Source organism: Paraglaciecola arctica BSs20135 (assembly GCF_000314995.1).
GTDB classification, from domain to species: Bacteria; Pseudomonadota; Gammaproteobacteria; order Enterobacterales; family Alteromonadaceae; genus Paraglaciecola; species Paraglaciecola arctica.
This window is the reverse complement of sequence record NZ_BAEO01000029.1, coordinates 57,672-115,342: the sequence shown is the minus strand read 5'-3', so window position 1 is coordinate 115,342 and position 57,671 is coordinate 57,672. Positions and strand designations below refer to the sequence as shown.

Here is a 57,671-nt window from a genome sequence, read left to right as displayed (position 1 = left end):
TCAAGTTGTGGCAAACCGAGTGTCAGTTGCATTTTTGGACCGTTTGCAAAGTGAGCCTTATTCAACATCTCCCTCTATTCCCAAAAAACAGGCGGCTATTTACGATGCCGACACCATGCAACTGATCCAAGTAGAGCAAAATTTTGAAGGGGAAGCTAACCCTGCAGTGATGACCTTAGGCATGAAAACTTGGTACTGGGAAAAAACACAATACAACAATGACACTGTCCATAAGCCAGAATCACCCAAGGTATTTAGTCTTAGATTCGAAGAAAATGGCAAACTTTTGATTAACACTGACTGTAACACTATGCAGAGCCAATATAGCGTCGCAAACAATCAAATAGAATTAACCCAAATGTTATCGACACGAATGTTTTGTAAAGATTCTCAAGAACAAGTTTTTGCTAAGATGTTAGCTAGTGTCAGCTCTTACTTTTTTACGAGTAAAGGTCGGCTGATATTAGAACTAAAATACGATAGTGGCTCGATGGTATTCTGGTAACACCTTTGCGTATTTAAAATTCTCTGGATAAAGCTCCTTGTTGGAAAGATGATTTGGATCAACATATGTAAAATTAGACTTAATACAATGGTGTTCCTGAAACAAAATTACATACAAGGTTAATCGCCAATGCAGTTAGAAAAACATACTTTAGTCAATGACTTCCCTGAACATAAACACACTATTCGCCATCTTAAAATGAACGACAATCATTTTGCCAAATTGTTTGACGAATATAATGAATTAGCGAGTGAAATACATTCTATTGAGGAAAATGGCCAGCCAGTAGCTGATGAATATTTGGAGTCACTAAAGGTGCGTCGGGTCCATCTGAAAGATGAGTTGTTTAACTTGGTAATCAAAACAGAAGACGCACTTTAATCTGGTTTTTTTTTAGGTATTTATTTAGACTTTATTGCATCGCAATTCACACGGATGAAAAAAGGGGATCTATGTAACCTGAGCACAGGTTACATAAATAATGTCAAAATATAACCTGTCTGCTGCTACTATTTTGCTGCCGCAAAGGTTAAGCGAAAAGCATTGTCGAGATCGGCAATAAGGTCGTCTGGGTGTTCCAAGCCGATTGATAGTCGGATAAGTCCGTCAGTTACCCCGAATTTATCACGTAATTCTGCAGATACACCAGAGTGGGTTGTGCTAGCTGGGTGGCAAACCAAGCTTTCACTGCCCCCCAAGCTAACGGCAGATTTAAAAATAGACAGATTATTGATCAGGCGAAAGGCGTCTGATTTTGAGATGTCCAGAACAAAAGAGAAGGTTGAGCTAGGCCCCGAACATTGACGTTTATAGACAGCTTGATAAACAGTGTTTTTGATGAAATCAGGATGCAGGATTTTTGCATTAATGTAAGCATTATCTGCGATCCATTGCGCCACTTTATGACCACTGTCGGCGGCACGTTGCATACGGATACTTAAGGTTTCTAGTGAACGGGATATCATCCAGCTTGTATGCGGGTCAAGGTTGAGGCCAAGAGTGCCGCGTGTGGCACGAACAGCGCGCAGCATATCAAGGCTGCCACAAACCGCACCAGCAACAAGATCACTGTGACCACCAACATATTTAGTCAGAGAATACATCGCCATATCTATGCCCTGAGGCACAACTTGTTGGAATATTGGGCCCATGAGTGTGTTGTCGCAGACACTGATTGGGCGATGACCTGTTTCTGTTTTGATGGTGTCTAACACGCGGTTTAACGCTTCGAAATCGACCAGAGAGTTTGTCGGATTAGCTGGTGATTCATTGAATACCATAGCGACTCGGCCTTTTTTGCCGGCATTACGCAGCGAAGTAAGCATGTCGTCTTCATCCAAACCATCATGAAATTCTCCGGTTTCGATATTGAATTGAGGCAGAAATTTGCGGATCAGAGTTTCGGTGCCGCCATATAGAGGTGCGCTTTGCACTATCACATCACCAGGGCGTAAGTATGCGAGTAATATAGCGCTGATTGCGCCCATGCCGCTGGAGCAGACTACGGAGCATTCTGAGCCTTCAAACAATGACAGACGGTCTTCGACGATTTCTACGTTAGGATGATTGAAGCGACTGTAGATCAAGCCGCCTAGGCTACCTTGAGGTGCAGGCTTACGACCAGCCATGATGTGGAAGGACTCTTCACCTTCTTCCGGCGTTTGGTAGGCGAATGTGGAAGTTAAGAAAACAGGTGGTTTAACGGAGCCTTCCGATAATTGTGGATTATAACCGTAGGACATCATCATTGTTTCAGGTTTGAGTCGGTGATTACCTATTTTGCTTTTTTTGTAGTTTCCGTCGTTTGTCATTGTCTGTTTTTCTCTTTGTAGATTTAGTTATATGAGTGGAATTCCATCGGATCAATATCATAGCAAACACACTAAGCTAGCTTTAGGCCAAACCTATGTAATTTTCGATAAAGGGTACGAGTACTCACATTTAGAAGAGATGCGAGTTCATCTGGTGTTCCCGTAAATTCGTTGCATAGCTTGGTTAGATATGTGCGTTCAACTTCATCCAGAGAATGTATTTTTTCATCAGCTGAGTTACTAGTGTCAGTTAATTGCCTGACGACATCAGGTAAATCATTGGCGTGGATAATGTCCTCGTTCGCCAACAAAACCGATTGTTCTATGATGCTTATTAGCTCTCTAATGTTACCTGGAAATGCATAGCCACATAATTTATCTAGGGCATTTTCAGAAAACTTTTTATTTTGATGTTCAGAGTGTTTTAAAAAGTGGCGCACCAGTTCAGGGATATCTTTAGCACGCTCTTTTAGTGAGGGTAACATGATCGGAAATCCTGCAATTCGATAATATAAGTCTTGTCTGAACTCGCCTTTTTCGACTAAATCCAATAAGTTTTTGTGGGTGGCGCAAACTAGACGAAAATCAGAACGTTTTTGTTTTAGTCCGCCAACAGCTCTAAAGCTTTGAGTCTCGAGTAATCGTAATAGTTTTACCTGCATGTTCAGTGGCACATCGCCAATCTCATCAAAAAAAACAGTGCCACTGTTTGCTACTTCGATTAACCCTTTTTTACTGTTAATGGCCCCCGTAAAAGCGCCTTTTTCATAACCAAAGAGTTCACTTTCAAATAAACTTTCGCTTAATCCTGTGCATTCAATGACCACAAAGGGCTTTTCGTTACGTGGGCTAGCATCATGGATTGCTTGGGCTACTAACTCTTTGCCGGATCCTGTTTCCCCTTGCAATAAAACGGCAATTTTAGATTGTGCTGCTCGGTTAATTTTATTGAGCATTGACTTAAATGCTGAAGAACTGCCGATCATTTTGCCTTTTTCAGATTCCGAAGAGGCATAGTTGATTTTGTCGAGTATTTCCAGAAAGCCTAGAGTGTTTCCATCTTCATCAATAATAGGTTTCATTAAAATGTCGCAATAAGATTTACCTTCTCCAGTGGCATGAACATGTACCACACTGACGGCTCGCTTTGACGATATACATTGTTGAAGTGGACAATCTTCACCATATTTATCACATGGCTTTGGATTTTTATGTGAGATTTCGTGACATTTACTTTTACCCACTACCACTTTTGATTTGTAGGTTTCTTTATAAGCTTGGTTGACGGCTTGGATGACATAATCAGGAGTGATGAATATGGCTGGTTTGTCGATGGCGTTGATCATCGATTGTATAACAGTGATATTTAAGCTTGGCTCTTTAATTGTCATAATTGTCATAATTGACACTCATTACTCCATTGTTTGTCAAAAATGTCATGAAACCTTGCGTTTTTCAAACATTTTACGGAAAAAAAGTCCCAAGACCCATCACAAGTGCCATTTGGCGGTATCTTAGTTTGTGGCATGCTTCTTGTTAACACTTACTTAACATTGTTTGTATTTTCATGTTTGAACCAGTCATCAACGGCCTTTGGTCAGTTGGTTTTGTGTTGTTAACTAGGAGGTCAAAATGGCTAAAATAGTCGTGTTAGGTGCAGGAACCGGTGGTATGCCAGCTGCATATGAAATTAAAGAATCTTTGGGTGCAAATCATCAAGTATTGATGGTGAACGAGAGAGCTAGTTTCCGTTTTGTTCCATCTAATCCTTGGGTCGCTGTAGGTTGGCGTGATCCAGACGCGGTTACTATGCCAATTGAAAAATATCTTAGTAAGAAGGACATCAGTTTTAAATGTGCCAGAGTCGATAAAATTGACCCTGAACAAAACACACTTATAACAAGTGATAATGAGAAAATTGATTATGACTATCTTGTTATTGCAACCGGCCCCAAACTTGCCTTTAGCAATGTGAAAGGGACTGGGCCAGAGGGATTTACTCAGTCCATATGTACTCTTGACCACGCTAAAGAATGTAATACAGATTTTGAAGAGCTAATAAAAAATCCGGGTCCTGTAGTGGTAGGTGCATTACAAGGTGCCAGCTGTTTTGGCCCAGCTTATGAGTATGCTTTTATTTTAGATAAAGCCCTACGGGACGCAAAAATTCGTCACAAAGTGCCTATTCATTATATTACCAGTGAACCTTACATCGGACATCTAGGCTTGGCAGGCGTCGGTGACTCAAAGTCAATGCTTGAATCAGAGCTTAGGCAAAGAGACATCAAATGGATCTGTAATGCCAATGTAGATGAAGTCAGAGACGGCAGTATGACAGTGTCTGAATTAAACCGTAAGGGTGAGACAGAATTCACTCACGAATTGCCCTTTAAACATTCGATGTTTATTCCACCTTTTAGCGGGGTGGATGCAGTGGCAAATGTTGATGGATTATGTAATGCAAAAGGCTTTGTGATCACTGATGAATACCAACGCTCACCTAAATTTCCTAATATATTTTCTGGTGGCGTCTGTGTTGCTATCCCACCCGTTGAGGTGACACCTGTTCCTACAGGTACTCCGAAGACGGGCTATATGATTGAAACTATGATGACAGCAATAGCCCATAACCTAAAATCTATTATTATCGATAAGCAAGAGCCCAGCGCCAAAGGCACGTGGCACGCTATCTGCCTAGCTGACATGGGTGATACAGGCGCAGCATTTGTCGCCATGCCACAGATTGGACCGCGCAATGTGGCTTGGTTCAAAAAAGGTAAGTGGGTGCATTTTGCTAAAATCGCCTTTGAAAAATACTTTATGCGTAAAATGCGAACCGGTACAAGTGAGCCTGTATATGAAAAATATGTGTTGAAAGCCTTAGGCATAGAGCGTTTAGAAAATAAAAAGGATTGAGCAATGAATATCAGTAGGTGGAGAATTTGGGGCTTAAGCTTGTTGTCTGTGCAGATGTTTTATGCAGCGGTGATGGCTAAAGAAGTGAATGATACCAAGCAATTGGATCAGGTTCGGTTAGAGTTTGAAGTTGCTGCGCAGCAAAAAATCCAGAGTTTTGCTAGTGAATTAAAACGTAATCTATCTAAGGCAATACAAGCGGGTGGTTTTGAAGAAGGGGTTGTTGCTTGCAAAGATATAGCCCCTTCGGTTGCGGCTAAAAGTCCTACATCAGGGTGGAAGGTAGGGCGTACTAGTCTAAAAACTCGGAATAAAAAAAACATCCCCGATACATGGGAAAGATCGATTTTAAACGGGTTTGAATCACAATATTCCACTGGTTCAGATATAAAATCACTTATAGGTTTTGCTGAGCATATAGAGCAACAAACTATCACTTTACGTTATATGAAAGCCATTCCTGTCGATGGATTATGTTTAAGTTGTCATGGAGAAAATGTATCTGCTGAGGTTAAAAAAATATTGGATGAACAATATCCTAATGATGATGCCATAGGTTACAAAATAGGTGACCTCAGAGGTGCGTTTACGCTTAGTCAGACCATCGTTTTACCGGTCTCTGCAGATGATTAGCTGTTAATAAACAAAAATTAATCCATAGTTATGTGTCAAATTTGGCGGTGCTTTGCCAAATTTGACACATGACTAGACTTAAAACCTATAAAGCTGATTTACGTCAAAAGACTCCTCCAATAATAAAGATATCTTGTGCAAGAAGTGACATGGATCCTAGCTTATTGCATTACTTGAGTTAGATATATAGGCATATGTTCTATCGGATCTCAGTTAAAAGCCCTATTTTTTAATATCATGGCGTGAAACATGCAGTGCTGCATTTAATTATGCATTACAAGATGCCTGAGTGGAGATTTTATTAAATTAATCTCCTTTTATATCAGTCAAAACAGAACTAATTAGGAGTTGTTATGGAACTTGATCCGCTCATGCTGTCGCGAATACAGTTTGCGTTTGTTGTGTGTTTTCACGCTATATTTCCGGTATTTACTATCGGACTTGCCAGTACCATTGCTGGTTTTGAAACCCTAGCATACAAGACTGGGGATCCCGTTTGGCATAGATTGTCGAAGTTTTGGATCCAAGTATTTGCTGTAGTATTTGGTATCGGAGTTGTTTCTGGCATTGTTATGTCATTTCAGTTCGGAACCAACTGGAGCAATTTTTCCTATGCTACAGCGAACTTCCTCGGACCTGTTCTTAGCTACGAAGTAATTACTGCATTTTTTCTTGAGGCCTCATTTTTAGGCGTATTACTATTTGGTAGAGATAAAGTCCCTCAGGGTGTACACCTTTTTGCTGCCATCATGGTGGCATCAGGTACCTTTATTTCGTCATTCTGGATATTAGCTGCCAATTCGTTAATGCAAACACCTGACGGACTGGAGCTTATCAATGGTATGTATCATGTAAAGTCATGGACAGACTCCATATTTAACCCTTCATTTGGTTACCGTTTTATGCATATGGTGGTGGCTTCGTTCTTAACTGCAGCATTGGTTGTTGCCGGTGTCAGTGCTTGGTTTGTTCTTCAAAAAAGAGAATTTGTTGCGAATCGAAAAGCCCTTTCTGTGGCACTGTGGTTTCTATTGATATTGGCGCCCGTACAAGCCGTGATAGGTGATTTTCATGGTCTTAATACGCTTAAGTATCAGCCCACTAAAGTGGCGGCCATGGAAGGTAATTGGGAAACCTCATCTGGCGTTCCTTTATTGTTGTTTGCCATACCAGATAATGAAAATCAGACCAATCATTTTGAAGTTGGCATTCCTAAATTAGCCAGCTTTGTATTAACCCACGATTGGGATGGCGAAGTGCCTGGACTTAAAGATGTGCCGGTAGAAGAACAACCACCAGTTTTGATCGTGTTCTGGTCATTTCGTATCATGGTAGCACTTGGTCTGCTGATGATCGCTTTTGCAGTATGGGGATTGTTTTTACGCATCAAGGGACGTTACTACCAATCCACTTATTTCCTAAACGGTTTGCGATTAATGAGTTTAAGTCCCTTTATTGCGGTGTTGGCTGGTTGGGTTGTAACTGAATCTGGTCGCGCGCCATGGTTAATCTACGGGCAAATGACTCATGCGCAGGGTTTAACACCTTCACTGACTGGTGGCATGGCATTGTTTACATTAATTGGGTACATAGTGGTGTATAGCTTGGTATTTAGCGCTGGAGTCTATTATTTACTAAAAGTGTTTCGTGGAGGGGTTGAGAAAGCCAATGCGCCACACGAAATGGAAGAAGTTGAGCGCCCAATGCGTCCATTTTCTGCTGCACACGTTGCTATTGATGAGGAGATATAAGCATGGAACAACCATTTGATTTGACCGTAATTTGGGCTGGGATAATTGGTTTCGGCATAATGATGTATGTGTTGATGGACGGTTTTGATTTAGGCCAAGGCATATTGTTTCCTTTTGCGCCTAATGAAAAAGCACGTGACACTATGATGAATTCTGTTGCACCTATTTGGGATGGCAATGAAACATGGTTAGTCTTAGGTGGGGCAGGGCTGTTAGCCGCATTTCCACTAGTCTATTCGGTGTTTCTACCGGCGTTGTACATTGGGGTGTTTTTATTGTTGGCTGGGCTTATTTTCAGAGGCATAGCATTTGAATTTCGTTTTAAGGCAAAGACATCTAAGTACCTTTGGAGCTGGTCATTTTCTGTTGGTTCTATCGTGGCTGCTTTTGCTCAAGGAGCGGTGGTCGGGACTTATATTCAAGGTTTTAAGACCGAAGGTTTTGTGTATGTAGGTGGTGCTCTCGATTGGTTAACGCCCTTTACAGTTATCACCGGGTTGGGTCTAGTTGTTGGTTATGCCTTACTTGGTAGCACCTGGTTGATCATGAAAACAGAAGGCGAAGTGCAAGATTGGGCCTATAAAATTACTCCTAAACTGCTAGTGGGTTTAATGACGGTGTTTGCAATAGTGTGTGTTTATACCCCCTTTATTGATGAATACGTGAAAGCGCGTTGGTTTGATAACCTGAGTATCATCTGGGTGCTTCCCGTATTGGCATTGTATTGTGCATTTGTGGTGTTCAGTAACGTGAGAAAGCGAAAAGATGGTATGCCGTTTGTGGCGACTATGGGAATTTTCTTGTTTAGCTATTTAGGTTTATTGGTGAGCAAATGGCCTTATATCGTGCCGCCTAAATTTACTATTTGGGATGCGGCCTCAGCTTACAATTCGCAGCTGTTCTTACTGATAGGGTTTTTATTTGTTATTCCTATTATTCTGGCTTACACAAGCTGGACATATTGGGTCTTCAGAGGAAAAGTCAAAGAAGGCGGATATCACTAGGCTAATGCTGAGTCATAATAAAAAGCGGCCTGCAGAGCAAAAGTTTTTGACAGGCCGAGCATTATTAAATCATTTTGCTAGCGACAAAAAGCAGGTACTTTGGCTGTCGGTTATTGCTGGCACCTTAGCCACGTTTTTTCTCGCCATGCAATGGATTTCCTTTGCATGGATGGTTGAGGATGTGATCATCTACCAGCATTCATTCACTCATCAACCTGAATGGTTAATACTGTTTATTTGCAGTGCCATAGGGCGTGTGGTTTCGACTCGATTGCAAACCATGTTTGGGCAAAATGCCAGTATTGCTATTCGTTCAAATATTCGTAAAAAGTTGTTGTTACTTTGGCGACAACAGAGTCCGTTGTCATCTCACTTGCATTCGCCTGCTGCTGCCGCGACCCAATGGGTTGAAGATATTGAATCCATGGATGGGTATTTTTCTAAGTATTGGCCCCAGCAAATGCTAGCTTTTATTTCTCCATTAATCATATTGTGTGTAGTGGCATGGCTAAATTGGCTGTGCGCTGTACTTTTACTGATATCCGCGCCTCTTATCCCCTTGTTTATGATTTTAGTGGGGATGGGGGCAGAGCAACTTAATCAAAAATACTCCCTTATCAGGCAACGCCTAGCGGGGCATTTTTTAAATAGGGTGGCTAATCTTACAACCATAAAATTATTACATGCTGAGCAAGCGGTATTTGGTGAAGTTGAAGCGGCGAGTGATAGTTATCGAAAAATTATCACTAAAACACTTAGAGTCGCTTTTTTGTCATCTACTGTGCTCGAGTTTTTTACCAGTGTAGCCATTGCTAGCTTAGCTATATACATTGGGTTTTCGCTCTATGGTGCGATTAATTGGGGACCCGCTTCAAGTATTAGCTTGTTTAGCGGTTTGCTGATCTTGATACTGGCTCCTGAATTTTTTCAACCCTTACGTAATTTATCTCAGTATTATCACGACAAAGCTGCTGCTTTGGGAGCCGCCAATAATTTGCTTAAAGTGTTTAATGAGGAGCCTAAGCAGCAAAGCGAAGATCAAGTTTTTACAGAAACTAAAACTGATGCAAAATTAAAGCAAAGTACTGATAAACAAAACATTACCCCATTTCCTAATCAACAACCGCTGTTGAATATACATAACCTAGCGATAGGTTATAGCCCTGACTCTGTATTGGCTGATGATATCAATTTACAAGTTAAAGGCGGCCAACTTTTAGCCATAACCGGTGAGTCTGGTGCAGGAAAGAGTACCTTGCTTTATACCCTTGCAGATTACCTAAAACCATTAAAAGGTAATGTTGTTACTTTTCCGGGTAAGCAGATGCCAATTGCCTATTTACCTCAGCGTCCATGGCTAAAAAATGCCAGCGTTTTAAGCAATCTTGAAGAATTTGCCCCCAATGCGACTCAAGAGCAAATGCGAGAGACGCTAATCGAATTAGGTCTTAATGAAATTTTTGGCAAAAATCACAATGGCCTTAACACTATGATTGGTGAACATGGTCAGGGTTTTTCTGGTGGGCAATTACAGCGTTTAGCGCTGGCGCGCGTCATGCTTAATCCAACAGCTATTATTTTACTCGATGAGCCAACCGCAAAATTAGATTTAAGCAGTAAAAAATATATTTATGCAGCGCTAAAAAAGCTCAAGTCAAATGCGATCCTAGTTGTAGCGACTCATGATCTGGGCTTATTAGATATTGCTGATGTGCATTTAAATCTTAACCAAAAGGAGGGCGTTGAAGGTGCGGTATTGGTTTAATCTACTTTATAAAACACAAGGTAAACGCATTTTTAATGGGGTGTTGCTGGCTTTTATTACCGCCTTTTCTGGTGTGAGTTTGTTGATGCTTTCTGGTTGGTTTATTACTGCTACAGCCTTGGCGGGTTTATCCATCAGTGCAGGCTTGATCATTATTTTTGATATGTATATGCCTGGTTCTGGGATCCGTTTTTTTGCATTAAGCAGAACGGTGGGGCGTTATGTGGAACGGCTTTATAACCATGACACTATTCTACGATTAGTCTCGGTTTTCCGCCTACACCTTTTTAAACGATTATCTGCTCTTCCTATGCAGCAATTACGTGCCACTACCGACAGCGAGTGGTTAAGCAGGTTAACCGCAGATTTAGACGCTTTAGATAGTCTGCTATTAAGATTTACTATTCCACCTATCATCAGCATTTTGTTAATCATCAGCGCCGCTATTTTTGTGAGTTTTATTTGGCCCGAACTGGCACTTTATTTGGCTGGTTTTTTACTTTTTTGTGCTATTTCAGCGATTACACTGACAATAAAGTGCACTAAAGAATTAGGCATTAGAAGTGCTAGTTTGCTTAATGATATGCGAGCCGATGTGATTGAACATCTCAGCGGCAGATTGGAATTAAAATCCCATAAGCTATTACAACATCATGAGCGACATATTCTAAAGCGATTGGATGAACTTGATGACACTCAAGCAAGCATGTTTTCTCGTATAGCAAACATCCAACTATTACTCGACTTTCTAATGGTAGCAGGACTTTCTGTACTGACGATTGTTGTGCTGTATTCAGTGCAAATACAGGTTATTGATGGCGCTGTAGCCGTTATGTTGGTGTTAATGTTTTTAGGTCTTACAGAAGTGTTACAAAGCCTTCCAAGTCAATTTTCTGCATGGGGTAAAACCTATTTCTCCGCACAACGACTACGCCCAGAAAATGACAATGTAAGCGCTATTAAAGCGCCTAATAAATATCCTGCCAAATCATTAACCATTACTTTGAATAAACACCCGAATATAGCGATCAGCCAAGTAAAACCTTTGGAGGTTGTGCTCAATGAAAATGAATTGTTGTTAATCAGTGGTCGTTCAGGCGCTGGGAAATCGACCTTAGCCAATATTTTAACTGGCATGACAGATTGCACAGACATTAAACAAAGTATCACCTCTATTGTGGTTGACGGTAAGGCTCAATCCGTTGATTTAGGTGTGGCGAATTGGTATGCCAATATTGGATACGTAACACAAAATAACTCCGTACTAACCGGGACACTGGCTTACAACTTGTCACTTGGGCTAGGAGATATTTCTGAAGATAAACTTTGGACTGTATTACAAATGGTTGAGTTGGATGCCTGGGCGCACAAACTGAAACATGGCCTTGATACATGGTTAGGTGACACCGGAGATCAAATTTCAGGGGGGCAGGCGAGACGTGTCACCTTAGCCCGTTTGTTGTTGCGTGATCCTAAATTGCTGGTGTTGGATGAACCTTTTAATGGTATCGATGCATTAATGGCGGCGAGGATATGGCACAACATATCTAGTTGGTTAAAACAGCGTACAGTTGTTTTACTCAGTCACGAGCGGCCTGCGTATTTGCCTACTGATGTTGTTATCCAACAAGTGCGCTTGGACTAATTAGACCACATAAAAGGATCGGCTAATCATGGCAAGCTACTTGCTGATACTTGTTATTAGTCGTTATTAATTTCCCCAAAAAAATAGGCTTAGAGTTATGTCAAAAATCGATATCACCGCATTTTTTCATGATGACACCAATACCATCACCTACGTAGTGGTTGATAAGGCCACATCTTGCTGCGCCATTATTGATCCAGTATTGGATTATGACCCTGCATCGGGTCGTACTAGTACTGTTTCAGCTGACAAAATTGTCAGTCATATTGTCAAAAATGGCTATAAGGTGGAATGGATATTAGAAACTCATGCTCATGCTGATCATTTATCCTCAGCGCATTATTTAAAAGATAATTTGACTGGAGACATTGGCATTGGAGAACATATCTGTCGTGTTCAAGAAACCTTTAAAAAAATATTTAATTTAGAAACCGAGTTTAAAACCGATGGCAGTCAGTTTAGTCATCTTTTTGCGGATAAAGAGATGATTAAATTAGGTCACGTTGATATCACAGTGCTGCATACTCCAGGTCATACACCTGCCTGTGTATCTTACTTGATTGAAGATGCCGTTTTTGTAGGTGATACTTTGTTTATGCCGGATTATGGCACCGCAAGAACAGATTTTCCCCTTGGTAGTGCGAAGGTACTGTATCAGTCAATTCAACGAATACTGTCATTACCCTCTTTAACCAGAATGTTTGTTGGTCATGACTATAAGGCGCCTGATAGGGATGTTTTTGCATGGGAAACATCTGTGATTGAACAACAACGTAATAATGTGCATGTTAAAGCCGGTGTGTCAGAAGATGAGTTTGTCAAAATGCGTGATGCCCGAGATGTCACCTTGAACGTGCCTCGACTTTTATTACCCGCCATTCAGATTAATATTAGAGCTGGCGCTATGCCACCAAAAGAATCGAATGGGCATGCCTACATAAAAATACCTTTGAATACGCTGTAAGCCATTGAATATTCTTATTGTTTTAGGCGCAGTATTGATTGGGCTGAGTTTAGGTTTATTAGGCTCGGGTGGTTCCATTATTACTGTGCCGCTGCTTATATATGTAGCAGACGAACCGGCAAAACTGGCCATCGCTGAATCACTTTTTATTGTGGGCTGTATATCTGCATTTGGCAGTTTGTCTTATATAAAACGGGGTTTAGTTAGCTGGAAATTTGTTATGTTGTTTGGTGTGCCAAGTATGTTTGGTACCTATCTAGGGGCATGGACTTCACAGTATGTTTCTGGCGTATTGCAATTACTCACTTTTTCTATTGTTATGCTGATAGCCAGTCGCTCAATGTTTTCTCCGCTAACGTCAGGCAGTAATACTGCATCGCCACCTCGTAAACTATTTGTTATTAGCGCCGGAATCTTAGTTGGTGCCCTTGCTGGTTTTGTTGGTGTAGGGGGAGGGTTTTTGATTGTACCTGCCTTGTTTTTGCTAGGGAAACTAGATTTTAAACAAGCTATTGGTAGCAGTTTGATCATTATTACCATGCAATCACTTATTGGGTATCTCAAATACCAAGATGTGCTTGAACAATTTGCTTTGGTGATGAACTGGAAAACCGTTGCGGTGATAGTTTGTGCGGGTATTTTAGGCTCAATGTTGGGCGTGCGTATCGCTGATAAAATTCCGCAACAAAAAATAAGAAAATTGTTCGCATTAGTGCTGGTTATTTTAGGTATTTATATTTTGGGTACATCAATTTACGACATTTTATAAGTAGGAGTTAAGCATGAAGAAGGTATCACATAACTTTTCTATATCTGGTCCGATAGACGACGCATCTCTCGAAGCCCTTAAAACACAAGGTGTCACAAAAATTGTCAATGTGAGGCCGGATAATGAGGAGCCAGGGCAAGAAAGTGCAGAACAGATGGCTATTAAGGTGCGCGCTCATGGCATTGAATATGTGCACATACCGGTAAAAGCCAACTGTTATTCAGAACAGGATATTGCTGAGTTTTTTAAACAATTGGCTACTGGCGATGACAAAGTACATGCATTTTGCCGCACAGGTAATCGTGCAATTCATTTATGGGCACTGGCTAACTCTCATTCTGAAACACTAAAATATATCGAAAAACAGTGCGAAAAAAGTGAGTGTAATATCAGCTCTGTAAAAGATCTTATGCAAGGCATTGAGCGTGAAAAAGTCTGGCTTGGGGCCAATATTTGATAATAGATATATTGTCGAGTAGGTTATCTTCATTCTCGTTAGCCCAAACAACCAAAAAGAAAATGTATAAATGGAAACGATAACGTTAATTGGCGCTATTCTCGGTGGCTTAGGATTGTTTCTACTGGCAATTGGCATGATGACTGATGGCTTAAAACTGGCTGCTGGTACATCTTTAAGAAGGTTGCTGTCGGAATCCAGTAGGACACCCTTAAGAGGAATTTTTTCGGGCTGTTTTATGACGGCTGTGGTGCAATCTTCCAGTGCCGTCACTGTTGCTTCGATAGGGTTTGTTAATGCTGGTCTTATCAGCATGCGTCAGGCATTAGGCATAGTTTATGGAGCTAATATTGGTACCACTATGACAGGGTGGTTAGTCGCGCTGCTGGGATTTAAGTTCGATATTCAGGCGTTTGCATTGCCAATGGTTGGTGTGGGAATGATTTTGAAAATGGTCAAACAGAAGGGCAAGTTAGCATCTTTTGGCCTAGCTCTGGTGGGCTTCGGATTATTCTTTATCGGTATAGATGTGCTTAAAAATGCGTTTGAGGGACTGGTTCAGACCTTTAATATTAGCGAACTTTCCGCTGATGGTCTTTCGGGTATTTTTACTTTTCTTCTGGTCGGTATTGTTATGACCATGCTGACGCAAAGTTCAAGTGCTTCAATTGCGCTCACTATTACTGCTGCATCCAGCGGAATGGTTGGGATTTACGCTGCAGGGGCGATGGTGATTGGTGCAAATATTGGTACCACATCTACCGCAATGCTTGCCGCAATTGGAGCTACACCCAATGCTAAACGTGTTGCTGCTGCTCAAGTCATCTTTAATACAACCACCGCCTTGGTTGCTTTGGTGATTATGCCAGTCATATTTTACCTTATTGAAGCCTTCACCCATTTTTTTAACATAACCGCAGATATTGCTATTTCATTGGCTATTTTCCACAGCATATTTAATGTGTTGGGAGTATTGTTGGTGTACCCCCATAATGATCGTCTTGCTAGGTTTCTTGAGGGGAAATTTCATGCACGGCAAGAAAAGGATTCTCGTCCACAATTTCTGGATAACACTATAGCGCAAACTCCAGTGTTAGCGGTTAATGCGCTGTTACTTGAAAATCTCGCATTGTCCGATAAAGTCATGACTCTTTATTCAAAGTCGATACAACCCAGTTCATCAAAGGCATTTGATTTCGAAAATGAAGTTAAAATAATCAAGATATTATCTGCAGAAGTATCCAAATTTATCGCTAACGTTGGAAGCTCTGAAATGAGCGAAGACACTACCGCGGACTTAGCAACATTATTGAGAATTGAGCAGTATTTCTTAAGTTGTACATTATCTATAGAGCGTATTGATTATCAGTTTGAGAAAAGAGATAAATTTTCGTCATATCCACTTGAACAGGAGATTACGCAGTACCTCACCACTGTGTCGACATTTATGCAGAGTAGTCGCTCAATGGAATTTGGTACCTTAGACTTACTGCAAGAGCAATTAAGTGAATTACATTCTGAGCATGATAGGTTAAAAGCCAAGTTACTTCTTGAGGGAACCCGTTCACAAATTTCCATTACGCAAATGTCTGAGTCCATTGACTGTTTATCTGAGGTGTTTAGGTTAGCGCAGGAGTGGCATAAAGGGCAGGTCAGAATTAAAACCTTACAAGGAAAACTCGACTTTAAAGATAGCCCAGTACCAGAGGTTGTCGCTGACGACTAAAAACATAATTATTGTTAAAACATTAGCAAAGCAATGTACCTAGTTGTGCCGTCACGTTTGATTTTTACATGATCGTAACGATTAAGACATTCCAATTAACACTTTGATATATTTGGCTGAGATCCGTCTAACGGTAAATTGTTACTGTCCTGAAGTTCTCAATTTATGAAATTTTATTATTTTTCAACTGTTTAAGTTATCTCCTTGTTTCCTTATAGCTGCAATCCAGTACAACCTTTTATTTCTTAATTAAAAATCGCCCACTTAATGTTGCATAAAAGTAAATTATTCAAAAAAGAATTGTTAACCCTTGATTTAATATATTGTATACAATATATTAAATTGGTGAGAGTGATCTTGTGATGTCATGATCAGAATAACAATATTTATAACAATAACAGGAAAGAACAATGAGAAAGCATAGCTTACTTATGTTGGGGCTAATGTGTGGTGCATCGATACTTTCGGCGAACGCCACTAGCATTAAACCTACATTAAATGAAAATGAGAACATTGCTCGTCACCACGGTGTTGAAAATTCGCGTTTATCTACTTCCCCAGTAGATCAGGATCCGGGTAAACCACAATACTTTTCTAACATCACCATAGAAAAGACCATTAAGTTAGCAGCAAAACGTTCAGTGTTGGCTAAAACAGCCGTTGTAGCCGGTTGTACTGTGGCGGCTGACCTTCTTAGTTTATATGACGAAGACCTAGTTAACGCTATAACCCAGGGGGACTTGTCCGCTTGTTTATATGGTTTATACAATAAAGGGCATGCAACAACAGAGATGTTTGCTGACGAAAAAGCCCTGACTGTTGTTAATGCTATCAATGACAGATTAGCGACCTATGATGGCACTAATAGTAGCGACGCGAGTGAATTAGAGAAGTTAGTCACTTTTTTAAGAGCCATGCATTGGGTGCACAACAGTCGAGAATTTACAGCTGTTTATCATGACGCATTAACCTTGGCTTTTAGCCAATATTTTGCCGATGATAACTTTGCTCAGTTTAATGGTGATACCACCCGTGACTTCATGGTACGTCGTGAAATGATGGTGCTATTGGTCAGCAGCGGCACAGATAGCTTAGCATTTTTACCGCAATTCAGTACCGCCATCCTTGGCTACATGAACACTGTGGCACAACATGATGAAGCTGGTGTTTATTATGAAGAAGATGCCATGACCCGATTATTAACTGAGTTATTCTATGCTTCAAAAGATAACCCTTCAGGCACTGAGGCCATATTAGTTGCTCATCCAGAAGTTATTAGTAACTTAAAACAGGCGGTTGAATCAGCGGGCACATGGTTGATTGGCAAAAAGCGCGAATATCAATGGGCTGATACGATTTCTGAGTTGGGCCGTTTACTGCAATACCCTGAAGCAATTGCTCAGCAAGTTCGTCCGACCATACAAACAGTCTTAAACACTTACACTTATGATGGTACAGGTGCAGATGGTTGGCTAAATGCTCAGAACATGGTGACTACTTATGATAATGAAAACTGTGAGCTTTATGGTGATGTGTGTGACTTTAATCTAGAAGCAGCTATTTTATCTGGCAGCCATACTTGTAGCGCAACGATAAAAGTACGTTATCAAGGCATTATTAATGAAGACAATCTAGGCGGCATATGTGCATCACTTGCCGTCAAAGAGCTGGAGTTTCATCAGCGTTTTGGTACCAATTCAGAAATGCCAGTGGCGAACGACAACAGTACTGACTTAGAAGTTGTAGTCTTTAGCTCGTGGAATGAATATAACAAGTATGGCGGAAACTTTTTTGATATTAATACTGATAATGGTGGTATGTATTTAGAAGGCACGCCCAGTGATTTAGACAATCAAGCAAGATTTATTGCTCACCAAGCAACCTGGTTATCTGAATTTACTGTCTGGAACCTTGAGCATGAATTCATTCATTATTTAGACGGCCGCTTTAATAAATGGGGCAGCTTCTCAGAACAACCAGAAAATTCAGTGTGGTGGGGCGAAGGTGTTGCTGATTACTTAGCCAAGGGCGACAATAATTCAGGTGCTTTAGCCGTTGCCAGCGGAAAAACTTACCAGTTAAGCGAATTGTTTGAAACAACCTATGCCAATAGCAACACTGAGCGTACTTACAGTTGGGGATACTTAGCCGTTCGTTTTATGTTTGAGAATCATATATCTGAACTAGAAAATGAACTACTGCCCAGCATGCGCGCAGCGAAAAAGTTATTACCAAATACAGAATGCACCTTTGACTGGTCATGGCATCGTAAAACTGAAGCGACAGCCAACAACTGGTTCTGGGCTTACGATGATAGCGAATGGTCTACGGGAGCTTGGGTATGGACCTGCGGTCAATCCAACGAAGGTCTTGCTGGCGAATTACCCGAATATACTCCCTATCAAGATGTATTGGACGGCTGGAATACCCGTTTTGATATGGAATTCCACGAATGGTTAGATTGTTTAGTGCAAGGTGAAGGTGTGTGTCAAACAGTGAGTACTAGGCCTGCAGATATGGACGAAAATGGCAGGGTTGATAAAAATGACATCGTAGTGTTTACCCAAATGTTACGTCAGCCTGATTTAAACATAATGTATGACTTTAATGATGATGGCAAAGTGGATCGAAAAGATGTCAGAGCCATGATGAAACTATGTGACTTACCCCGTTGTGCTGTAGCCAACTAATTAAAAAGGTTAAAAAAATGAAGAATTTTTTATTAGCATTATCTCTAGTATTAAGTGTCAATGTGCAGGCGGCAGTAATCAAATTTAACCTAGATGCCTCTGATTACCAGGTGGGTGATACCATTAGCGGCCAATTGGTAGTGAGCGACTTTAGCGGTTTGTTAGGCGCGTTTTGGGCGGATATGGAATACTCTACTAGCGGCGTGTCAGTGCTAGGTTGGAGTTTTGGTGTTGGTTTTGATGATGGTTTGGGCTCTCTATCAATCGGCAATAACGATAGTGTTTCAGGCATTTTATCTCTTGAAGAGTACTCAGATCCCTTTGCTGACACCGCTATTTTAACCGCTGCTCAAGGAACCGCCTTTGTGTTGGCTAACTTCACCTTAGAAGCCTTATCAGCTGGCGATTATGATCTATCCCTAGGTCTTTTTGGTTTGCTGGATTTTGATAATGCAGACGTTGATACTACGGCTGAGAATGCACGATTTTCTATCACGCAAGTGCCAGAACCAGCCACTATTGTCATTTTTGCTTTAGCTTCAATGATGTTGTTGAGGATTAAGCGTAAGCAACGTAAAAATTAATTACTAGCATAACTACTTGTTAAACATGCCGCTTATTAAGCGGCATGTTTTGTTATAACGAGCCGCTCAAATCATTTATTACTATTAATTGGTGAAATAAATGCCTAACTCTATAAATTTGTATCCATATTCCTATCTCCTGCTTTGTATTTCCTTATGCAGGTAATGGATTGAAGGATCCGCTGTCGATAAGTGGCATTAGCCAATAGTGAATATTAGAGCTGGCACAGGCTTTTTTTAGCATAGATTTTACGTTATCAAGTTGACTATTATCTATGACTATTTCGAATCGATAAAAGGCTCTGTGTCCCTCAACTAGTTCACTAATATTAAAATGGCTGTGATTTCGACTGTAACCTTCAATCTTGCCTAAGCTAAAGCCACTCACTTGCTCTTGACTTATTAAGGTATCGACAATCTCGTCTTTTAATTCAAGCGGAACAATCAAGGTTAATAGAAGCTGTTCATTGTGCATTTTTTTTGTTCTCCATACGCATATAAAACAGGGGTAATAGATACAAGGTTGTAATGGTGGAGGTGATTAATCCACCAATGACCACAATGGCCAGTGGCTTTTGAATTTCAGCCCCCGGTCCACTGGCAAATATAAGTGGTGCTAGTCCAAACATTGCCGTTGTCGCCGTCATTAATACGGGACGCAGGCGTCTTATGGACCCTTCTATCACCCGTTGTGAAATATCAGTAATAGTAAGTTTAATTTGTTCAAAGTAACTCACCATTACCACCCCATTGAGTACGGCAATACCCAGCAAAGCGATGAACCCCACAGAGGCTGGCACTGACAAGTATTCTGAAGAGATATACAAAGCGATGACACCGCCCATTAACGCAAAAGGAATATTCAATAAAATCAGTAATGCCTTAGGAAGTGAGCCAAATGTCGTGAATAGGATCAGCAGTATTAAACTAAGGGCTATAGGCACCACCATTAACAAGTTGTTAGTGGCTCGTTGTTGGTTTTCAAATTCACCACCATAGGCAAGTGTGTAACCCGCAGGCAGAGTTAAACGGCTATCAATTAATAGTCGTAGCTCGTCCACATAACCCACAATATCTCTATCAATCACATTACTGGTCACTACCGAAAAACGATTGCCATTTTCACGTTCAACCAATGACGGGCCTTGTTTTAACTCGAGTAACGCAATGTGCTCGAAGGGCATCAATGATCCGTCAGGCATTAAAATAGTCATGTTTTGAAGTTCGTGTAGTGTGGCCACACTAGTGGATAATTGTTTATTCATGCCTAACACAAGTGGTGTCTTTTTCTTGCCTTGAATAATCTTGGAAATTTCGACTGATTCAAATTGAGCTCTTAGGTAGATGGACATATCGTCTACTGTCATGTCGTATTGCATGGCTATTTCTGGTTTTAGGCGAACATTTAAAAATTGTCCTCCTTCAATGATGGCGGTGTTGACATCAACACTACCTTCAAGAGTTTTGATGAGCTGGCTTATTTGAGATGCCAAATCGGACAAAGTGTTTATTTCAGCACCAAACACTTTGACAGACACATCGCCAGTACTTCCCGTTAGCATCTCTGATACGCGCATTTGGATGGGTTGGGTAAAACCAAAGTTAATACCTGGGAAACGTGATAATACGGAGCGGATATCTTCAATTAATTCAGCCTTGGAGCTGAAGCGCCATTCATCTATGGGAAGTAACTCCATAAAAATATCGGTTTCATTCAAACTCATGGGATCAAGTCCAATTTCATCTGAACCTGCTCGTGCAACAATTTGTTTTATTTCTGGGACGTTTTCTAACAATGCTTTTTCAATCTGTATATCCAATTCTGTTGATGAACTTAGGGATATACTCGGTGATTTTTCCAATTGAACAATGATGTCGCCTTCATCCAAGACGGGCATAAAGGTTTTACCTAAGAGTGTAAAGAGGCCAACACTGACAATCAGGACCAAAATGACTACGACTATTAATGGCATGGGTTTGTTTAACGTCGATACTAAACTCGCTTGATAGTATTGTTGAATTTTGGCCACAAGTTTTGGCTCTTTACTGGCATCCGTTTTCAAGATAAGTGATGCAATGGTAGGCACTAGGGTTAATGACAGCACCAAAGCACTTAACATTGCAAAAACAATGGTTAAGGCGACAGGAGTAAATAGTTTACCTTCCAAGCCGCTTAGGCTTAGTAGCGGCGAAAACACAATAACAACAATAATGGTGCCAGACACAACAGGTATAGCTACTTCTTTACATGCCCTAAATATCAAGTGTAATTTAGGTAGCTTACTGTTCTTGGTTAATTGATTGACGACATTTTCAACTATCACCACAGATGAATCTACAATCATCCCTATGGCTATCACCAATCCACCTAAACTCATAAGATTGGCTGAAAGACCATACAGATCCATTAGTATAAATGTGGACAAAGCAGCAAAGGGCAGGGACAGTGATACCGTGATCGCAGCGCGAATATCACCTAGAAAAAATGCTAATAGCAAAACAACTAATACAACGGCCGCTATTAGAGCTGTGGTGATGGTGCCAATTGCGGTATCAATTAAATTGGCACGATCATAGAACACATTAAGTTTTGTACCGCTTGGCAAAGAAGGAGTGATCTCTGCCAGTTTTTGTCGTACTCCGGCCACTACTTCGGCCGTATTGGCATTTTTCAATGAGATCACAATAGCTTCTGTGGTTTCAATCCCATTTCGAGTGACTGAGCCATAACGTGCCAAGTGGCTAATGCTGACAGTTGATAAGTCTGCTAAGCGGTAAACGTTTCCGTTGGTAGCATGTACAACCATTTTTTCCAAGGATGTTATTGAGTCAATGCGGCCTTCGGTACGCAAGATAATTGCGTCGTTACCTATGTCTAGTCTGCCTATACTGCCGTTGAGATTATTTGCTTGAATGGACTGTGACAATAATGCAAAGCTTACTCCTGCATTTGCCATTTTTTGTGGGTTTGGGCTTATTTGATAGGTTTTTGCATATCCGCCTAAGACATTTACCTCCGCTACACCGTTTACTGTGCGTAGCAAAGGTCTGATTTCCCAATCTAATAATTGCCTGCGCTCCATTAGACTCATAGCTGGATTTTCCACGGTAAACATAAACATTTCGCTAAGGGGGGTACTCATCGGCGCTATACCTCCCGATATCCCTGTGGGCAGTGAATCCCATACATTAGCAAGTCGCTCAGTGACCTGCTGCCTTGCCCAGTAGATTTCGGTGCCTTCTTTAAAATCTAAGGTGATATCTGTAATGGCGTATTTAGTGGTTGAACGCAACATCTGTTGTGCAGGTATGCCCAATAGTTCCGTTTCAATAGGTTGGGTTATCTGTGCCTCAATCTCTTCTGTGGTCATACCCGGGGCTTTAATAATGATCTTGACTTGTGTCGGTGAGATATCAGGAAAAGCGTCGATTGGAATGTTAAACCATGCATTTAGACCAAAAAAAACAACGGCTAAACCTAGTACAAGTACAAATAGGCGTTGGGTTAAGGTGAATCGTAATAATCGAGTTAACACTTATTCGCTCCCTAAACCCAAAAGTACACCTTGTACGGCACTGACTGATGAAACGAGAACTTCTATCGTGCCCTCAGTTACTGAAGCATCCGCTTGTTGTATTTGAGCAATATAGTAGCCAGCGTCTGAAGAGAGTAAATTGACTTGAAGGCTAATCAACACAGTGTCTTGTTTTACAAAAACATACTGCGCTGCGTCCCAACTAAAAACGGCTGATTTAGGTATTCTATACGCAATTTCAGTATAAAAAGGCATCGCCGTGACTTCCTCACCTATTCGCCAAGTGCATTTTTCGGGCAATGGGGTCGACCAAGCGGTAACATAAGCACCACTGCTAACGGATTCGATTTGAGCTACTTCAAGTTTACAGTTGGAATAGGTTAAATAAGAAAGGTTATTGGCTTTGTTCGAAGGAACAGCAACCTTTAATCGAATAGCCGCTTTGGGGACAAACTGAGCAATGTTGTCTCCTGCATTGATGTTTAATTCTGAGCCCTTTAAAAATATGCCTTCAATGGGGGAGCCCAAGGTAATCGCATCTTGTTTTTCATCAACTTCAATTAAATGTTCAAAAAAATGCTCATATTCTTCATATGCAAGCTGTGCAGCGTAATAGGCTTGGGTAATATCTATCCAGCGTTGCTCATCAATGACCTTTTGCGAATATAAAGCCCGGTTGCTTTTAAATTGAGATTCTACAAGTGTATAAAGTGACTTTTTTATCTGATACTCGGTGTAATAATGAAATACTTCTGCGCCTCTTATTATCGCAAAGGGTTGATTTTTCTTTAGTGTTTGTCCTTGTGATACTAAATACTCGGTCTGTTGAACATCTGCTGGAGACTTAAGGGTAAATGACCTACCAGGCATTACCTCAACCTTGGCTTTTAATTGGTTGCCAGGATAGTGTTCCACCATTTGCACGACTTCTGTTGACAGTTCCAGGTCACCCAAGGTCGCTACATTAATTTTTAGTTCGCTGGCACTGGCTGATTTGAAAATTAATAGAGAAAAGCTGATGAATAAATACGATTTCAAGCTCATAGTGGAATTCCTGCGATTTGTCTTAGTGTGGAGTTGAGTTGTTGAATTTTTATCTGATTCAATGCGTAACTTGATTGGATCTCGATAGCCTCTAACGTGCGTCGCAACAGCACATCATGTTGCAATACGTTTGAACTGGACATCGATTCAGTTAATTGTTCTATTTGCTGACTAATCTTTAAGGACTCAGCGAGAAATGCATGCTGTTTTTGTAATAGTTGTAACTCATTTAGCGCGCTTTTAAGCCCTAATTGAATCGTTAGACCTGCTTGATCGCGGGCCAACTGATACTCCTTCATTGCATTAAAATAACTAGTGCGTGTCGCTTGTGACGAGTTGCTGGTAAAAGATAACGGAACATCCACTGCCAGACCAATTTGGTTATCAACAAAGTCAGGCGAGTCGACTTTTTTTGCGGATATTGAAACATGCCAAGGTGTTAGTGTCGTGTCGGTCGCTTTTAGCAGATTTTTTTGCTGTTGCCAGGCCGCATCAAGAGACTGAATTACGGGATGTTTTTCAATAGCTTGCGGATCAATAACATAAGGTGCTTCTGTGAGTTTTTTTGGTAAAATAGTCAAACCGGTCAATTCTAAATAGCGGTCTAGCCAGCTTTCTGTTTTATTCTGATATTCCAACTGTTCTATTTTTGCATCTAATAATTCTTTTTTAATGGTTAACAGTGGATAGAGTGAAACGGTATTGGTGTTATAGCGCTGCTGAAATTTTTGCTCCAATTTATTAAGAACGGATAGCTTGTGAACCGCTTTTTTCATCAGAAGGTAATCTACTTGATAAGCGCCTAGAGTTTCCCGAATAAGCATAGAGAAGTGCAGCGCCACCTCAGCAGTTGTATAGCTGTTGGAATTATCCTGACCTTGGACAAGTTGTTGCTCAAGATTTTTTTGTTCATTGGTTTTGAAGGGGAGGTTAAGTCTAATTTCAGCCTCATCCGAGCCATAGTTTTCCTGACTTTGCAAAAAGCTAAATGACAAGGATGGATTAGTAGCAAGCCAACTCGAGTTCTTAAAACTAGCGGCTGAATCTAGTTGATTTTTTGACTTTGAATGATAGTGTTTCTCCATTGCTGCCTGCAGGGTATCGGTTAAACTTATTTCACTGCTCTTTATTGAGCTCGACATCATAGAGCTCGACATCATTGAACTCGACGCTAGCGCAGTACCCATCAATATGCGTATCATCACGAGTGGCAAAACGTATAATTTCATATGTTGCTCTTTATGCTGCAATTACCTGATATAACTATGTCATTTGTCAGTAGTTTATACATCGAACATATGTGGTATGAATCAAGTAAATACTTAAAAAACAAACATTAAAACGGAGCTAACGTCTTACATGAAAGATAAAGTCATCACTATTATTTTATTCTGTGTCATGTTGTTAAACAGTATCGATGTGTTTGTTGATATTGGACTTGGAGTGCCTATTGCTCACGTGATCCAAGAATCAATGATTGTCATAATCTCAGGGTTCGCAGCGATGTTTTTGGTTTTTGATATGCGCAAACGTTCGACCGAATTGGATAAATTAGCGACTGAGCTCAAAAATGCAGATACACAAATCCATTCACTTAATAATAAAATGAACAAGGAGCGCAGGCATTTTAGTGAAGTCATCAAACAGCAGTTCGAACAATGGAGTTTGACTAAAGGAGAACAACAAGTCGCCTTTTTATTACTCAAAGGATTAAGCCTTAAAGAGATATCTGTGGTGAGAAATACCAAAGAGACGACAGTGCGACAACAAGCGTCAAGTATTTATGCAAAGAGTAACTTAGATGGTCGCCATGAATTTTCAGCATGGTTTATAGAAGACCTGTTTATGGAACAAACTATTTAAAGGACGCCGAGTTTGGATCATGTCATCGCAGGTTAACCAGTCGAAGGAGGCTCGGTTGGAGTTTAATAGAACGTGTTATGCTACTTAGTCTTATAGAACATTCAAATCGATATCTATGAACGATAGTCCCAAAGATACAAGTCAGAAAACCTTGGCTGAAGCCGCCCATTCCAAAACTCAAGGAGTGGGTCGTTTAACCATTGATGCGATATTAGCTATCACAGATATTGTTGAATCAGTGCATAAGCGCATAAGTCCACTTTCAGCCGAAAATCCAGCGACTGACAAGGAGCAACTTTCCGGTATAAGTGGCTTGGTGTATCGCAATATCCGTAACCTAACGGCATTGGTCGGTAAAAGTATTGATACGCCACTTGCTGCGATTAGTAAAACATTAACCTCTGAACCAGATTCAGTATCAGCTCAGGCTTTACTCTCGGCATTAAACGGAGTCTTGGGCGATTATCTCTTGCTTCGCAATAATCCCTTGGCTATTCCAATGCACTTTAAAAAAGATGGGGAAGTGTTGAGTGATGCCCAACTACTTGATGTTATAAATCACAGTAATGGCAAACTTTTAATAATGATCCATGGCTTGTGTATGAATGACTTGCAGTGGTGTCGAGATGGTCATGATCATGGCGCTGAACTCGCAAAAGAGTCGGGTATGGGTGCTATCTACCTACATTATAATACTGGGCAGCATATTTCCGATAACGGTAAACAATTTGCTGATGAATTGGAGTCTCTGATAAAATTAACCAATAGAAAATTGGAAATTAATGTTTTGGCCCACAGCATGGGAGGATTGGTTGCTCGCAGTGCATTTCATGTGGCTGAACATAGCGGTCACAAATGGCCTCAGATGCTCAAAAAGTTAGTGTTTTTAGGTACGCCTCATCATGGCGCCGATCTTGAAAAAGCCGGTAACTGGATTGATTTGATTTTAGGGGCGCATTCATACACAGTGCCGTTTGCACGTATAGTGAAAGTGCGCAGTGCGGGGATCACTGATTTACGCTATGGCAATGTGCAAGGGGCGGATTGGAATACAAGGGAACGTTTTGAGTTTAGTGGTGATAAACGACTACCTATGCCTTTGCCAGAAAGCGTGCGGTGTTTCGCTATAGCAACCAGTGCTAATGACAGTATCAATAATCCTTTAGGTGATGGGCTGGTAAGGATAAAAAGTGCGTTGGGCGAGCATCAAAACCCAGCGTTTAATTTAAGGATCCCAGACAATCAAAAATGGGTCGGTACTAACATCAATCATATGCAACTACTAAGTGACCTTAAGGTTTATCAAGTGTTGAAAACGTGGTTTGAGATCAGGTAACCAAAGTTCAAGTTAAGTAATTATTTTGGTTATTACCATGGTGATATTTCGTAATTAACATTTGTATTAAGTAGAGGTTTAAAGAGTGATTGAAGTCGTAATTCTTGCATTAGCATTAAGCATGGATGCATTTGCAGTTTCTATAGGACTGGGAGCAAAACATACTGATAAAACCATATTTCTTGCCATTAAGGCTGGATTATATTTTGGTTTTTTTCAAGGATTAATGCCATTGATTGGTTACATGGGTGGTAAGGAAATTTTTGGCTGGGTTGAAGCATATGCAGCATGGATCGCCTTTGTTCTGCTTTTTATCATAGGTAGCAAAATGATTTATGAATCTGTCGCAGGAGGCCCTGAAAAAGACATAGTAAAAATCACCCATAAAGTCATGATAGTTTTAGCTATAGCTACAAGCATAGATGCATTAGCAGCAGGTTTTTCACTCACCCTACTTGATATAAATTCTATTCTAGCTTGCGCAATTATAGGTGTGACTACTCTGGTTTTTAGTGGGATTGGCGTATTTGTTGGAGCTAAGAGTGGTACCTGGCTTGAGAGCAAAGCTGAGCTATTGGGTGGCGTAGTGCTCATATTAATAGGGGTAAAATTACTGTTTACTTGAGTTGTAGCTGAATTACCTGCCGGTCATCAATTAATAAGATTGATGACCGGCTTTTTTATTCCTACTTATGCAAAATTGCCGCAAATTAATTCTGTTAACTTTGCTACTTTATTGCGATATTTAAGCAACTAAAAGTCTTTTTTAGCCATCGTTTTATTTTAATTTCACTTATTTATATTTAGGAGCCGCTATGCATATTTGGCGTTGGGTATGGACATTTATATTTTGTTTGCTTGTGGTGAGTGTGTTGGGTTTTGTGAAATTTAATCAAATTAAGGCGGCCATCGCGTTCGGTGAGTCGTTTCCTGAGCCAAGTGAAACCGTGCAGACAATTATAATTGAGCAGAGCCAATGGCAATCTAAATTAAATGTTATGGGTGAAGTTGTTGCTTCTCGAAGCCTTGACCTTCGTAATGAATTAGCAGGGATCATAACTAAAATTGGCTTTGTTTCCGGCGCTAAAGTGTTTAAAGGTACGTTGTTATTACAATTAGATGTGGAAAACGAAGAAGCACAATTAGCGGCCTTAAAGGCACAAGTCAGTATTGCCCAACTGGATGTGAATCGATTTTCAGAACTTATCAAAAATAATGCTTCTAGCCGCGACCAACTTGATAGAGCTCAGGCTCAATTGGCTGTGGCTGAAGCCAACGTGCGTGCTTTACAGTCTACTATTCGAAAAAAGACACTGATCGCGCCATTTGATGCAGTGGTTGGCTTGCATCAACTTGAAGTGGGTAGCTATTTGTCGGTGAATACTTTGATAACTCGATTAGTGAGTGTTAGTGATGCAGTGTGGTTGGACTTTTTGGTACCCCAAGAGCACGCAAACTTGTCGGTAGGAGAGCTTGTGCAGGTAAGCTCAACAAGTTTATTGACCGATGTGTATACCGCTAAGGTTATCGCTCTCAGTCAGGAAATAGACCTAGATTCTAGAAATTTGCGGGCAAGAGCTTTGTGGTCGAATACGCCAAAGCAGATTAAACCTGGTGCTTTGGTTGAAGTGCAACTGTCAATTGGAAATAATCTCAACGTTGTCAGGATACCCAGTGTGGCAGTGCGTTACGATGCATTTGGCACATTTGTATTTATTTTGAATAAGGATAAAAACGCAGATTGGCGTGCGACTCGTCAAAGTATCGAAGTGCAGGCTAAAGATAACAAAACGGCCATTGTGACGTCTGGCCTTAATATTGGTCAGACTATTGCCACTATAGGCTCGTCTAAATTACGTGAAGGTATGTTAGTTAATGTAGTTTCCTCTGCCCAAGGGAATGTCGTCAATGAATAAGACCCAGGGCGAATTGCTTATTAGCGAGGAAGACACCCAACCTTCAATTATGGATGTGTTTTGCAGGCGTCCAGTGGTAGCCATAGTTTTATCTTTGGTGTTAGTGCTGGTGGGTATACGTGCCTCAATTGACTTGCCTGTTTTACAGTTTCCTAAAATCGCCAGTGCTTCACTACAAATTACCACACCCTATATAGGTGCATCCGCTGATGTGGTGCAGGGTTTTATTACCGAACCTATTGAACGAGCGGCTGCGTCTGTGCCCGGTGTAGATTATATCGACTCCAACACTAGCCTAGGTTTGAGCACAGTTAATGTATGGTTAAAGTTGAATGAAGACAGCACAGATGCATTGGCGGAGCTGTCTTCACGGCTTGACCAAATTCGCTTTGAGTTGCCTGAAGGAGCCGAAGATCCATCGGTACAAGTTGTTAGAGCAGACAGACCTTTTGCGGTGTTTTATTTAAACGTCGAATACGATGAAATAAATGCCGGCATGTCGCGCTTAGAAGTAACTGATTATTTGTCTCGTCGTGTTGTACCCAATCTATCCACTATAGTAGGGGTGCAAAGAGTGGGTCTTGAGGGCGGTCGTTCTCCTGCTATGCGTATATGGTTAGATACCAAAAAAATGGCAGCGTTTAATATAGCTGCAGATGATGTAGCGAATGCACTGCGAAATAACAACCTAATTGCCACCATAGGGGCGAGCGAGAACAATCAACAACGTATCGCCTTAATGACCGACAGCTCTTTGACCAATGTTGAGGCGTTTAAGCAGCTTATAGTGCGTGAAGTTAATGGTGCGCAGATACGTATTAGTGATATTGCCAATGTAGAGATTGGCGAAGTAGAAGGTCAAGTGACTGCACGTTTGGACAAACAGACCACAATATTTCTATCGGTATGGCCACTGCCCGGTGCAAACGAGATTGACATAGGCGATAGGTTGTATAAAAAACTCGACCAAATCAATCAAACATTGCCCAAAGGGCTGTCTATTACTAGCGGTTATGATGGCACCTTATACATGCGTAACGCGCTTAAAGAAATTTTTATCACCCTCGCTGAAACCATTATTTTGGTGGGTATAGTTGTGATTATTATGATGGGCTCTTTTCGCACCGCTCTTGTGCCGCTTATTACTATTCCTATCTCAATTTTGGGCGCAATTGCGGCCATGACCCTTATGGGATTTACCCTTAACTTATTGACTGTCTTAGCCATAGTGTTATCCGTGGGGCTGGTGGTAGATGATGCCATAGTAGTAGTGGAAAATGTGGCGCGTTATATGCGCAGTGGCATGAGCCGTATGCAGGCTGCACTTATCAGTTCCCGCCAGTTATTGGCGCCTATAATCAGTATGACTATTACCTTGGCAGCGGTTTATGCACCAATAGGTCTGTTGTCTGGTTTAACCGGGGCCTTATTCAAAGAATTTGCTTTTACTTTGGCGATTGCGGTATTGATTTCAGGGTTTGTGGCAGTAACGCTATCACCCATTATGAGCGCATATGCTTGCCCACAAGGTGGTAAAGAAGGAAAGTTCACCCTTAAAATCAATGCTGGTTTTGCATGGTTACAAGTTTGTTACGGTAAGTTGTTGTTACGCACTATAGATTTTAAAGCACAAGTATTAACAGTGGCAGTATTTTTGGCCTTGTTAAGTGTGCCTTTTTATTTATTGTCACTTAAAGAACTCGCGCCCACTGAAGACCAATCTAATATCACAGTCATTGTAGAAGCCGCTCCAGAGTCATCTTTGCAATACACCACTAAACATATGGACGAGGTGGTGGATGTGATGAAACAGCTCGATGGTAGTAAGTTTATGTGGCAGATTGTCAACCCTGTTGGGGCATTTGGTGGTGTTGAGCTTGCACCATTAAAAGAGCGTAGCGAGGGAGTGCAAGATATGTTTTGGAAGGCTTTTGGTGCACTGTCATCTGTGTCCGGTTTAAAAGCTTTTCCGGTATTGGGTTCAGCTTTACCTACAGCAGGTAATTTCTCTGTTGAAATGGCGGTATTAAGTACTGATGCTTATGATGATATGAAAATCTACGCTGATAAAATGGTGGCTGCAGCCTTGGCCAGTGGTAAGTTTTTATTCGCAGAAACCGATTTGAAAATTGATTTACCCCAAGCGCGATTTTTATTAGATCGTCAGCGAATAGCTGATTTAGGTATGGATTTGGCGAGTGTAAGTCGCCAGTTAGATGTGCTGTTATCTGGCAACTTCGTGAATCGTTTCAATAAAGATGGTCGTGCCTATCGGGTAATCCCTATGGTGGATGAAGACCAAAGAGTCAATCCAGATGCCATATTAGACTTACAAATTCGCACACCAAGGGACGCTCTTGTTTCTATTCGTTCTATCGCTAAGCTTGAAACCGAAGTTGCTCCAAGAGTGTTAGTTAAGTTTCAACAAAAAAATGCTTTTAGAATTTATGGTGAGGTTATTCCAGGTACAACCAAAGAGCAGGGACTACGCGCGTTAGAACAAGCTGCTGCTGAGCTTCTACCTACAGATTACAATATTGATTATGCAGGCGAATCAAGACAAATTCGTCTAGAAGGCAACTCGCTCGAAGGTGTGCTACTAGTGGCATTGGTGTTTGTATTTTTAGTTTTGGCTATTCAATTTAATAGTTTTCGCGATCCTCTTGTGGTGTTACTGGGCTCGGTACCTTTGGCACTGGCTGGTGCGATGATGTTCTCTTTTCTGGATTTCACCACTATTAATATTTACTCCCAAGTGGGCTTTATTACACTAGTGGGATTGATAGCTAAAAATGGCATTCTAATTGTGGAATTTGCAAACCATATGCAGATGCAGGGGTACGCCAAAATTGAAGCGATTCAACTCGCAGCACAAACCAGATTGCGACCAGTCTTAATGACTACCGCTGCTACAGTATTGGGGCATTTCCCTTTGGTGTTAGTGACAGGAGCAGGAGCTGAAGCTAGAAATAGCATAGGCATAATTTTGGTAGCAGGTATGTTAGTTGGCACCATGTTTACGCTTTTAGTACTGCCAAGCGTGTATATGGTTTTAGCGTCAAATCGTGCGCCAAAGTTGCAAACTGTAAATAACCCGAGTTCAGGTTAAATATGATTGTGAACACTCTGAAAATACTGATATTGCTCTTGGTTTATTTCAAAAGATCACTTTCAAACCTTTGGTGAAAAACGCTCTAACAGCTCTGCATTTGTCGGGTATTTTTCAAGTAACTCATGCAGTTTTCTGGCGCCCTCTAAAGGTTTTAAATGGGCAAATGCTCTGTGCAACATTCTTACACTTTCGATTTCTTTTGAATTTAGGAGTAACTCCTCACGACGGGTACTACTTTTAGCAATATCCAGTGCAGGAAAAATTCGCTGATCTGCAATCTGCCGCGATAAAACGATTTCCATATTACCTGTACCTTTGAATTCCTCAAATATCACCTGATCCATCTGACTTCCGGTATCAACAAGTATGGTGGCAAGTATTGTTAGTGACCCTCCATTCTCAATTTTTCGAGCTGCGCCAAACAGTTTCCGAGGTATTTCTAAGGCTCTGGCGTCAAGTCCTCCAGACATAGTACGACCGCTGCTTTTTCGTGCTGCATTATGTACCCGTGATAGCCTTGTGAGAGAATCGATCACAATCATGACATCGTGACCTTCGCCAGCTTGTCGGCGGGCGATTTTCAGAAGGTTGTTGGCCACACGCACATGTTGCTCATAACTTTCATCCGTGGATGAAGCGTGTACTTGTGCTGGCACGCTGCGCTTAAAATCAGTCACTTCTTCTGGTCGCTCATCAATGAGTAACGCATAAAGCTTTATATCGGGATAAGCCTTTCCTACGGCCTGGCAGATGTGTTTTAAAATGGTGGTTTTGCCGCAGCCAGGTGGAGCAACAATCAAGCCTCGTTGACCCATACCTATTGGCGTGAGTAAATCCATAGCCCGTGTCGTAAATTGCTCAGAACCTAATTCCATGCGAATACACTGAAAAGGATTGACGGCTACGCCATTTAAAAAATGCTTTTCTGGATCATCAATAGATACATCTTTGACCACTTCATCTACTTGTTTAGTTTCTTTGTGTCTTTTGACATTTAGAGATAATATTTTTCTTGTCATGATACCGCTTTATAAGGATAGAGAATTAATTGCTTTCGAGGTGTTTTGGTAAATTATCATAGGTGTATATTTAATTCTTGGTTAACAAATTGAGCCAAAGCGGGGAGAAAGCACTGCTGTTGGCTAAATGCACTGCAGCTGGTTAGGCGCTGCTGCCAGTTAAGCGCTGCTGCCAGTTAGGCGCTGCTGCCAGTTAGGTGCCGCTGCCAGTCAAAGGCGCAGATAAATAAACCAAGTCCTATAGGTGAATCATATAGCAGACTAACAACTATAACCACTTTGATTTTTGTTCTTACTTGAACAGGTAAACCCACTGTGCATATTATTTCTTGCTCTTAGTCCAAACTAGGCATTTAAATTAACTTAGGGAAACACCGTACTTTCCCAAGATCTTGTTATTATCTGTGATGTTTAGAGAATGTTAAGGCGATCCCTAGCGCTATTTGTTGGTTATCTAAGCTATGAGGAATTTGAGCATTGCGGCAGTTGTTCTCAAATGGTACAAATCCATTATTGTTAATCATTAAATTAAAATAGCACGTGCCTAAGCAATTTCTTACTACCGAACAAGCCATGCGTTACAACCGCCAAATAGTATTGCCTAATTTCGACTTAGAAAAACAAGAAATTCTTCTGAACGCCAAAGTGTTAATTGTTGGGGTAGGTGGCTTGGGCTGCGCCGCCGCGCAGTATTTGGTGGCGGCTGGTGTGGGAGAAATAACCTTAATCGATGATGATATTGTCGAAAAAACTAATCTACAGCGTCAGGTATTACATGGCGAAGCAGATGTAGGTATTAACAAATGTTTGTCTGCTAAGGCGTCCTTAGAACAATTGAACAGTGATATAAAAATTAATGTTATACAAAAACGCCTTGGTTTAGATGACTATATTGCGCTAATTGCTTCCCTCGATATGGTGTTAGATTGCACTGATAACCTAGCTATCAGAAACACACTTAATCAGGCCTGTTATCAATCAGGTACTGCTTTGGTTTCAGGTGCGGCGATCCGTATGGAGGGCCAGTTGATAAACATAGTTCCGCAACAAAATACTGCTTGTTATGCCTGTATTAGTGCTTATTTCGGAGAGCAAAATTTAAGCTGTGTAGAGTCAGGAGTTATGTCTCCTGTGGTGGGGATTATCGGAGCTATGCAAGCGTTAGAAGCCATTAAAATCTTGTGTGATTACGGACAAAGCAATATTAATAAATTGATGATGTTTGATGGAATGACGTCAAGTTGGCAAACGTTTAAAGTGTCTAAAAATCCAAACTGCAGTGTCTGCAATTGATTGATCTAAACCACCAACAGTGGACACTTTGTAAAGGCTTAATTTAGTTAACCAATAGCTAAATATATGTTCATTGTCTGGCTTGCTTATTTTCCAGTATGACTCAGCTATTGTTCACTAGGTTTGTTATCAATAAGCGCAATGTTTTACAGCTTCTAAAGTCTACCTTCAGTCTTGATACGCACTATCTCTCCACAATGTTTGCAATGCACTGCATCACTATCATGACGATTTAGGCCGCATGTTGGACATGCATATTTAACTTTCGCGGGGCGAAAAATAGTCTGGATTAAGCGCAAAAATAACGAAATCCCAAAAATCATTATCAGCACCGCTAATATCCGCCCGTCTGTGCCTAATAGGATAATATCGCCAAAACCTGTGGTAGTCAGAGTGGTAACAGTAAAATATAGGGCATCGACATAGTTGGCTATGCTTGAATTTTTGCCTTCTTGACTAACCAATACAATAGCAGTGATAACAAAGATAAAAACCAGTAAATTAACTACACTAAAGATGATTTCTTCGTTAGCCCGCACTAAGCTGGATTGCCGACGTAAAGCTTTAATCACGTGATAAGAACGTAACAATCGTAAGGCTCGTGCGATACGCAAAAAACTAAAATTTGCAGCCAGTGTAGGCGCTAATAATGATGCGATAACGATCAAATCAGCCAAGCCAACAGGATGAAAAATATCGCGAAGACGCCTTTTACTTATATACGAACGTGCAGCAAACTCTAATAAATAGATAATGCCAATACTAATCTCTAGCCAACGCATTTCGTGAATATAATGAAAAAACGACGAAACAACAAAGTACAGAATGGTTACTGCGTCAAACCCTAATAAGCCCCAACGAAATCTAGCCGAAGTTTTATTGTTACCGTTGTATAAATCGTCAATTTGTTGATGCATAGATTGGGATTAATTGATTTTGGGGGAGAGTTAGAATAAACACTATCTCTGATCTAAGCAATGAGGAAACTGCAAGGGCAGGTTTGTTGTAGTGCCAAATTTAGTCCAGATCACTCATACCTAGTTTTTGCATGTACTTAGCAAGGGCTAAGTCTTCATAACTACTTGAGCGGTTAAGTGCATCGTAAATGCCAGCTTGATCGTTTTTACTTCTGTTTTGCCCTAACTTCAATTGGCCTTCTAGTTTTGTTAACTCAATCTTAAAGCCAACTATGGCTGCTAACATTTGATGTTTGAATGGTTCGGTCACTATGTCTTGGTCAATCAATAGCTGCGGTTCATATTTTTCAACAACTTGGTTTACTACTTTTAATGTTTCTTGTGGATCTAATAATGAGGCAATGCCATAGGCATGAACAGCCGCGTAGTTCCAAGTTGGTACTGCGGGTTTAGTGGTGTACCAACTCGGTGATATATAGCTGTGTGGCCCAGAAAAAATGACTAATACTTTGGCTGCTTCAATACTTTTCCAGTGGGGATTGGCTTTGGCGCAATGGGCATACAACACACCTTGTTCGCCTTCGTCTGTTTGCAAAACAAAAGGTAGGTGTGTGGCTGATAGATTGTCCTCAGAAGAAATCATCACACCAAAGCCAAACTCTGCAATAAAGCGGTGTTTATCGGCTATCTCTTGCATATTAAATTTATTTGGAACAAACATACTGCTACTCGTCCGTGGTATTAAGAATTGTTGGTGTAGTCAACTTGGCTAGTAGTTTTGACTTAACTTGTGGCCACTCTGGTTTGATAATACTGAATATGGCACTGCTGCGAATGCTGCCGTCTTTTTGAATGCGGCAATCACGGTGAATACCTTCAAAAGTTGCACCTATACCCAAAATTGCAGTTCTTGAGCGGTGATTTTTTTCATGGGTTTGAAATGCCACTCTATTAAGTTTTAATGTTTCAAATGCATGACTTAGTAGTAAAAGTTTGCAGCGCCGATTAATGTGACTTCTTTGGGCACTAGGGGCTAAAAACGTAAAGCCAATCTCAATGGATTTATGCTCTAGTGAAATATTCAAGTAGCTAGTTGAGCCAACTATTTTGTCCTGAGTTTTATCCACGATAACAAAAGGCAGTTGCAGATTTAAACGGGCGTTTTCAAGGCAATACTCAACCCAATTTTTACTGAGTGCTAAGGTTTGACAATAGTTAGCTGTAGTCCATTGCCAAATAGATGGATCTTTACCTGCAGTAAATAAACCCTGAATATGCTCAGTTTGCATAGGTTTAAGTGCCACATATTCGTTTTCTAATATAATTGATTCTAAAGCCATTATTTGTGTCCAACTAAGTTTGGTTCGCTATTATTACTATATTTTGGTCTAATTAAATCAACCAATAATTTATTTTTAACTAGACCAATGAAAGTATTTAAACTACAGGATACAAACAGCTCCCAAGCCAAGTATTTACAACTAGCAGAAACTGTTAGATGTGCCATTAGGCAAGGTCAGTTGGCAACGGGTGATAAGTTGCCATCGGTCAAATCAATAAGCGAAGATTTAGGCTTAAACAGGCACACTGTGATGAAGTCTTTAGCTGAACTGGTTGCAGAAGGCTGGATAGAATCAATTCAAAGGGTAGGGTATAAAGTGCTGCATAATCTGCCTATAGAGCAGAGCAAAAGATTATCCAAGATTGCAGACAATAGCAGCCATATGGACTACCGCTTGGTGCGCTCGGGTATTCCATTACCGACTTATCCCGCCAATGACTTTGAGTATAACTTTGCGGGTGGTCAGCCTGATTTAGCATTGTTCCCTTTTGCTGAGATTAAGAGTTGTATGTCTGATGTATTGTCCAGGCCCAATACTGCACAATTGAGTTATGGGCAAAGTGCTGGTACGCCTGAATTAATAGACCAAGTAAAAATTTATCTTCGTAAATCCAGAGCCATTACTGAACGTGAAATTGTTATCACCAATGGGTCTCAGGAAGCACTATTTATTGTGGCTCAATTGTTATTACAATCGGGTGATAAAGTGGCTGTGGAAGAGTTGGGATACCCTCCAGCAATGGCTGCGTTTCGTAGCACTGGAGCTGAGTTGGTAGGGGTAAAGCAAGATGAACTAGGCATGTGCCCAGACGCTTTGGAAAGACAAATATTAAAAGGTAACGTTAGGTTGATATATCTAACACCATTGCACCAATACCCTACAACTGTCACCTTATCTATGAGTCGTAGAATGGCCATCTATCAGCTGGCAGTACAGCACAATATTCCCATAGTTGAAGATGATTACGATCATGAATTTCATTATCGTTGTCAGCCACTTGCGCCCATGGCAACCCAAGATCCCGCACAACTGATTATTTACCTTTCTACCTTTTCAAAGCTCATGTTTCCTGGTGCCAGAATTGGCATTATGGCAGTGAGTAAAGCCATGGCAAAAGCAGTGACTGAATACCGTTTATTGATCTGTCATAAAAGCAATGTGTTGATGCAAGCTGCGTTAGCAAAATGGATGGAAAGTGGTGGTTTTACAAGGCATTTAAGACGCACCACTCGGGTCAATCTGCAGCGTAGAGATCATGCCATTTCAGTGCTGAAAAAATACTCTTGTTTTGAATTTGATACCCCCGATGGCGGAATGGCACTTTGGGTAAAACTAAAGCATGGTACTGAGGTAAATGAAGGAAAACCCAGCGCCGAGTGGTTAGCTAATTTGTGCCAACAAATGGGCATATATATCCAACACGAAAGACAGTTTCAACTGAATAATAAACGCGACCGCAATGGTTATATTCGCTTGGGGTTTGCAGGAATGAGCGAAAATAAATTTGCTGAGGGCATAGAATTATTAGCTAATAGATTAGTTAACCTGAACTTGGGTTAAGACGTGCCGCTTTCAAGCAATATTCTGTAAATATCCTCGGCACTCAGGTGTTGGGAGTCTTTTTGTTTGAGGATGTTTAATATTGTTACTCTTGGATAGGTTACCTTTAAAGCTGATTTTTTTAGCTCTTTGGTTTGTTGCATCGTAATATTTCCAAACTATCCGCGATTGTATTATTTAGTGGTGGACTGGTGAGTGTGAATATTAAAATGCTACGTAACGCTATTGAATGTAGAGGGTAAAACGATGCGGACACATTTTACTGTGTCCGCATCGGGCATAAGGTTAAGCCAGGACCAGTGAAACTTAACCCAAGAGCAAAACTAGACTAATCTAAATGAAAATCATTATCAACATTATTTGAGAAGTGTTGAGAAATGAACAATTAAAATGTAAAAAACGGAATATCTCCCCCCTACAACCTATGCAAATAGAGTTAGACAAAGGCATCTATATTAACGTCTAATTTCCAGCTACCTCTAGTCAATAAATAGACGATGATACAGGTCAACAAAAAGAGAGAAAGGAGACAAAAATCAACTAATTCTACTAGTCGACTTCAACATTTATTGTCGATAGATATGATATCTATTATTTCCATTACTGTTGGTTTTCATGTACTAGGTGATGGCTTAGGTTGATCCATACTAATTATTTTTCGATAAAAGCCTGTTCAATTACATAATGGCCTTGGGTGCGAGATGTAGCTCTAGAGAAACCTTTGTTATCTAAAATTGTCATGAGATCTTGCAACATGCCATCATTGCCACAGATCATAAAACGATCGTGCTGTGGATCAATATTGTCTAAACCTAAGTCCTCACTAAGTTGATTACTTTCTAGTAAATCCGTTATACGCCCTTGATGTGGACGCAAACCATCAATGGTTTTTAAGCTATTGTATTGGTAAGTTTCACGGGTAACTGTTGGGTAGTAGAGAAGTTTCTGGGTGATCAAATCTCCAAAATATGGATTGTTGGGCAGGGTATGCTCTATTTCTTGCTGATAGGTCAGTTCTGATGCAACTCGCACCCCATGGACCAAGATGATTTTATCAAATTGTTCATACATATGAGGATCTCTAATAATACTCATAAAAGGCGCCAGTCCGGTGCCAGTGCTCAGTAAGTACAGGTTTTTACCGGGGATCAAATAACCAGGCACTAAAGTGCCTGCAGGTCGAGTGGTTAATATGAGTTCATCCCCCGACTGAATTTTTTGTAAGCGTGAAGTGAGTGCACCATCAGGCACTTTGATACTGAAAAATTCTAATTCATCTTCGTAATTTGCACTGGCAATACTGTAAGCACGCATCAAGGGTTTACCCTCAACTTCAATACCTATCATTACAAATTGACCATTTTCAAAAGTAAAAGACTTCTGCCGAGTTGTTTTAAAACTAAACAGTGTTTCATTCCAATGATGAACTTGGGTGACTTGTTCTACAACTGTGTTTCTCATTGTTTTTATCTTCCTCTTAAAAATAAATTTATTATGTCATATTATACGCATAATTACGAACTATTCTCATTCGCGTTTATTGTTTTTTGAAGTAAAACACAATACAGTTATGGAATAACACATGGCTATGTTTAAACATGAACTTCTTCTAGGAAGTCGTTTTCTTAGTACTGCTTGTTTTGGACACACATCTTATCTAAACCCTTTGTCATTTGAACCATCTTGGGCGGTTGTTAAGCTGAAGTGGAAGAAGATGAAATTTGTTGTTTTTACATCGTAAAAATATTACCCCAAGTATTTAAAACCTCTGAATTAGATGGAAAAGCCACTCCATGGAGATCCCTGCAGAGTCTAACCTAAGGGCAAAGGTTTAAAGATACTTACTTTGTGTTGGGCGAAATTGAAAGAGGCCTCATTATCAAGCTACTGGTGTTTAACGATTTTTGGATGGCGGTTCTGAGTAAAATTGGGAATAAATAGAAAAAGTGTTTTTCATTTTTGGCTTGGAGAGAGTCAATGCTATTTTACCCAGGTAAAATAAAAAATAGACTGAAATAATAAAAATTAAATCAAATAGCAAATAATGTAGCAATTCACGGTTAAAAAACTCAAGTGATTGTAATTCATGCGCCAAAATAACGCTGCTTTTAGTCAACAGTATAATGGTGCTAATCATTTTAATCATTACGCTCTCCTTAGATATATTGCCTACAAATTAATAATACACTTTGATTTTTATTATGTAAATAAAAATGATTCTCATTTGTATTTGATGTGTGATTATTATATCGTTACCTTAATCGAGTTAACTATAAATGAGTCACTTATGGCACTTAATTTTCTTTGTCCTGTCCATCGAGACTGGGTGTATTTCCATCCTCAAGAAGCGCTGTCCTATTTAGAAAATTCACAACAGCAAGGTGAGACACTTTTACAACAGCAAAACTGGCATGAGGCGATTGCTCATTTGGGTTGTGCGTTTGAAGCAACAGAAATATTGATGGAGTTGCAGGGGGCTGGTGAGTCTTTTTTATTGTTTAGGTTAACGTCATTGGCCGTGTTACTTGCCTCCAGTTTTAAGCATTTAAATGAACATGATTGTGCGCAGCTAATATTGAAACAAGCGCAACAAAAACTTCAGCTGGCAGCGGATACATCTTTCGGTAACAAACCGAGGTTAGCGTATATTCAAGAGTGTTTGTTTTCTATCAGAACAAACCAAGAGCAATTCAAGGTAAAACATATGTTTGAGCAACCGATTTTTACCTCGCAGGTTCATTAATTGTGTTTCATGAATATGAGTATCTATGTTAGTGGCTAGGTATTATTTCTAGCTTAGCTAGTGAAAATACCTATTGGTTAATGGATATTAAAATGTCCATCTACACCTTAGATTGTTTATATTTTAGTTTTATATAAATGATGCGAATAATCGGTTATCAAATTGTAGTCTGGTTTTAAAATAACGATTCAGTTTCTCAAAAAATGTATAATCTTAAGTACTGTATTTATAGGGGGGGTCATCAATGCCAAATTTTGTAATTGAATACAGTGGATCGCTAACTCAACAAATTGATGCTGATACCCTAATGGATAAGGTGTTTGAAGGCGCAAAGGATAGCGGTCATTTTCCACCAGAAGCCATTAAAATTCGAATTGAACCTCGTGCAAACTTTCGTTTGCACGATAAGTATAAAGACTTTCTTCATGTGTCTGCGCATATTTTAAGTGGACGCAGCGATCAACAAAAAATCGAGATTTCGAACGCGGTACTAACGCCACTTAAAACCTTAGGCTTAAGTAGCGTTTTTGTGTCTGTGGAAGTTGTGGATATTCATCGTGCCAGCTTTGTAGATTTTTGGTACTAATTACAATTGTTTAGCAGACCTTCATTAGGCCTGTTTCTGCCAACAACTTTGCGCTGTTTAAGCGTGCTTGCATATTATGTATTGGCATAGACACTATCAACTCATCTACTTTAGTGGCTTCAATAAATTGGCTTAGTTTATCGCTTACAGTCTGCTTTGATCCCACTAAAGCGTAACGTAAAATATTCGACAACATCGCTTGGTCTGCTGCAGTACAAATCTTTGTTATATCATCCACTGGCCTAGCAAAAGGGCGATTGACGCCAAGGCGTAAATTCATGAATTGTTGTTGTACAGAAGTAAATAAATATTCGGCTTCTTCGTCAGTGTCGGCAACCACCGCCATCAAGCCTGCCATCATGTATGGCTTTTCAGATTGTTCTGACGCTTGAAACGATGAACGATAAAGACTAATTGCATCGAATAGTTGATCTGGTGCAAAGTGAGAGGCGAAAGAGTAGGGCAGGCCAAATTGACCTGCAAGCTTGGCGCTATACAAACTTGACCCTAACAACCAAATAGGAACATGGGTATTGGCTCCTGGTACAGCAACAATATTTTGCCCTGCTTGTGGTGCGCCTAAATAATGTTGCAGTTCACGGATCTCTGCAGGGTAATTATCCACATCAGACGTGAGGTTACGTCTCAATGCTCTGGCTGTTGCCATATCTGTGCCGGGCGCACGTCCTAAGCCTAAATCTACTCTATTGGGAAACAAGGTAGCTAATGTGCCAAATTGTTCAGCAATCACTAGTGGGGAATGGTTAGGTAACATCACACCACCTGAACCAATTCTAATTTTAGATGTGGCTGCGGCAATATGTCCTAGGACTACAGCGGTGGCAGAGCTGGCCACGCCATACATGCCGTGATGTTCTGCCAACCAAACTCGGTTATAGCCTGATTGTTCGGCCTGTATTGCCAGTTGACGTGAATTATCAAGAGCGTCAGCAATGCTTGAACCTTCAGCAATAGGCGCTAAGTCTAAAAGTGAGAATGGCAATGTCATAGGTAACCTGTTGGATGTAACAAAATTAAATGTACATTATCATAAGTGAATCAGACTAGGCGGTCTTAACTGTTTTTGATTTATCATTGATATAGGTAATCAACAAAGGATATTTTTGCATATAAACCTCAATTTAGACCCGTTAAATTGTGTCTATTTGATTTTCTGGCGCAGCTTTAATAAAAGCGTCAACTTGATTGCAGTTTTTATAGGTATGCATAATGTTGGGGAATGAAGTCATGTCTACTTCGAATCGCAAAGCGTTGTATACCTGTGGGATCAAATACACATCAGCTAAGGTAATTTGATCGCCAAAGCTATATTTTGTGGTTTCTAACATTGACTCAAGAGCTTCAAAACCCACCACTATCCAGTGATTATACCAAGCTAACTTTTGCTGAGGATCTACTTTGAGTACCTCTGTAAGGTAATTGAGTATGCGTAAATTGCAAATAGGGTGGATATCGCAAGCAATCATATCCACAAAGCTTTGAATTTTAGCCGCCTGAAAGGGATCAGGCGGTAACAATATCGAACTAGGATATAGTGTATCTAAATAACTCAAAATGGCGCCCGATTGAGCTAAATACTGGCCATCATCGGTTTCTAAACAAGGCACTAATCCTTGTGGATGTTTAGTTAAATAGTCTGCGCTTTTGTGTTCCTTTTTTAGTAGATTGACTGGCTCGATAGTATGCTCAATCTGTTTTAAGTTTAAGGCGATCCTGACCCTATAAGCAGCAGATGAGCGATAATAACTATATAATTTCATGGTTAAGGCCTATACCTTAGCTGGTAAAACAGTCGCGACTACCTCTCCAAAACCAATTCTTGTCGCGCCGTCTTTACTGCACGATGCGCGCATAATAATACTGTCACCATCTTCTAAAAATGTGCGTTTTTCGCCGTTTGGCAAATCAACAGGGGTTTTGCCACCTTTGCTCAACTCAAGTAGCGAACCTGCTTCTTCATATGTGGGTCCCGACTGAGTACCTGAACCTAATAAATCGCCTGAACGCATGGCACAACCATTACTCCCATGATGAGTTATCAGTTGTGCTGGTGTCCAATAAGAATATTTAAAGTTGGACTTAGATAGTTGTGCCATTTGTTGATTGTTATCACGCATAGCTTGGGTCTGGATAAAACAGCTTAAGTCGATATCTAAACCGCCATGTTGATTATTCTGCTCGCTACTCAAATGTGGCAATGGCTGAGGATCGGCTTCTGGGCGAGTAAACTTAGTGCGATAGGGCGCTAAGGCTTCCATGGTGACTATCCAAGGTGAAATAGTCGAGGCAAAACTTTTCGCTAAAAATGGCCCTAAAGGCTGATATTCCCATGCTTGAATATCCCGTGCCGACCAATCATTAAAAATACATACGCCAAACAGATGTTGTTCGGCATCTTCAATGTTGATTAGATCGCCCATCTCGGTGCTTTTACCCACAAACAAACCCATTTCTAATTCGTAATCCAAACGTTTACAAGGGCCAAAACTCGGCTCGGAGGCATCAGGCGCTTTGGTTTGTCCTACTGGCCGATGAAATTTTTGACCCGACACACCTATAGTGGAAGAACGGCCATGGTAACCAATAGGTATCCATTTATAGTTAGGTAATAATGGGTTGTCAGGGCGAAATAATTTACCAATTGCAGTGGCGTGATAAATAGAGGTATAAAAATCAGTATAATCGCCAATCTGGCAAGGCATACCAAGCTCGATATCTGCTTGAGCAACCAAAGTGGACGCTATTGCACTTTGTAGTGGTGAGTCTGTCCGTAGAGCCTCAGATAATGCCAATCTTAGTGCAGAGTTGGTCTCAACACCCAAGTCCATCAAAGCATTTAAAGTAGTTTGGTTCGCCGCTTCTAATGCTGTTTGTGCTTTACCACTGAATAGATCGAGTTTGGCTAAGGCGGCTAAATCTACCACTTGATCACCAATGGCTACGCCACCTCGAAATGCTTCTTCTTGGCCCTTACGCTTAAAAATTGCAAAAGGTAAGTTCTGGATCGGAAAATCGCTATCAGTATTGGCACTAGTAACCCAACTGCTAAGTTTCACATTATGTGTTTCATTGATCATTAACATATTTTTTCTCTCAAATTGTTTTTAGCTACAAGCTACGAGTTTCTAGCTTTTAGCTCGAGGCTCGCAGCTAGAAGCTCGTCGCTGCTTTTAAGCCTTGCCATCAAAGTGTTTTTTAAGATTTCCCCAACAACCAAGATAATCTTTTTGTCTTGTGGTTGAGTTTAACGCGTATTCTGTGGGCGCAATTACATAGCGAGACTCAAACATAAACGCCAATGTATTCTCATATTTTTGTGGAGTCAGTTCTGCACTTGAGGCTTTTTCAAATACCTCTGCTTCGGGTCCATGGGGTGTCATACAGTTATGTAAACTCATACCTCCCGGTTCAAAGCCTTTTTCTTTTGCATCATATACCCCATGCACTAAACCCATAAATTCACTCATCACATTACGATGATACCAAGGTGGTCTGAAGGTATTTTCTGCGACCATCCAACGTGGTGGAAATATAACAAAATCCATATTGGCGGTGCCTTGAGTTTCTGAGGGGGAAGTCAGTACCGTAAAAATGGAGGGGTCGGGATGATCAAAACTCACAGCGTTGATCACATTGAAACGGGATAAATCGTATTTGTATGGCGCGCTATTACCCACCCAAGCCACAACATCAAAAGGACTATGATCTAGTTCAGCTTGATACAGCTCACCGCAGAACTTAGTGACTAAACCACTGGCTTGCTCTTTGTCTTCAAACCAGGCTGTTGGGTAATAAAAGTCTCGCTGATTAGCAAAGCCATTAGCACCCACTGGTCCTCGTTCTGGCAAGGTAAAAGGCGCTCCGTAGTTTTCGCAAAGATAGCCACGGATAGGTTCATTTGTGGGTTCTATTTGAAACTTAATGCCGCGAGGAATAACCATTATCTCACCGGGTTTCACATGGAGTAATCCTAACTCGGTGCGGGCTATTAATTCACCTTGCTGGGGCACAAATAATAACTCGCCATCTGCATTGCAAAAATAACGATTGCCCATGTCTTTATTCGCTGAATAAAGATGGATGCCAATGCCTATTTGGGTTTTAGCATCGCCGTTGGCCGCTACAGTTATAAGTCCATCAATAAAATCAGTAGGTGTATCTGCAATGGGTTGTGCATTCCAGCGCATCACATTTGGTGGGCAAGGTTTACCGCTTAAAGGTGCGGTGCGCAGCAGACCCTTATCAATAGCTGAATAGTCACCCATGCTGATTGATGGTCGAATACGGTACATCCATGTGCGACGGTTTTCATGTCTAGGGGCGGTAAAGGCTGTGCTACTAAATTGTTCTGCATACAAGCCGTATGCACACTTTTGTGGATTAAACTGACCAATAGGCAATGCACCAGACAAGGCTTCAGATTCATGTTCGTTGTTAAACCCATGGGAATAACAAATATCAATGGGCTTAGTCATAGATTTACCCCTTTGTAATATGTGTTTGCAATATACTCTCATATGAAACTATATTGCTGTTATTATCAACCTTATTCAGTTTGATTGTGGTGTATTTTATTCTTTACGCGGATTGGTATAAGTAGGTAAAAAAACATGCAAAATTTAAAGAGTGATGTTGTGCAACTCAAACAATTTGTTCCTTATAGAATGGTGCATTTGGCTGCAAATATAAGCTTGGCATTATCCAAAATATATAAACAAGAATTTGATATTAGCATTCCAGAATGGCGAGTATTGGCGCAGTTAGCGCAACAACAAAAGCTGTATTCCAAAGATATTGGTGAGATCACTTCTATGGATAAATCTAAAGTATCCCGTGCGGTGAAAGTGTTAGAAAGTAAACAGTATTTGATAAGGAAAACTGACACCAAAGATAATCGCGCAGCATATCTGTCTTTAACTGCCCAAGGTAAGACGCTTTATCAAAAAATTGTACCTAAAGCGCTGCAATGGGAAAGGGAACTGACGGGAGTACTGGACGCCAGTGAACATAAAGATTTAATGAAAATTTTGGATAAGCTTGATGAACAAGTTGTGCAGATTGAAGCACAAACAAAGCGCGGTAATTCAACTGAGTAGTTCAAAAATAAATAGCGATAAAGTCAAAATTAAGCATTGCTAGGTATTATTCTTCATACTTTGTTGCACTATCACTTCTATTTCACCGCATATCACTGTTATATTCTGCTACCTAGTCATCAGTTTATTGGGAAAGTGTTCAATGGCACGCCGTGTTTGGAACAGTATGTTTTTAAAGGTTTTATGCATTTTTTTTGGATTCGTCAGCCCTGCCAGTTTTGCGCTTAGCCAAAAAGTACTTGAACAAAGCCCTGATACCATAAAAATTGGACTTGTGGCGTTCGCAGTTGTGTTGGTTTTATTATTATTGTTGGCCATTATCTTTAAAGTTCAACTCAGTAACGCACGTAAAAAGCAGCAAACGCACTGTAAAGAATTGTCAGATAAACAATCACTTCTCAACGATTTCAAGGTTGGCATGTTGCACGTCAATCAGGCGGGTGAAATTATTTTTGCTAATCGAGTGGCGGCATTTTTTCTTGGCAGTAAAGAAGACAAGTTAATTGGAAAACCTTTGATTGAGGTGTTTGCTCAAGATGTGCATGAATCAATTAACACCGCTTTAGGATCTACTCAGTATGTGCCTTTGCAAACCTATGTGGCAGCTAGTAAACGTCAATTGCAATTAGGATTTACTAAGCAGTCCGTTGTTAATGATGGAATAGCTAGCGTGATTTCTCTTGCTGATGTAAGTAATTATCATCATCAAATTGAGCAACAATCTTCTAATTTAAACAGCTTAAATCTTGGATTGCACCAAAGTGGTTTAGCTAAGCTGACTATTGACTTTGATAACAATACTTTTACTACAGATCAGTTGTTTGCTGATTTACTTTTAGCAGCAGAACCCTTGAGTGGTGAGCTCAATCAGTTAAAGAAAATGCTTAGCATTAAAGCAGCGTTGGAATGGGATAAGGCCTTAGAAACGAGTAAAAAACAGCATCAAATGGACATTAGCTGCGAGTTTTTACTGATAGATAAAAACCACATAGACACTCAGGGGAGTGAACCAAAAGAAGCGCAACAACAAGACACCATCCCATTAAGGTTTATTGGATTGAGTAGGAAGAAAAATGATAAAGGTGAAACCACGCGTTTAGATTTTATTGTGCAAAACCTCTCAGATTTAGAACAATATAAAGCTATGCATCATGCTAGCCAGCAACAAGTTAACACTTTGTTAGCAACCAGTCCGAATCCAGTTTATTTGCTGGATGAGCAAAATAGATTCATTGCTTGTAATGCCGCTTTTGAGTCGTTGTTTAAACAAAAATTCTCAAAAATAGAAAATAAAACCATCCAAGAATTAGACATGTTACCCACTGAGATAACTCGTCTGCATTCAGAAAATAATTCCAATTTTAGTTCTGTGAATGTAGGGCATGATAAAGAATTCGAATTACAGTTGGCTGATGAGGTGCTGCACACACTTAAGTTAAAATTAAAGTTTTATTCAGGTAAGAATAAAAAACGAGCCGGTGTTGTGGGGGTGATCCAAGATGTGACCGAACTTAAACGTGCCAAAAGTCAGCTTGAACAAGAGCGAAAACATTTCATAACAATATTGGATTTAGCGCCTGTTGCTGTTGCGACTATTGATGCCGACGATCGCATTGTTAGAGCTAATATTGCTATGACTGATCGACTCGGATTAAGTGAAAGGGAATTGAAGAAAGACACGTTTTATCAATTGTTTAACGACTCTAGTAATGCAGGAAAAGCTGCTAAACAAATTCATCAAAGCGGCAGATTACGTGGTTTTGTGGCGCAATTAAAAGGTAAAAATGACGAGTTGCATCCTAGTGAGTTACATGTCGATTTACTCAATAATGAAACCCAAGAGTACTTGTGCTGGATTTCGGATCGTACTAAAGAACAGTTCCATCAAGATAAATTCGATGGTTTGTTGCAACACAGCAGTATGCCAATGGCAATTTTGGGTGAACAAGGTTTTACTAAATTGAATCCTGCCGCTTGCGCATTTTTTAATATAGAAGATGAACATGATTTATTCGGTAGCACACCTTATGCTGAAGCGTTAAATCTAGACCAACAAGCTTCTGAAGAGCTAGAAAGGCATATATCCAAAGTTAAATTGGATGGTCAGGCCAAATCATTACAATGGGAGCATCGAGTAGGACTGGAGCCTTTACCTTGCCACGCGACTTATGTACCTATGTACAAGGGCCAAGAATTCGATTCAATTCTATGTATTTGGACCGACTTTAGAGATTTACAGCAGGCGGATGAAGCGCGAATTGAGGCGCTGAACTTGCACCAAGCTGCAGAGAAAGAAATCGCTGAGAAGCAGCAGTTATTGCGCAGCAGTCAAGATCAGTTAGCGTCCAAAATGAAAAACTTGGCAGATACAGAGTCAAAACTACAAGCAGCCCAAGATGACTTATCAGAAAAACAAAGCGAATTTAGTGACTTGCAACAGGCTCATCAGAGTGTCACCGATAATCTGCAAGAACTGCAACAAGATTACAATCAAAGTCGTTCTCAGCTTAGTGAGGCGCAGAACGCTAACAGTGAGTTGGCCACGCAATTAGAAGAGTCCACAGCTAAAGTGTCTGGTTTACAGGCGCAGCGCAATCAAATATCAGATGCCCTGCAAAACAGTGAGAAAAAGTACAAAACGGCGCAACAAGAGTTGCTTGAAAGTGAGCGCAATGCCGAGAACCTTAAACAACAACAACTCAGCCAACAATCTAAGATGGAAAACTTTGTGGCAGAAATTGATGGACTTAAAGAGTCTATTGAACAAAAAGATCTGCAGATAAATGAAGTGGGTGGACAAATAAATTCATTGCAGTCTGAGTTAACAAGTTCTGGCAATACCACTGAAAAATTACGTCAATTATTGGTTAATCAACGTAAAGCCAGTGAACAAGCAGAAGAGCAACGCAGAAACCTAGAGCAGACTTATAAAATAGCTGAGTCAGAGTTATCTAATAAAGTACGTCATGTAGAACATTTACAAAATGAAATGCAAAAATTCGAAGAAATGTCGAATCAACAAAAAGGCGATATGCAACAACAGCAAAGCCAGTTGATGCAAGAATTAGAGGAAAAACAACAGCAGTTGCAAGAAACGCAACAAGTTTTAGACGAAACTAAACAAGCAGCCGAACAAGAAAAAGTAGCCAAACAACAACAGCAAAATCAATTAGAAATATTGCAAAAAGAACTGTCTGAAATGGAAAATAACAGTCAGCAGCAACAGCAAAAAATGGCAGAAACTGAACAAGAGTGGCAGGCACAACAGCAACAAATTCAACAAGAACTAGCCGCTAAACAACAGCAATTGCAAGATACCGAGCGCACCTTGCAGCAAGCCAAAGAACAAAGTGAAAAAGAAAGAGCGGATAAAGAGCAACAATTAGCCCTGTTCGAAAAACTCCAAACAGAACTCGCAGAAGTGGAACAGCGTAATACCCAGCAGCAGCAACAAATAGCTCAAAGGGATAGCGAATATCAGCAACAACAAGAAAATATGCAGCAAGAGCTCAAAGCCAAGCAGCAACAATTGCAAGAAACTGAACAAAATTTGAGCCAAGCAAAAGAACAAACAGAAGCAGAGAAAAAACAACAACAAAGCTTGTTTGAAAAGTTGCAAAGTGAATTAAGTGAAATGGAAACACGCAACGCACAACAGCAACAACAGATGGCAAAAAGTGATGAAGAATGGCAGATACAACAACAAAAAGTGCAACAAGAGCTGATCGCTAAACAAGAACAATTACAACAAACGGAACAATTGTTGTCACAAACCAAACAGCAAACAGAAGCAGAAAAAGCAGCAGAAAAAGCCGAGAAAGAACAGCAGCTTGCACTGTTTGATAAATTACAAAATGAGCTTGCAGAAATGGAGCTTCAAAGCACCCAGCAGCAACAAAAAATTGCTCAGAGCGACCAAGATTGGCAAAAACAACAACAAGCCTTGCAAGATGAAGTCGAGGCTAAACGACAACAACTACAAAATACCCAAGGTAATTTAGACGAAATTAAACGCCAAGCAGATGACGAAAAACTGGCGCGTTTAGAACAACAACAGAAACTTGAACAATTAACCGTTGAACTAACTGATGTAGAAAGTCGTGCGGTCAAACAAAAAGAAATGATTGAAGGCAGCGATGAACAATGGCGTAAACATCATGCAGAAATTGAACAACAAAAATTACAATTGCAGCAGGCCTTGATTGAAGCTGAAAAGCAAAACAGTCAAATGCAACAAAAGTTGGAAGGTAACTTACAACAGCTTCAACAAGCTGAGTCACAAGTTTCAGAAACCCAGTCAGGCGAACAAAAGCTACAAGATGAACTCAATCACGCCCGAAACGAAGCAGAGCAGTTGCAGCAACGTATACAACAACAAGAAGAACATGAACGTAAGTTACAAGAACAGCTCGAACAGCAACAGCAGAGTCTGCAGGGAAGTGAAAAAAGTATTCATTCTCTTGAAGAAAAACAAGCGCAATTAACCGAGCAATTACAAGCGGTACAACAAGAATATTCAAACAGCAAAGAAAGTCTAAATGATCAACACAGTGATCACGCTGAATTAGCAGAGCAATTACAAAAACTGGAACAGGATTTACACAACAGCCAATCGCAATTAAGTGATAAAGAAAGTGCCCTGCAAGAAGCAAAACAAGAGTTGGAGTCAAATCAGGCTAAACTAGCTGAACAAGAGAGCGCATTGCTGACTGCACATAAGGAAGAGCTACAACAAGCCATTGAACAACAACCTGTACAAGTAAATAAAGCACCATCTGAAATAGCCAAAATTGAGATGCCATCTAACCCCGCAGTATGGTTCGATTTATTGCCCTATTTACAAAATCAAAATGTGACTAAACCATTGCCGGTTGCTTTAAATGAGCTAATGGAAGAGTTGGAAAACGGTATTAAAGAAACTGACAATGCGATAGATGAAGACGATGTGACTGCTATTTTACGTGGTGCTCGTAAGTTGGTACTGGTGGCTAATAAAGTGAATTCTGAGGCATTAACTGATGTGGTAACCAGGTTAGAAGCAGACTGTCGTCAGGGCCTAGTTGATAATATTTCAATCTCTTGGCCCACAGTGCAACGTTCGTTGAATAATACTTTAAGGGTGATTTATTCTCATTTAAATAATTGATGTTTGCGAAAGTTATCACTGAATTGATCTAAATCTATACTTATCTAGTATAAGTAGATTGCCATCAGATGTTGGGGGGTATCAATTGTGACAGGTTCTTTCCTTGAAGAATTAACATAATTGTTGCAAGCTCAACGGTCAAATAAAAGGTTCTTTTATTTCTGACACGCTGCTCTAGAGGAATTTTAAGAGTATGAATTATGATTAGTCATCTTAACTGGAATAAATTATTTTGAATTTTTATGTGGCACGCCAGCCTATTTTGGATAAAGAAAAAGATTTATTCGCTTATGAATTATTGCTACGGGATAGTTTGGACAATTATTTTCCAAAACACATAAATGAAGAGGAAGCCACTGCCAAAATCATCGAAGGCTTAGAGTTTAATTTAGGCTTAGAAAGTTTGACTCAAGGATCTTTAGCCTTTATCAATTTTACCCATGATTCTATAATTAATGGTTATCCTTTGTTATTGGATAGAGAAAAGATTGTGGTGGAGATACTCGAAACAGCTAAACCAGGTAAAAAGCTGCTTGCAGCTTGTATCGATTTAAAAGAAAAAGGTTATACCATTGCCTTGGATGATTACGAACATGATCCCAGATGGATGCATTTTTTCCCTTATGTGGATATTATAAAACTCGACTATTCTCTGACATCTGAACAGCAGTTTCAGGAAATCATAAATGTATTACGCTCTTACTCTCATATTAAGTTATTAGCTGAAAAAATTGAGACATATGCTGAGTTTCAACACGCCTTGAGTATTGGTTGTGAGTATTTTCAAGGCTACTTTTTTAGTCGACCAGAAGTGATAAAGACTATTGCTTTTAACCCTTCTCAAGTTGCTGTGGTTAACTTGTTGTCCGAAATTAATAAAGACGACGTTGATGTTAAAAAGATCACTTCTATTTTTGAAAATGAAGTCAATTTATCTTTTAAATTACTGCGCTATGTAAAATCACCCATCTTTAAACGTGATGTTTCCATAGTATCCATAAAACAAGCCATATTAGTTCTAGGTTTTGAAGAGTTAAAACGTTTTATATTTTTGCTGTTTACCGCTCAATTTTCGGTTGGTAAACCCAAAGAGTTAACTGTTATGGCCTTATCTAGAGCACGCTTTTGTGAGTTAATGGTACAAGCATCCTTGCCAACGCATTCACAATCATCTGCATTTTTAATTGGATTATTATCCTTAATCGACGCTATGGTGGATGGTGATATTCAAGAACTTATGGGCAAGTTACCCCTACAACAAGAGATGAAAGATGCCATCATTAATCGCAAAGGTGAATCGGCCAAATTTTTAAAACTATGTGAATTATTTGAAAAAGCAGACTGGCAAAATATTGAACTGTATTGCCAACAACTAGGAGTTGAAACCGAACAGTCTAGTAGTGTATTCCAAGAGGCTTTAAATTGGGCAGACCTTAGGATATCTGCAATTCACTGAGGGCGTTAGGGTAGTTGTAGCCGCAATTGAATATATATTGTATTACGGAAAAGGTAAAAAGAGTAGTGCATCAAGGCACTACTCATGAGCTTCAATTTCAAAGGCTCCTTAGAAATAAAACTAAAGGTAAAAATACAAGGGTGAGTGTTTCTTTAAGAGTAGGTTAAACCAAAGCCATACGGAAATAACGGGTTGTAGTTTTTATCTCCCTTATTCACTTTAGGTTGCGATAACTGTGGCCAACTGAAGGACAACTTACCTGTAAAATCATAATCTCCAAATAACACATCGCTAACACCTTGCCCCTCTGAACCGGGTAACCATGCTGCTATAAAAGCGCTTGATCTATCGAGTTCTGGTTCAATGATAAGTGGTCTACCTGAAACCAGAATAGCGATAACGGGCACACCTTTACTACTGATGTTTTTAATGGTTTGTAAGTCTTCTGGGTATAATTTGTTGAGTTCAAGAGAGTCACCACTAGCCCGCAATACTTTTACTTGGCCATGGATCTGAGCGCCAGATTCAGTGATGACTTTATCGTTGCCTCTAATATCGCCCATACCTTCAGCGTAAGGTGTTTCGCCTATGACCACTAATGCAACATCATGCATCTCAGGTGTAGCTTCTATGCCATCGCCATTGACGCTGAGTTGCGCTTTTGTGGCGACTTGTTTAATGCCTTGCCAAATAGATGTGCCACCTTCTATTTCGTCGTTGCCAGACACACCTTGCCAAGTGATAGTAAAACCACCACATTGATGACCAAGATTATGGGCATTTTTCCCAGCGACTAAAATTCGGGCATTTTTACTTAAAGGAAGAATGTTGTTGTTTTTTAATAAAACTAAGGATTTTCTGACCGCTTTACGTGCTACTTGACGATGCTCTTCGCTGCCAAATGAAGCGTGATTTGACCATTTTCTCAGGGCAGGGCGAGGTTTATCAAATAAACCAAAAGCATACTTTACCGATAAAATACGTCTTACCGCATCATCGATTCTGCTTATAGATACAGTACCAAGTGCAATATGGCTGAGTAAATTTTCTATAAAAAGTGGCCAATTTCTGGGCACCATAAACATGTCGATACCTGCATTAACCCCTTGTGCAACAGCCAAATAAAAATCGTCTTCTAGGTAATCAATGCCTTGCATATCTGAGATCAGAATACCGTCAAAAGCCATTTTTTGTTTAAGAGTATCGACCAACAAAAATTCATGAGCATGACATTTATCGCCATTCCAGCTACTAAAAGACACCATAATACTCAGCACACCAGCTTTGATCGCAGCTTTGTACGGCTGAATATGGGTGGCTTGTAATTCATCCCAATTCAGTATGGTATCGCCTTGATCAACGCCATATTGAGTTCCGCCATCACCCACCCAATGTTTGGCGCAAGCTAAAATATTATCTTGACTAAGGTTGCCCTGTAAGCCGTCAATCATTTTGTTTGAATATAGAGTTACTAGACTTGGTACTTCAGCATAACTTTCGTAGCTGCGTCCCCAATGATAATCCCGAGCAACGGCTAAGTTGGGAGCAAAGGCCCAATCAACACCTGTAGCTAAAACCTCTTTACTGGTGATCTCTGCAATACGTTTAATAAGTTTAGGATTGTTGGCCGCGCCTAAGCCAATATTGTGGGGAAATATGGTGGCACCTTTAACATTGTTATTACCATGAATAGCATCAAGCCCATAAAGAATAGGGATCCCAAGATGTTGTGTGTCTTGGTCAGTTGATGCCTGCCAATAAGCATCGTTCATCTCTACCCAACCTTTAGGGGAATTGTCATCAGGACATGAGCCTGCGCTACTTAAAATAGAGCCCAAGTGATACTGTTTTGCTTCTTCTGGCGAGCAGGTCATACGGTCGGCCTGGGTCATTTGTCCGATTTTTTGTTCGAGAGTCATTTTGCTCAACAAATCGTCAACTTTTTGTTGTATCGATTTGTTTTGTAATACTTTATTCATTGATGATCTCAAACTCGCCTTTGAGTTTTGTTGGTGTTGTAAAAATTAATATTATATTGAGTCTCAAACAGTACCTAGTTTTTTACCTTATTTAAATGTGGCAATTACACAATGTAAACGAGTTAAAGTGAACTGAATACAGGGTGAGGTGGAAACATATAATTACCATGTCACTTGTTGCCAACTAGGAACTAATATTTCTTGTTTATATTCTAAGGCATAGGATTAATGTTGAACTGGCTCGCTCTAACTCTCAACAGCTAGCTATTGATTCGCAAGCTCACCTTGAAAAACACTATAAAATCAGCATGAAATGAATTACTAAATCAATTGTGGTCTTTTTAGTCTCAAAAAGAGTCCGCCTTAGCTTTTTTCATTTGTGTTCATTATTGAATGGCTTAAGGTGCAAAAGCAAAGAACCAATCTTTGCTTTTTTAACAATAAAAAATTAAAAAGAGAGTGTGATGATGAACGGTTCGGCCCCCCCAAATAGCGAAGTCAACGGTAAGTTTATTGATATGGATGGGGAGCGTTTTTACGTTATCTACAATGCTGAAATAATGCCAGCGTTTTTTATTAGTTTAGTGTCTGACAGTGATCATTGGTTGTTTATTGCCTCAAATGGTGGATTAACCGCAGGCAGAGTATCACCAGAAATCTCATTATTTCCTTATGTGCCAGTTGACCGTATTTACGAAAGCAATAGTCATACTGGCAGCAAAACCTTGCTTAAGGTTAATAAAGGCAATAAAACCTATAGCTGGGAACCCTATAACAAAGACTTTAATCATCAGTACAGCATTAGCCAAAACCTGTATAAAAATACCCTAGGTGACAAAATTTGCTTTGAAGAAGTTAATCACGACTTACAATTAGCTTTTCGTTATAGCTGGAAAACCAGTGATAAATATGGTTTTTGTCGCCAATGCGAATTAGTTAATTTGGCGGCAGAACCTATCTCGGTTCAGATGGTTGATGGCATACAAAATATCCTACCGGCCGGCACCCCTCGTTTAACACAAGGTAATTCAAGTAATTTAATTGATGCCTATAAATGGAATGAATTAGAGCAGTCGACAGGCTTAGCTATGTTTACTCTGTATTCAGGGATCACTGACCGAGCGCAGCCTAGTGAATCCTTAAAAGCCAATACGGTATTTAGTTTAGGTTTTGATTGTCCTCAGATCCTACTAAGCAACACCCAACTGGATAAATTTAGGCGCGGTGAAACACTACAAGATGAACCCCATAAACGAGGGATCCGCGGTGCTTATTTTCTGAATGTTGAATTTAACTTAGCCGCAGGCCAGTTACAAAGTTGGCAAATCGTCGCCAACCTTGAGCAAAGCCAATCACAAGTATGTGAAGTGATCCAACAGCTTGAAAACCCTAAGAAGATGGCGAGTGATATTGACCATTCTATAGCGCATGGCTCGGATGAATTAGCTAAGATCATGGCCGGTACTGACGGTTTTCAAGTGACTAACGAAGAAAATGTCACAGTGCATCATTATGCTAATACCTTGTTTAATTCTCTAAGAGGTGGTGTGTTTGATGATGACTATCGTATTTGTGCGGCTGATTTTATTGCTACCTTAAAAACTTTTAATTTACCTTTGTTTGAAAAACACCAACTGGCATTAGCAAAGTTACCAGAAAAACTTGAATTTAGTCAGTTTACTCATTTCACCCAAGCTTTGAACGATAGGCAAATCGATCGTTTAGTTGCTGAATATTTACCGGTTACCTTTGGTCGTCGACATGGCGATCCTAGTCGACCGTGGAACCAGTTTGAAATAAAATTGAAGGATGGTGAAGGCAATAGATTGTTGTCCTATCAAGGTAATTGGCGAGACATATTTCAAAACTGGGAAGCCTTATGTTTTAGTTATCCTGAATTTATTGAGTCGGTGATTGCTAAGTTTGTTAACGCATCAACGATTGACGGTTATAACCCCTATCGCATTACAAAAGGTGGCTTAGACTGGGAAGTTGAAGAGCCAGAAGACCCTTGGAGTTTTATCGGTTATTGGGGCGACCATCAAATTATTTATTTGTTAAAAATGTTGGAATTGTCTGAACAGTTTCATCCTCAAAAACTGACTGATTTACTACACCAACCAATATTCTGTTACGCCAATGTGCCTTATCGGATCAAGTCATTTGAAGCCATGCTGGCAAATGCCAAAAGCACAGTGGATTATGATCAGCAATCAGCCAATAAGATTGCGCTAAAAGTACAAAGTGTAGGGGCCGATGGCAAGTTGATTTGGGATAAAAATGGCGACGTTTATCAAGTTAATTTATTAGAAAAACTGTTGGTGCCTTTGTTGTGTAAATTAGGCAACTTAGTGGTGGAAGGCGGTATTTGGTTAAACACTCAAAGACCTGAATGGAATGATGCAAACAATGCATTGGTAGGTCATGGGGTGTCGGTTGTCACTTTGAATTATTTGCGACGTTATGTACATTTTTTACAAAACTT

The 57,671-nt window shown here is 40.3% G+C and carries 44 protein-coding genes (2 of these 44 cut by a window edge); 27 read left to right on the top strand and 17 right to left on the bottom strand.

What is annotated here, in order from left to right; all coding sequences use genetic code 11:
* Window positions 1-505, top strand: the 3' portion of a protein-coding gene (locus GARC_RS11430; RefSeq protein ID WP_007620068.1) for an META domain-containing protein. It extends 431 nt beyond the left edge of the window; only the last 505 of its 936 coding nucleotides appear in the window; its start codon lies beyond the left edge, outside the window; the stop codon is at window positions 503-505.
* A gap of 129 nt (window positions 506-634) precedes the next feature.
* Window positions 635-886, top strand: coding sequence for a YdcH family protein (locus GARC_RS11425; RefSeq protein ID WP_007620066.1), 252 nt, complete (start codon window positions 635-637; stop codon window positions 884-886).
* Window positions 887-1,014: 128 nt separating this feature from the next.
* Here the strand turns inward: GARC_RS11425 and GARC_RS11420 are convergent, their stop codons facing one another.
* Window positions 1,015-2,316 (bottom strand): cystathionine gamma-synthase family protein, encoded by a 1,302-nt coding sequence (locus tag GARC_RS11420; RefSeq protein WP_007620064.1) that lies wholly within the window; start codon window positions 2,314-2,316, stop codon window positions 1,015-1,017.
* Window positions 2,317-2,387: 71 nt separating this feature from the next.
* On the bottom strand, window positions 2,388-3,716 hold the full coding sequence (locus GARC_RS11415) for a sigma-54 interaction domain-containing protein (RefSeq protein ID WP_407636166.1): 1,329 nt from the start codon (window positions 3,714-3,716) through the stop codon (window positions 2,388-2,390).
* A gap of 232 nt (window positions 3,717-3,948) precedes the next feature.
* On the opposite strand from GARC_RS11415, the gene GARC_RS11410 reads away from it, so the two are divergent.
* The 12 genes from GARC_RS11410 (at window position 3,949) to GARC_RS25935 (ending at window position 19,220) form a co-directional block, all read left to right on the top strand.
* Window positions 3,949-5,232, top strand: coding sequence for an NAD(P)/FAD-dependent oxidoreductase (locus tag GARC_RS11410; RefSeq protein WP_007620059.1), 1,284 nt, complete (start codon window positions 3,949-3,951; stop codon window positions 5,230-5,232).
* A 3-nt stretch (window positions 5,233-5,235) separates the two neighbouring features.
* Entirely contained in the window at window positions 5,236-5,865 is a 630-nt protein-coding gene (locus tag GARC_RS11405) for a Tll0287-like domain-containing protein (protein WP_007620058.1), read from the top strand.
* Between the two features lie 353 nt (window positions 5,866-6,218).
* On the top strand, window positions 6,219-7,616 hold the full coding sequence (locus GARC_RS11400) for a cytochrome ubiquinol oxidase subunit I (protein WP_007620057.1): 1,398 nt from the start codon (window positions 6,219-6,221) through the stop codon (window positions 7,614-7,616).
* 2 nt (window positions 7,617-7,618) lie between these two features.
* A complete protein-coding gene (gene cydB, locus GARC_RS11395) occupies window positions 7,619-8,620 on the top strand; it encodes a cytochrome d ubiquinol oxidase subunit II (RefSeq protein ID WP_007620056.1) in 1,002 nt (333 codons plus the stop codon).
* A gap of 4 nt (window positions 8,621-8,624) precedes the next feature.
* Window positions 8,625-10,385: a thiol reductant ABC exporter subunit CydD gene (gene cydD / locus GARC_RS11390; RefSeq protein WP_007620055.1), complete on the top strand. Its 1,761-nt coding sequence runs from the start codon at window positions 8,625-8,627 to the stop codon at window positions 10,383-10,385.
* Window positions 10,369-12,030 carry an amino acid ABC transporter ATP-binding/permease protein gene (locus GARC_RS11385; RefSeq protein WP_007620053.1) on the top strand — a complete coding sequence of 554 codons (1,662 nt, stop codon included), beginning with the start codon at window positions 10,369-10,371 and terminating at the stop codon, window positions 12,028-12,030. Before cydD ends, GARC_RS11385 begins: the two co-directional genes overlap by 17 nt.
* 97 nt (window positions 12,031-12,127) lie before the next feature.
* Window positions 12,128-12,994 (top strand): MBL fold metallo-hydrolase, encoded by an 867-nt coding sequence (locus tag GARC_RS11380; protein WP_007620051.1) that lies wholly within the window; start codon window positions 12,128-12,130, stop codon window positions 12,992-12,994.
* Window positions 12,995-12,998: 4 nt separating this feature from the next.
* Window positions 12,999-13,763 carry a sulfite exporter TauE/SafE family protein gene (locus GARC_RS11375; protein ID WP_007620050.1) on the top strand — a complete coding sequence of 255 codons (765 nt, stop codon included), beginning with the start codon at window positions 12,999-13,001 and terminating at the stop codon, window positions 13,761-13,763.
* Window positions 13,764-13,776: 13 nt separating this feature from the next.
* Window positions 13,777-14,220, top strand: coding sequence for a beta-lactamase hydrolase domain-containing protein (locus GARC_RS11370; RefSeq protein ID WP_007620047.1), 444 nt, complete (start codon window positions 13,777-13,779; stop codon window positions 14,218-14,220).
* Between the two features lie 70 nt (window positions 14,221-14,290).
* Complete coding sequence (locus GARC_RS11365; protein ID WP_007620045.1) at window positions 14,291-15,946, top strand: Na/Pi cotransporter family protein; 1,656 nt, start codon at window positions 14,291-14,293, stop codon at window positions 15,944-15,946.
* Between the two features lie 410 nt (window positions 15,947-16,356).
* Entirely contained in the window at window positions 16,357-18,636 is a 2,280-nt protein-coding gene (locus GARC_RS25940) for a collagenase (protein WP_052151494.1), read from the top strand.
* 17 nt (window positions 18,637-18,653) lie between these two features.
* A complete protein-coding gene (locus GARC_RS25935) occupies window positions 18,654-19,220 on the top strand; it encodes a PEP-CTERM sorting domain-containing protein (RefSeq protein ID WP_007620042.1) in 567 nt (188 codons plus the stop codon).
* Window positions 19,221-19,374: 154 nt separating this feature from the next.
* Here the strand turns inward: GARC_RS25935 and GARC_RS11345 are convergent, their stop codons facing one another.
* From GARC_RS11345 to GARC_RS11330, 4 genes are read right to left on the bottom strand one after another with little or no spacing between them, the layout of a single operon-like run.
* On the bottom strand, window positions 19,375-19,695 hold the full coding sequence (locus GARC_RS11345) for a DUF3240 family protein (protein WP_007620041.1): 321 nt from the start codon (window positions 19,693-19,695) through the stop codon (window positions 19,375-19,377).
* Window positions 19,685-22,756 carry an efflux RND transporter permease subunit gene (locus GARC_RS11340; protein WP_007620040.1) on the bottom strand — a complete coding sequence of 1,024 codons (3,072 nt, stop codon included), beginning with the start codon at window positions 22,754-22,756 and terminating at the stop codon, window positions 19,685-19,687. The genes GARC_RS11345 and GARC_RS11340 overlap by 11 nt, the downstream gene beginning before the upstream one ends.
* Window positions 22,757-23,800 (bottom strand): hypothetical protein, encoded by a 1,044-nt coding sequence (locus tag GARC_RS11335; protein WP_007620039.1) that lies wholly within the window; start codon window positions 23,798-23,800, stop codon window positions 22,757-22,759.
* Window positions 23,797-25,029 carry a TolC family protein gene (locus GARC_RS11330; RefSeq protein ID WP_039989390.1) on the bottom strand — a complete coding sequence of 411 codons (1,233 nt, stop codon included), beginning with the start codon at window positions 25,027-25,029 and terminating at the stop codon, window positions 23,797-23,799. Before GARC_RS11330 ends, GARC_RS11335 begins: the two co-directional genes overlap by 4 nt.
* A 130-nt stretch (window positions 25,030-25,159) precedes the next feature.
* On the opposite strand from GARC_RS11330, the gene GARC_RS11325 reads away from it, so the two are divergent.
* From GARC_RS11325 to GARC_RS11305, 5 genes are all read left to right on the top strand, one after another.
* The gene (locus GARC_RS11325) at window positions 25,160-25,663 is read left to right on the top strand and encodes a helix-turn-helix transcriptional regulator (protein ID WP_007620037.1); all 504 of its coding nucleotides are present in this window, start codon (window positions 25,160-25,162) and stop codon (window positions 25,661-25,663) included.
* A gap of 115 nt (window positions 25,664-25,778) precedes the next feature.
* Window positions 25,779-26,999, top strand: coding sequence for an esterase/lipase family protein (locus GARC_RS11320; RefSeq protein WP_007620036.1), 1,221 nt, complete (start codon window positions 25,779-25,781; stop codon window positions 26,997-26,999).
* An 85-nt stretch (window positions 27,000-27,084) separates the two neighbouring features.
* A complete protein-coding gene (locus tag GARC_RS11315) occupies window positions 27,085-27,624 on the top strand; it encodes a manganese efflux pump MntP (protein WP_039989387.1) in 540 nt (179 codons plus the stop codon).
* Window positions 27,625-27,814: 190 nt separating this feature from the next.
* Entirely contained in the window at window positions 27,815-28,915 is a 1,101-nt protein-coding gene (locus tag GARC_RS11310; protein ID WP_007620034.1) for an efflux RND transporter periplasmic adaptor subunit, read from the top strand.
* Window positions 28,908-32,024 carry an efflux RND transporter permease subunit gene (locus tag GARC_RS11305; protein WP_007620032.1) on the top strand — a complete coding sequence of 1,039 codons (3,117 nt, stop codon included), beginning with the start codon at window positions 28,908-28,910 and terminating at the stop codon, window positions 32,022-32,024. The genes GARC_RS11310 and GARC_RS11305 overlap by 8 nt, the downstream gene beginning before the upstream one ends.
* Before the next feature lie 62 nt (window positions 32,025-32,086).
* Here GARC_RS11305 and rho read toward each other — a convergent pair whose 3' ends face one another.
* Window positions 32,087-33,046, bottom strand: a complete 960-nt coding sequence (gene rho / locus GARC_RS11300) for a transcription termination factor Rho (protein WP_007620030.1) — start codon at window positions 33,044-33,046, stop codon at window positions 32,087-32,089.
* Window positions 33,047-33,586: 540 nt separating this feature from the next.
* Here rho and moeB point away from each other — a divergent pair.
* Window positions 33,587-34,339 carry a molybdopterin-synthase adenylyltransferase MoeB gene (moeB, locus tag GARC_RS11295; RefSeq protein WP_007620026.1) on the top strand — a complete coding sequence of 251 codons (753 nt, stop codon included), beginning with the start codon at window positions 33,587-33,589 and terminating at the stop codon, window positions 34,337-34,339.
* 155 nt (window positions 34,340-34,494) lie between these two features.
* Here the strand turns inward: moeB and GARC_RS11290 are convergent, their stop codons facing one another.
* The 3 genes from GARC_RS11290 to GARC_RS11280 all read right to left on the bottom strand — a co-directional run bounded on the left by GARC_RS11290 (window position 34,495) and on the right by GARC_RS11280 (window position 36,596).
* Window positions 34,495-35,256, bottom strand: coding sequence for a potassium channel family protein (locus tag GARC_RS11290; RefSeq protein WP_007620024.1), 762 nt, complete (start codon window positions 35,254-35,256; stop codon window positions 34,495-34,497).
* Between the two features lie 100 nt (window positions 35,257-35,356).
* Window positions 35,357-35,977, bottom strand: coding sequence for an FMN-binding negative transcriptional regulator (locus GARC_RS11285; protein ID WP_007620022.1), 621 nt, complete (start codon window positions 35,975-35,977; stop codon window positions 35,357-35,359).
* Window positions 35,978-35,981: 4 nt separating this feature from the next.
* Entirely contained in the window at window positions 35,982-36,596 is a 615-nt protein-coding gene (locus GARC_RS11280; protein ID WP_007620020.1) for a GNAT family N-acetyltransferase, read from the bottom strand.
* Window positions 36,597-36,683: 87 nt separating this feature from the next.
* Here GARC_RS11280 and pdxR point away from each other — a divergent pair, with 87 nt between their 5' ends.
* Window positions 36,684-38,159 (top strand): MocR-like pyridoxine biosynthesis transcription factor PdxR, encoded by a 1,476-nt coding sequence (pdxR, locus tag GARC_RS11275; protein ID WP_007620018.1) that lies wholly within the window; start codon window positions 36,684-36,686, stop codon window positions 38,157-38,159.
* Here pdxR and GARC_RS26335 read toward each other — a convergent pair.
* Both GARC_RS26335 and GARC_RS11270 read right to left on the bottom strand, forming a co-directional pair.
* The gene (locus GARC_RS26335) at window positions 38,156-38,302 is read right to left on the bottom strand and encodes a transcriptional repressor (protein ID WP_007620010.1); all 147 of its coding nucleotides are present in this window, start codon (window positions 38,300-38,302) and stop codon (window positions 38,156-38,158) included. The two genes, pdxR and GARC_RS26335, sit on opposite strands and share 4 nt — an antisense overlap.
* Before the next feature lie 508 nt (window positions 38,303-38,810).
* Window positions 38,811-39,620 (bottom strand): ferredoxin--NADP reductase, encoded by an 810-nt coding sequence (locus GARC_RS11270; protein ID WP_007620004.1) that lies wholly within the window; start codon window positions 39,618-39,620, stop codon window positions 38,811-38,813.
* An 826-nt stretch (window positions 39,621-40,446) separates the two neighbouring features.
* Between GARC_RS11270 and GARC_RS11260 the strand changes: the two genes are divergently transcribed.
* Together GARC_RS11260 and GARC_RS11255 are read left to right on the top strand one after the other, a co-directional pair.
* Window positions 40,447-40,902 carry a hypothetical protein gene (locus GARC_RS11260; RefSeq protein WP_007620000.1) on the top strand — a complete coding sequence of 152 codons (456 nt, stop codon included), beginning with the start codon at window positions 40,447-40,449 and terminating at the stop codon, window positions 40,900-40,902.
* 244 nt (window positions 40,903-41,146) lie between these two features.
* On the top strand, window positions 41,147-41,488 hold the full coding sequence (locus GARC_RS11255; RefSeq protein ID WP_007619998.1) for a 5-carboxymethyl-2-hydroxymuconate Delta-isomerase: 342 nt from the start codon (window positions 41,147-41,149) through the stop codon (window positions 41,486-41,488).
* Window positions 41,489-41,498: 10 nt separating this feature from the next.
* Here GARC_RS11255 and GARC_RS11250 read toward each other — a convergent pair whose 3' ends face one another.
* The 4 genes from GARC_RS11250 to hmgA all read right to left on the bottom strand — a co-directional run bounded on the left by GARC_RS11250 (window position 41,499) and on the right by hmgA (window position 45,984).
* Window positions 41,499-42,497, bottom strand: coding sequence for an LLM class flavin-dependent oxidoreductase (locus GARC_RS11250; protein WP_007619996.1), 999 nt, complete (start codon window positions 42,495-42,497; stop codon window positions 41,499-41,501).
* A 142-nt stretch (window positions 42,498-42,639) separates the two neighbouring features.
* Window positions 42,640-43,269, bottom strand: a complete 630-nt coding sequence (maiA, locus tag GARC_RS11245; RefSeq protein WP_007619994.1) for a maleylacetoacetate isomerase — start codon at window positions 43,267-43,269, stop codon at window positions 42,640-42,642.
* A gap of 9 nt (window positions 43,270-43,278) precedes the next feature.
* Window positions 43,279-44,592, bottom strand: coding sequence for a fumarylacetoacetase (fahA, locus tag GARC_RS11240; protein WP_007619993.1), 1,314 nt, complete (start codon window positions 44,590-44,592; stop codon window positions 43,279-43,281).
* Between the two features lie 87 nt (window positions 44,593-44,679).
* On the bottom strand, window positions 44,680-45,984 hold the full coding sequence (gene hmgA / locus GARC_RS11235) for a homogentisate 1,2-dioxygenase (RefSeq protein WP_007619991.1): 1,305 nt from the start codon (window positions 45,982-45,984) through the stop codon (window positions 44,680-44,682).
* 135 nt (window positions 45,985-46,119) lie between these two features.
* On the opposite strand from hmgA, the gene GARC_RS11230 reads away from it, so the two are divergent.
* The 3 genes from GARC_RS11230 (at window position 46,120) to GARC_RS11220 (ending at window position 53,207) form a co-directional block, all read left to right on the top strand.
* Entirely contained in the window at window positions 46,120-46,605 is a 486-nt protein-coding gene (locus GARC_RS11230; RefSeq protein WP_007619986.1) for a MarR family winged helix-turn-helix transcriptional regulator, read from the top strand.
* 142 nt (window positions 46,606-46,747) lie between these two features.
* A complete protein-coding gene (locus GARC_RS11225) occupies window positions 46,748-51,751 on the top strand; it encodes a PAS domain-containing protein (RefSeq protein WP_007619984.1) in 5,004 nt (1,667 codons plus the stop codon).
* A 232-nt stretch (window positions 51,752-51,983) separates the two neighbouring features.
* The gene (locus GARC_RS11220; RefSeq protein ID WP_007619982.1) at window positions 51,984-53,207 is read left to right on the top strand and encodes an EAL and HDOD domain-containing protein; all 1,224 of its coding nucleotides are present in this window, start codon (window positions 51,984-51,986) and stop codon (window positions 53,205-53,207) included.
* 152 nt (window positions 53,208-53,359) lie between these two features.
* Here GARC_RS11220 and GARC_RS11215 read toward each other — a convergent pair whose 3' ends face one another.
* Window positions 53,360-55,186: a glycoside hydrolase family 3 protein gene (locus GARC_RS11215; RefSeq protein WP_007619981.1), complete on the bottom strand. Its 1,827-nt coding sequence runs from the start codon at window positions 55,184-55,186 to the stop codon at window positions 53,360-53,362.
* Between the two features lie 467 nt (window positions 55,187-55,653).
* On the opposite strand from GARC_RS11215, the gene GARC_RS11210 reads away from it, so the two are divergent.
* Window positions 55,654-57,671, top strand: the 5' portion of a protein-coding gene (locus tag GARC_RS11210) for a hypothetical protein (RefSeq protein WP_007619979.1). 1,426 nt of this gene lie beyond the right edge of the window; 2,018 of the gene's 3,444 nt are visible here — the first part of the coding sequence; its start codon is at window positions 55,654-55,656; its stop codon lies beyond the right edge, outside the window.

Excerpts from the sequence above, each read along its gene's own strand:
- GARC_RS11425 (WP_007620066.1), top strand. The coding sequence starts at position 635 with ATGCAGTTAGAAAAACATACTTTAGTCAATGACTTCCCTGAACATAAA.
- GARC_RS11420 (WP_007620064.1), bottom strand. The coding sequence starts at position 2,316 with ATGACAAACGACGGAAACTACAAAAAAAGCAAAATAGGTAATCACCGA.
- GARC_RS11415 (WP_407636166.1), bottom strand. The coding sequence starts at position 3,716 with ATGACAATTATGACAATTAAAGAGCCAAGCTTAAATATCACTGTTATA.
- GARC_RS11410 (WP_007620059.1), top strand. The coding sequence starts at position 3,949 with ATGGCTAAAATAGTCGTGTTAGGTGCAGGAACCGGTGGTATGCCAGCT.
- GARC_RS11405 (WP_007620058.1), top strand. The coding sequence starts at position 5,236 with ATGAATATCAGTAGGTGGAGAATTTGGGGCTTAAGCTTGTTGTCTGTG.
- GARC_RS11400 (WP_007620057.1), top strand. The coding sequence starts at position 6,219 with ATGGAACTTGATCCGCTCATGCTGTCGCGAATACAGTTTGCGTTTGTT.
- cydB (WP_007620056.1), top strand. The coding sequence starts at position 7,619 with ATGGAACAACCATTTGATTTGACCGTAATTTGGGCTGGGATAATTGGT.
- cydD (WP_007620055.1), top strand. The coding sequence starts at position 8,625 with ATGCTGAGTCATAATAAAAAGCGGCCTGCAGAGCAAAAGTTTTTGACA.
- GARC_RS11380 (WP_007620051.1), top strand. The coding sequence starts at position 12,128 with ATGTCAAAAATCGATATCACCGCATTTTTTCATGATGACACCAATACC.
- GARC_RS11370 (WP_007620047.1), top strand. The coding sequence starts at position 13,777 with ATGAAGAAGGTATCACATAACTTTTCTATATCTGGTCCGATAGACGAC.
- GARC_RS11365 (WP_007620045.1), top strand. The coding sequence starts at position 14,291 with ATGGAAACGATAACGTTAATTGGCGCTATTCTCGGTGGCTTAGGATTG.
- GARC_RS25940 (WP_052151494.1), top strand. The coding sequence starts at position 16,357 with ATGAGAAAGCATAGCTTACTTATGTTGGGGCTAATGTGTGGTGCATCG.
- GARC_RS25935 (WP_007620042.1), top strand. The coding sequence starts at position 18,654 with ATGAAGAATTTTTTATTAGCATTATCTCTAGTATTAAGTGTCAATGTG.
- GARC_RS11345 (WP_007620041.1), bottom strand. The coding sequence starts at position 19,695 with ATGCACAATGAACAGCTTCTATTAACCTTGATTGTTCCGCTTGAATTA.
- GARC_RS11335 (WP_007620039.1), bottom strand. The coding sequence starts at position 23,800 with ATGAGCTTGAAATCGTATTTATTCATCAGCTTTTCTCTATTAATTTTC.
- GARC_RS11330 (WP_039989390.1), bottom strand. The coding sequence starts at position 25,029 with ATGAAATTATACGTTTTGCCACTCGTGATGATACGCATATTGATGGGT.
- GARC_RS11325 (WP_007620037.1), top strand. The coding sequence starts at position 25,160 with ATGAAAGATAAAGTCATCACTATTATTTTATTCTGTGTCATGTTGTTA.
- GARC_RS11320 (WP_007620036.1), top strand. The coding sequence starts at position 25,779 with ATGAACGATAGTCCCAAAGATACAAGTCAGAAAACCTTGGCTGAAGCC.
- GARC_RS11310 (WP_007620034.1), top strand. The coding sequence starts at position 27,815 with ATGCATATTTGGCGTTGGGTATGGACATTTATATTTTGTTTGCTTGTG.
- GARC_RS11305 (WP_007620032.1), top strand. The coding sequence starts at position 28,908 with ATGAATAAGACCCAGGGCGAATTGCTTATTAGCGAGGAAGACACCCAA.
- rho (WP_007620030.1), bottom strand. The coding sequence starts at position 33,046 with ATGACAAGAAAAATATTATCTCTAAATGTCAAAAGACACAAAGAAACT.
- GARC_RS11290 (WP_007620024.1), bottom strand. The coding sequence starts at position 35,256 with ATGCATCAACAAATTGACGATTTATACAACGGTAACAATAAAACTTCG.
- GARC_RS11285 (WP_007620022.1), bottom strand. The coding sequence starts at position 35,977 with ATGTTTGTTCCAAATAAATTTAATATGCAAGAGATAGCCGATAAACAC.
- GARC_RS11280 (WP_007620020.1), bottom strand. The coding sequence starts at position 36,596 with ATGGCTTTAGAATCAATTATATTAGAAAACGAATATGTGGCACTTAAA.
- pdxR (WP_007620018.1), top strand. The coding sequence starts at position 36,684 with ATGAAAGTATTTAAACTACAGGATACAAACAGCTCCCAAGCCAAGTAT.
- GARC_RS26335 (WP_007620010.1), bottom strand. The coding sequence starts at position 38,302 with ATGCAACAAACCAAAGAGCTAAAAAAATCAGCTTTAAAGGTAACCTAT.
- GARC_RS11270 (WP_007620004.1), bottom strand. The coding sequence starts at position 39,620 with ATGAGAAACACAGTTGTAGAACAAGTCACCCAAGTTCATCATTGGAAT.
- GARC_RS11260 (WP_007620000.1), top strand. The coding sequence starts at position 40,447 with ATGGCACTTAATTTTCTTTGTCCTGTCCATCGAGACTGGGTGTATTTC.
- GARC_RS11255 (WP_007619998.1), top strand. The coding sequence starts at position 41,147 with ATGCCAAATTTTGTAATTGAATACAGTGGATCGCTAACTCAACAAATT.
- GARC_RS11250 (WP_007619996.1), bottom strand. The coding sequence starts at position 42,497 with ATGACATTGCCATTCTCACTTTTAGACTTAGCGCCTATTGCTGAAGGT.
- maiA (WP_007619994.1), bottom strand. The coding sequence starts at position 43,269 with ATGAAATTATATAGTTATTATCGCTCATCTGCTGCTTATAGGGTCAGG.
- fahA (WP_007619993.1), bottom strand. The coding sequence starts at position 44,592 with ATGTTAATGATCAATGAAACACATAATGTGAAACTTAGCAGTTGGGTT.
- hmgA (WP_007619991.1), bottom strand. The coding sequence starts at position 45,984 with ATGACTAAGCCCATTGATATTTGTTATTCCCATGGGTTTAACAACGAA.
- GARC_RS11230 (WP_007619986.1), top strand. The coding sequence starts at position 46,120 with ATGCAAAATTTAAAGAGTGATGTTGTGCAACTCAAACAATTTGTTCCT.
- GARC_RS11225 (WP_007619984.1), top strand. The coding sequence starts at position 46,748 with ATGGCACGCCGTGTTTGGAACAGTATGTTTTTAAAGGTTTTATGCATT.
- GARC_RS11215 (WP_007619981.1), bottom strand. The coding sequence starts at position 55,186 with ATGAATAAAGTATTACAAAACAAATCGATACAACAAAAAGTTGACGAT.